Below are 56,738 nucleotides of genomic sequence, written 5' to 3' on the forward strand. Positions count from 1 at the left end.
CGACCGGTTTGCCGCCACGATGCTGCCACCCATGTCGATCGAGAGCACGGGAAACTCCAGCGCCCCAAGCAGCGCGTTGAGTTCCATGTGCCGGCGCTCGCTGGGCATCAGCCCCACGCGCTTGACGCCGAACACGCCCGTGATGGCCTCGAACTTGGGGCGCAGGGCCTGGAACTGGAGGTTGATGAGGTTCGGGCAGTGCAGGTAGATGGCGTTGCCATGGTCACCCCCCACTTCGCCCCGCAAGACGTTGATGCCGTAGTCGACCAACAGGTTGAGGATGTCGCGCAGAATCCCGATACGGTTCTGGCAGTGCACTTTGATACGCATAAGGAATACGCCTAGCAAAAACTTCCCGCTTGAGGGGAAAACTTGTAAAGAAATTCTTACGAAATGACCGCTGATGATCATTGCAGGAGCTTGATGTTGGGACAATTCAGGGGTTTTGTAAAATTATCCTTACAAAATAGCGTGCCCGCCTGGGCCCCCTCCCCTCCATGAGTAGATGTGCACTGTGCAATAACGGGTTATTTCTGATGCCTACCTGTACATAACGACAAGAGCTGATCAGGAGACCTTCATGAAGCACACCCACTATGTGGCACGCGAGCCTGATGCGCAGGGGTTCATCGATTACCCGCAGCAGGAGCATGGCGTGTGGAACACGTTGATCACCCGCCAACTAAAGGTGATCGAAGGGCGTGCCTGTCAGGAATACCTCGACGGTATCGAGCAGTTGAAGCTGCCTCATGACCGCATTCCGCAGCTAGGTGAGATCAACAAGGTGCTGGGGGCAACCACCGGCTGGCAGGTCGCACGGGTTCCGGCATTGATTCCGTTCCAGACCTTCTTCGAGCTGCTTGCCAGCAAGCGCTTCCCGGTGGCAACGTTCATTCGCACGCCCGAAGAACTGGACTACCTCCAGGAACCGGACATCTTTCACGAAATCTTCGGCCACTGCCCGCTGCTGACCAACCCCTGGTTTGCCGAATTCACCCATACCTACGGCAAGCTGGGCCTGGCCGCCACCAAGGAACAGCGCGTCTATCTGGCGCGCCTGTACTGGATGACCATCGAATTCGGCCTGATGGACACACCCAACGGCCGCAAGATCTACGGCGGTGGCATCCTGTCCTCGCCCAAGGAGACGGTCTACAGCCTGTCTGGCGAACCCGAGCATCAGGCCTTCGACCCCATCGAGGCCATGCGCACCCCTTATCGGATCGACATCCTGCAGCCGGTGTACTTCGTGCTGCCAGAGCTCAAGCGCCTGTTCGACCTTGCTCACGAAGACATCATGGGCATGGTCGCGCAAGCCCAGCAGCTAGGCTTGCACGCGCCGAAGTTTCCACCCAAGGTTGCCGCTTGAACGCTGCTTGCCACTCACAACGCCACATGGATAAGAACGTATGAATGCCTTGAACCAAGCCCACTGCGAAGCCTGCCGCGCCGATGCACCAAAAGTCAGCGAGCAGGAGCTGGCCGAGCTGATTCGCGAAATTCCGGATTGGAACATCGAAGTGCGTGACGGCCACATGGAGCTTGAGCGCGTATTTTTGTTCAAGAATTTCAAGCATGCCCTGGCGTTTACCAACGCCGTTGGGGAAATTGCCGAGGCCGAAGGCCATCACCCGGGACTGCTGACCGAGTGGGGCAAGGTGACCGTCACCTGGTGGAGCCACTCGATCAAAGGCCTGCACCGTAACGACTTCATCATGTGCGCACGTACCGACAAAGTGGCCGAGACGGCCGAAGGGCGCAAGTAAACTGCCCACGGCGGTCGGCCCGAGGCTAACGCGGACGTGGCCGTCGGCAATGGTGGTGTTCACTTAGGATCGCCGGGGCCGCTCTGCGGCCCCAGTGATCATCAGCCTAAGTCATGCTTTTTATCACGCAGCAAGATCAGCCTTGCACGGCGAGCATGACCGGCCTTGATCAACCGGCGTGCGTAGGAAAAAAGCCAAACTGTCATGCAGACTTGTGTATCCTGCCCCAGCTTCTTGAAGCTTCACACGCGCCTGGCGCAGCCTTTTCACTCACACTTGCGAGGAACGACGAGATGCATGAGATCCCGAATATTCCCTTCCCAAGCCTGAACCCAGAAGAGCCCACCGTTACCGCCCACGCTGACTCGGCACCTGCCCGCGAGCAGGAAGGTGACGATCAGACCAGCGCCGACCAGGACTAGACCGCGCACACTGGCTGTGTGAAAACGGCTGATATGGCGCCTTGCGTTTCAGCACGTTTTCACACCGCTCGGTCGAGCAAGTTTCCCTTCAGCCCCTGGCGAACTGCAACACCACTTCCAACGGATGACGCATCGGCCGCCCAGCCATGCGCTTGACCTGGCTGCGGCAGGAATAACCGGTCGCCAATGGCTCCCCCTCCTTATCCAGTTTCAGCGCCCAGGACTGTTCGAAGATGTTCTTTGAGGTCTGCTGATTGCGCGCCTCGTGCCCATAGGTACCTGACATGCCGCAGCAACCGGTGGCCTCGGTGATCAGCTTGAGCCCCATGCGTTCGAACACCTGCTCCCACTGCCGGGTACTGGCAGGGGCGTTGGTCTTCTCGGTGCAATGGGCCATCAGCCGGAAGGTGGACGTGCACCCTGCCGCTTGCTCGGGCAGTGCGCCCAGCAACCATTCCTGAGGCAACAGCACAGGGGGGCACCCCTCGAGCCCAGGCACTTTCAGGTATTCCTGGCGATAGACGAGGGTCATGGCCGGATCCAGTCCTACCAACGGTACGCCGCAGTCAGCCAACGCCTTGAGCTGGGCGGCATTGCGCACGGCGGCCTTGGCGAAGGCACCCAGAAAGCCCTGAACATGCAGTGGCTTGCCATTGGCACTGTACGGTGCCAAGTAGACCCTGTGGCCCAGGCGATGCGCCAGATCGATGAATGCCGACAGCAACGGCGTCTCGAAGTAACGGGTGAAGGCATCTTGCACCAGCACGATGCTGCGCTCGCGTTGGGCAGGCGTCAGTTCGCGCAGCGCCGGCACCGTGGCCATGCCCACGCCACAGCGTGTCAGGGTCGCCTGGAAGTTGAAACGGCTGATCAACGGGCTATCGACCATGCCTACCTGCTCGGCCAGCAGGCGGCTGACCCATTTCGAGCCCATCACCGCGTTGTACAGACCAGGCGCATGGGCCAGGTACGGGATGGTGAATTCCAGCGAGCCGATCAGGTAGTCACGCAGAGGGCGCTGGTAACGGGTGTGGTACAGCTCGAGAAACCGCGAGCGAAAATCAGGTACGTTGACCTTGATCGGGCACTGCCCTGCGCAGGACTTGCAGGCCAGGCAGCCAGCCATTGCGTCATAAACTTCATGGGAAAAGTCAGCCTGCCCCTGGCGCCGCGCCCGCTCGTTGCGCAACCGCGCAGGCAGCCCTTTGATCCATGAAACCGGCTTGCGCGCCACTTCCAATACATCCACGCCCGCATCACCCTGCAGGCGCAGCCACTCGCGCATGAGCGAAGCCCGCCCTTTGGGCGAGTGCCGACGTTCACGAGTCGCCTTCCACGACGGGCACATGGCGTCGTTCGGGTCGTAGTTGTAGCAGGCACCGTTGCCGTTGCAATGCACGGCGCTGCCATAGGCCTGCCAGACCCGCTCATCGATGGTGCGGTCCAACTCGCCGCGCAAGGTCACGCCATCGACCTTGGTCAGGCCCTCGCTGGCACCGGGCGGTGTGCAGATCTTGCCGGGGTTGAGCTGGTTGTGCGGGTCGAACGCGCCTTTGAGGCGCTGCAGTGCCGGGTACAGCTCGCCAAAGTACTCGGGCACGTACTCAGAACGCAGGCCCTTGCCATGCTCGCCCCACAACAAACCGCCGTAGCGACGGGTCAACGCAGCCACCGCATCGGAGACAGGCTTGACCAAGGCCGCCTGGGCCGGGTCCTTCATGTCCAGCGCGGGGCGCACATGCAGCACGCCGGCATCGACGTGGCCGAACATGCCGTACGCCAACCCGTAGCCGTCGAGCAAGGCACGGAACTCGGCGATGTAGTCGGCGAGTTTTTCCGGTGGCACCGCCGTATCCTCGACGAAGGGCTGCGGCCGCACTTCGCCTTCGACATTGCCCAGCAGGCCGACCGAGCGCTTGCGCATGGCGTAGACGCGGGTCACCGCCTCAGCGCCCTCGGCCAGCGTATGGCCGAGACGCTCGACGCTGGTGTCGGCGCGCAAGTGATCGATGAAGGCCTGGACCTTGGCGTTGACCTCGATGGGGTCATCACCGCAGAACTCGACCAGGTTGATGCCCAGCGTGGAGCGCTCGGGGTCGGCCGGGAAATACTCGGCGACGCTGTGCCAGACGATGTCCTTCATCGCCAGCCCGAGCACTTTGGAATCGACGGTCTCGATGGACAGCGGCCGCTGCGCCATCAAGGCATTGGCATCGCGCAGCGCGTCCATGAAGCTTGCGTACCGTACGTTCACCAGGACGGCATACTTGGGAATCGGCAGTACGTTGAGCTTGGCCTCGACCACATACCCCAGCGACCCCTCGGCGCCGCACAGCACACTGTTGAGGTTGAAGCGGCCCTGCTCGTCGCGCAGGTGCGCCAGGTCGTAGCCGGTCAGGCAGCGATTGAGCGGGGGAAAGGTGGTGCGGATGAGCTCAGCCTGGGTATCGCAGATATCCAGGGCCGTGCGGTACACCTGACCCACACGACCGGGCGCCGTACACGCAGCCTGCAGCGCCTCTTCGTCGAGCGGCAGGCTGTGCAGGCGTTCCCCCCCGAGCAGGACGCTGTGCAGCTCAAGCACATGGTCGCGCGTTTTGCCATAGGTGCAACTGCCCTGCCCGCTGGCGTCGGTGTTGATCATGCCACCCACGGTCGCCCGGTTCGACGTAGACAATTCAGGCGCGAAGAACAAGCCATGGGGTTTGAGGGCGGCGTTGAGCTGGTCCTTGACCACACCCGCCTGCACCCGCACCCAACGCTGCTCGGCATTGATTTCAAGAATGCCGTTCATGTGCCGCGACAGGTCCACGACCACGCCATCGGTCAACGACTGGCCATTGGTGCCCGTGCCGCCGCCGCGCGGGGTCAGTTTGATCGCCTGGAAACGCGACTCGCCCATCAGCGTGGCGACCCGCGCCACGTCATCGGCGTCCAGGGGGAACACCGCGGCCTGCGGCAGACGCTGGTAGATGGAGTTGTCGGTGGCCAGGACGGTTCGGGTACCGTAGTCGGCGCTGATCTGGCCACGGAAACCACTGTCACGCAGGGCTTGGAGAAATGCCGGGTAGTCGGCGTCAGGTGCAACGGTAGGCAGCTGGGCGATCATCGATGGACGGCCTCGGAATAGGGCTGATTCACGGAAAAGATGTCGTGGCGGCATGGGTGGCGCCGGCAACAGTGACGTATGTGGCAATGTTCCTGTAGTTTTGCGCCAGGGGCAAACGGATAATCCTGCCGCTATCGATGACTTTCATGAATGAATTACCGCCACCTGACCCCGTCCATGTCCCTGCTGCTGGCCTTCGAGGCGGCCGCCAGGCACCAGAGCTACACCCGTGCCGCCACTGAACTGTCGCTGACCCAGAGCGCGGTCAGCCGGCAGGTTCAGGCGCTGGAACAGCAACTGGGCCTTACCCTGTTTCGCCGCGAGGGTCGCCAGGTACGGTTGACGGACGTCGGCCGGCTGTACCAGCGCGAGCTCAGCGAAGCACTGGGCCGCATTCGGGGCGCGACCCTCCAGGCGCTGGCCTACCAGTCCGGGGTCGGCACACTGCGCCTGGCCACCCTGCCCACCTTTGGCTCCAAATGGCTGTTGCCGCGCCTGAACGACTTCTACAAGGCGCACCCTGGCATGCTCGTGCACTTGCATTCGCGGATTGAAGCCATCGACTTCGACACCAGCGAGATCGACGCCGCCATTGGCGTGGCCAGCCGTGACCTGCCGGGGCTAATCAGCCATCGCCTGCATGCCGAGGAGCTGCTGGTGATTCTCCCGGCGCAGGCCGCCAACGAACAACCGCACTGGAGCCCCACTCGCATCAGCGAGCAGTTGCTGTTGAACGTGGCCAACAACCCCCATGCCTGGGGTGAATGGTTCTCGCACCACGGCCTGCCCCACCGAAGCATGCGCCTGGGCCCCAGCTTCGAGTTGACCTCGCACCTGATTCAGGCCGTGCAGGCGGGGATTGGGGTGGGCCTGGTGCCCCGCGTGCTCGTGGAAGACGAGCTGGCCAAAGGAGCGCTGTACAGCCCAGGCCTGGCATTCGCCAGTCAGCGCAGTTATTACCTGATCTATCCACCGCGTAACGAGGCGCTACCGTCGCTGCGGGCGTTCAGGGCGTGGCTGCTGGAACAGATCTGACACGCAGAAAAGAAAAACCCGAAGCGGTCAACGCTTCGGGTTTTGCATGCGGCTGTACGATGCTTATTTGGCGGTGCTGCCAATGGCCGCAGGGGCAACACCCTTGCGCCGTGACTTGATGACATAAGCGACGAACATGCAGAGCAACCAGACCGGAATGGCGTAGACGGAAACCTGGATACCCGGAATCTGCAGCATGATGCCCAGGATCAGGACCACGAACGCCAGCACCACATAGTTGCCATAGGGATACCACAGCGCCTTGAACAGGGGTTTCTGGCCCGTGCGGTTGAGGTGCTGGCGGAACTTGAGGTGCGAGTAGCTGATCATGGCCCAGTTGATCACCAGGGTGGCCACGACCAGCGACATCAGCAGCTCCAGCGCGCTGGAAGGCATCAAGTAGTTGAGCAGCACGGCGATCAGGGTCACGGCCGCCGACACCAGAATCGAACGCACCGGTACGCCACGCTTGTCGACCTTGGCCAGGGCAGCCGGCGCATCGCCCTGCTCGGCCATGCCCAGCAGCATGCGGGCATTGCAGTAGGTGCCGCTGTTGTACACCGACAAGGCCGCGGTCAGGACCACGAAGTTCAGCAGGTTGGCGGCCACATCGCTGCCCAGCAACGAGAACACCTGCACGAACGGGCTGCTGCCGTAGCTGCCGCCGGAGGCATCGATGCTGGCGACCAAGGTGTCCCATGGCGTGAGCGACAACAGGATCACCAAGGCGCCGACGTAGAAGATCAGGATACGGTAGATGACCTGGTTGATGGCCTTGGGGATCACGGTCTTGGGCTTGTCAGCTTCTGCGGCCGTAAAGCCGAGCATCTCCAGCCCCCCGAACGAGAACATGATGAACGCCAGGGCCATCACCAGGCCACTGACTCCATGGGGGAAGAAGCCACCGTGCGACCACAGGTTGGCCACGGTCGCGTCAGGCCCGCCGCTGCCGCTGGTCAGCAGGTAGGCACCCAGGCCGATCATGCTGACAATGGCCACCACCTTGATGATGGCAAACCAGAACTCGGCTTCGCCGAAGAACTTCACGTTCATCAGGTTGATGGCGTTGATCAGCACGAAGAAGGCAGCGGCTGTCACCCAGGTAGGGATTTCCGGCCACCAGTAGTGCACGTACTTGCCCACGGCGGACAGTTCGGACATGCCCACCAGGATGTACAGCACCCAGCAGTTCCAGCCCGACAGGAAGCCGGCAAAGCCCCCCCAGTAGGTATGGGCGAAATGGCTGAACGATCCGGCCACGGGCTCCTCGACGATCATTTCGCCCAACTGGCGCATGATCATGAAAGCGATGAAGCCACAGATCGCGTAGCCCAGGATCATCGAGGGCCCGGCGGATTTCATCACGCCTGCCGAACCCAGGAACAGGCCGGTACCGATGGCGCCCCCCAGGGCGATCAACTGAATATGGCGGTTCTTCAGGCCCCGCTTGAGCTCGCCTGAATGCTTGTCGTGTCCACTCATGAACGAAGTCACCTGCATTGTTTTTATCTGTGACGGAATCGGACCCACCGCGCTCGTGGCGCAGCGGAATGGGCAAGGTGGTCACCTTGCTTCCTGAGGGTGCAACTGCGCGGTCGAGTCAACCGGGCGGGGTCAGGAGTGCGCGGTACGCAAGGGGGTCACAGGTAAAACGCGGCGCACTGTATAACCCTGCGAGCGCGCAGGCGTCAACGCGTTGCGTGGTTTCCGGCGGAAAAAACGCAGCGTTCCGGGGGTAATGGCCTTTGTGGGCGAGGTGATCGGCGTACATGGCGCCTCCAATTGTTGTTTTATCAACCGGCTCTGCGGCGGGCTGTTGCACGGGGCAATGAGGGCTATAACACCCTGGGGCGGGGGTTTAGGCAAGACAGGGATATGACCGACGGCACAACCGAGCACCCATGCTCCGGCAAGCTTTCTTTACGCACGAGGAAGTTTTCTGGTTTGCTGCGGGAATTGGCCGATGCTTGTAAAAAAATCCTTACAAGCTGGCAATCTAAGTTGCCAAACGAACGAAATGGCTTTTCGCCCAATGGGTTACGCTCAGTCCATGAATTGCATGAGAGCAGCCGAATTGCACCGTCTGGTGGGTTGCATCTGGACAGGAGCGCAGTTCAGGTAGCTGGTTGCACATTGGGGCCGCTTGGCGCCCCATCGTCAGCCAACTGACTCCTGCTCAGCGCGAGTTACTCGCCTAGTGCAGAAGCCGGCTTGCCGGCAATGAGCTGCGCAGCAGCCCCAATGTGTTCAGCGTCGGTACACAGGCAAAGGCCGACAAATGGCCCCGAATGCCTCAGCCGCGCGGCTTGCCGCGACCACGGCCAGCTGGCTTGTCACCCTCGGGCTTGGCCGGGCGCTTGCGCATTTCGCTCGGGCGCTCGGCCACTGCGCTGCCACGGTTGCCTTTGCGCGGCGACTCTTCGCGCACCGGGCGTGCTGGGCGCTCGCCGGCCGCTGCGCCGTCCTGGGCTGGGCGCAGGCTACGCACGCGCTCACCACGGCCCAGGGGGCGGGACGATTTGCGCTGCAGGCGCTCCATCTTGTCCTTGGCCTTGAGCTTCATGGCCGGCAACGCCACGGGCTGCAAGCCCACCTCGGCCGCCAGGATGTCAATTTCACCCTGGGTCATTTCACGCCAGCGGCCCATGGGCAAGTCCGAGTTGAGGAACACCGGGCCAAAGCGCACACGCTTCAGGCGGCTGACCACCATGCCCTGCGACTCCCACAGGCGACGCACCTCACGGTTACGGCCTTCCATCACCACGCAGTGGTACCAGTGGTTGAAGCCTTCGCCGCCTGGTGCCTTCTGGATGTCGGTGAACTTGGCCGGGCCGTCCTCGAGCATGACACCCGCCTTCAGGCGCTCGAGCATCTCGTCATCCACTTCCCCACGTACGCGCACGGCGTATTCGCGGTCCATTTCGTACGACGGGTGCATCAGGCGGTTGGCCAGCTCACCGTCGGTGGTGAACAGCAGCAGACCGGTGGTGTTGATGTCCAGACGGCCGATGTTGATCCAACGACCTTCCTTGGGGCGTGGCAGGCGATCGAACACGGTCGGGCGACCTTCCGGGTCGTCGCGGGTGCAGATCTCGCCATCGGGCTTGTTGTACATGATCACCCGGCGCGTCGCCTCGGCCGCCTCTTCACGCTTGATCAGCTTGCCGTCCACAGCAATGGCGTCATGCAGGTCGACGCGCTGGCCAAGGGTGGCTGCAACGCCGTTGACCTTGATGCGGCCCTGGCTGATCCAGGCCTCAACGTCACGGCGCGAGCCCACGCCAATGCGCGCGAGAACTTTCTGCAGCTTCTCGCCAACAGGTGGGGTGATCTGGGTATCTTGCAGGTCTTGCTCACTCATCTGGGCACCTCCCGGTGTAGGAATGAAAACAGGTTTCTGGCAACGAACGCGCCAAAAGGCCGCGCATCATACGTGGTTCGCCGCATGAATGCATGGGAGGGTAGAAGCTTTTACACCCCTTGCCAGGACTTTCTGCCAGGCGGGCCTTGGTCGACGGCTAGGCCCCTGGCCACAGCAGATGGCGTTGCGGCGTTCAGGCCTGCTCGTTCTGCTCCCCCTCCAGCGATGCTTCGGCACCAGGGTCGTGCTGGAGCACGTCGTCGAAATCGGTCTTGAGGCCCTGCTCCATGGCGTCGAGCTCCACGAGCAGGCTGCGAAAGCTGGTCTCGTCCTTGACTGGCTCAGCCTCTTCGTCCTCGCCCAGGCTGGCGTCGGCCAGGGCCTGCAAGTGCGCCGGTACCGGGGCGTCGTCCGGGTCGAGCAAGGGCTCGGGCTGCATCTCGCGCAATTCGGCCAGTGCTGGCAGCTCATCCAGGCTGCGCAGGTTGAAATGATCCAGAAACGCCTTGGTCGTGGCGAACAGGGCCGGCCGCCCGGGCACTTCCCGGTGGCCCACCACGCGTATCCACTCGCGCTCGACCAACGTCTTGACGATGTTGCTGTTGACCGCCACGCCACGCACGTCCTCGATTTCACCACGGGTGATGGGCTGGCGATAGGCGATCAGCGCCAGGGTCTCGAGCAGCGCCCGGGAGTAGCGCTGCGGGCGCTCCTCCCACAGCCGGCCGACCCAAGGCGCGTAATCCTCGCGAATCTGCAGCCGATAACCATTGGCCACTTCCTTGAGCTCGAACGCACGACCGGCGCACGACTTGCCCAGCACCTCGAGTGCGCGCTTGAATGTCTTCGGCTCGGGCCGCTCGGGCTCCTCGAACAGCTCGTACAGGCGTTCGAGCGATTGTGGTTTGCCAGAGGCCAGCAGGAATGCTTCGATCAGCGGAGCCAGGTCGCGGGGGTCATTCAGGTTCATGGGCGTCTTCAGCAGGAGCAGGGCGTAACCGCACATGGATGGCGGCAAAGGCTTCATTTTGCACCAGTTCGACGAGGCTTTCCTTCACCAGCTCCAACACAGCCATGAACGTGACGACCACCCCCAACTTGCCTTCATCGGGGACGAACAGATCGATGAAGGCCACGAAACCCCCGTCTTTCAAGCGTTCCAGCACCTGCCCCATGCGCTCTCTGGTCGAAAGGGTCTCTCGGCTGATCTGGTGGCTTTCGAACAGGTCGTTGCGGCGCATCACTTCGGCCATGGATGCCAGCAGCTCCGGCAGGCTGACCTGCGGCAACAGTTTACGTACTTTTGCCTGGGGCGCCTCCAGGCACGGCACGACAAGATCACGACCGACCCTGGGCAACCCGTCCAGGCCCTCGGCGGCTGCCTTGAAGCGTTCATACTCCTGGAGGCGTCGGATCAGCTCGGCGCGCGGGTCGCCCTCCTCCTCCTCGACCGTGACGCTGCGCGGCAGCAGCATGCGCGACTTGATTTCAGCCAGCATGGCGGCCATCACCAGGTATTCGGCGGCCAGCTCAAGGCGCACGGTTTTCATCAACTCGACGTAGCCCATGTACTGGCGAGTGATTTCTGCCACCGGGATATCGAGGATGTCGATGTTCTGCTTGCGAATCAGGTACAGCAGCAGGTCCAGAGGCCCTTCAAACGCTTCGAGAATGACCTCCAGGGCATCAGGGGGTATGTACAAGTCCAGCGGCAGCTCGGTCACGGCCTCGCCGTAGACCAGTGCCAACTGCAACTGGCCAGGCAGATCGGCAGGCGCAGCCGTAGCCTGGGTTAATGGCTCGGCGGTCACGCGTTGACCATGAACGGGGTAGGGTCGCCGCAGCCTTCGCGAATCAGCTCGGGCTCATCGCCTGACAAGTCGATGATGGTCGAGGCCTTGAGGTCACCGTAGCCGCCATCGATCACCAGGTCGACATGGTGTTCCAGGCGCTGGCGGATTTCGTAGGGATCGGTCATGGGTTCGGCGTCGCCAGGCAGGATCAGGCTCACGCTCATCAAGGGCTCACCCAGCTCGGCAAGCAGTGCAAGGGTGATGGCATGGTCCGGCACGCGCAAGCCGATGGTGCGGCGTTTTTCATGCAACAGCAGGCGCGGCACTTCGCGGGTGCCGTTGAGAATGAAGGTGTACGGCCCCGGCACATGGGCCTTGAGCAGCCGGAAGGTGCCGGTATCGACCTTGGCATACAAGCCCAGCTGCGACATGTCGCAGCACATCAGGGTGAAGTTGTGGGTCTTGTCCAGCCCACGCAAACGGCGCACCCGTTCGATGGCTGACTTGTCACCGATCTGGCAACCCAGTGCATACGCCGAGTCGGTCGGGTAGACCACGACCCCACCCTTGCGAATGATCTCGACCGCCTGGCGTATCAGCCGCGGCTGTGGGTTTTCCGGGTGAATCTGGAAAAATTGGCTCACGTCGTCGTCCTGTTCAAACCGGCAATGGCTGTTCATGGCTGAAACGGTGCCACACAGGTGGCAGGTCCTCGGGCAAAGGCCGATAGGCACCGATTTCGCCCCAGGTGCCGGGGCCATGGAAGTCACTGCCAGCACTTGCCAGCAGCCCGAACTCACGGGTGAGGATGGACAAAGTGCCCACCTGCTCGGCCGGCATCATCCCATTGACCACTTCAAGCGCCTGCCCGCCTGCCTGAATATAGTCGGCAATCAGCCGCCTGCGCTTGCTGCGCGTCAGCTCGTAATGCATGGGATGCGCCAGGCTCACCCATGCGTTGGACTGGCGCAGGGTGGCAACGGTTTCCTCCAGTGATGGCCAATGTTGCTTGACGTCACCGAGCTTGCCGGCGCCGAGCCACTTGCGGAAGGCCTCGCCACGGTCTTTGACGTGGCCGGCACGCACCAGATAATCGGCAAAGTGTGGCCGGGCCGGGGCATTGCCACTGTCACCGAGCGCCTGCTGGATTTGCCGGGCACCTGCCAGTGTCCCAGGCATGCCCTTGGCCGCCAGGCGCCTGTCGATCTCCTCGGCACGCAACCAGCGGCCACGGTGCAGGGCCTCGATCGCTGCCAGCAAGGGCGCAGCGTCCACGGGAAAGTTGTAACCGAGTATGTGAATGGTTGCGCCGCCCCAGGTACAGGACAGCTCGACGCCGCTGACCCATTGCATGCCGTGCTCGCGGCACGCCTGCCGGGCCTCGGCCAGGCCCTCGAGGGTATCGTGGTCGGTGAGCGCCAGCGTACGCACCCCGTGCTCGAAGGCCCGGGCGACCAGGGCCGAAGGCGACAAGGCGCCGTCGGAGGCCGTGCTGTGACAGTGCAGATCAACATTCATGGAGTAGCGCTTTCGCTGGATTCGATGTTTGTTATTATGCCGTCACATCCCGGTTCTGGCTGCCATTGTGAAACAATTCATCGATTTCATCCCGCTGCTGCTGTTCTTCATCGTCTACAAACTGGATCCACGGCCTGTCGAGCTGGCCGGGCACAGCTTCGAATTCGGTGGTATCTACAGTGCCACTGCCATGCTGATCATCAGCTCGCTGGTGGTATACGGCGCATTGTTCCTGCGCCAGCGCAAGCTTGAGAAAGGCCAGTGGCTGACGCTGGTCGCTTGCCTGGTGTTTGGCGGCCTGACCCTGGCCTTTCACAGCGAAACCTTCCTCAAGTGGAAGGCGCCCGTGGTTAACTGGCTGTTCGCCCTGGCCTTCGCCGGTAGCCACTTCATAGGCGACCGGGTACTGATCAAGCGCATCATGGGCCACGCGCTGACCTTGCCCGATGCCATCTGGGCCCGCCTGAACCTCGCCTGGATCGCGTTCTTCCTGTTCTGCGGCGCCGCCAACCTGTTCGTCGCTTTCACCTTCCCGGCGTTCTGGGTCGACTTCAAGGTGTTCGGCAGCCTGGGCATGACCGTGCTGTTCCTGGTGGCCCAAGGGCTGTACCTGTCGCGCCATCTGCAAGATACCTCCTCTGCCTCCAAACCCAAGGACTGACATGCTCTACGCCATCATTGCCAGCGACGTCGCCAACTCCCTGGAAAAACGCCTGGCTGCACGCCCGGCCCACATCGAGCGCCTCCAGCAGCTCAAGGCCCAAGGCCGCGTGGTACTGGCCGGGCCGCACCCAGCCATCGACAGCAATGACCCAGGCGAGGCCGGCTTCAGCGGCAGCCTGATCGTGGCCGAGTTCGATTCCCTGAGCGCCGCCCAGGCCTGGGCCGATGCTGATCCGTACATCGCTGCAGGCGTCTACGATCAGGTCGTGGTCAAGCCCTTCAAGCAAGTGCTGCCTTGAAACACCTCGCCTAGAAGGCGTGCCCGGTATCGCCAGTTGGCAGCAGACCTCAAGACTGGGGTATCTTTGCGGCTGGCGGACCAACGCATCGCCGTCAATGGTTGAATTGAGTGAGTCATGAGCGAGCTGTTACTGATTGATGACGACCAGGAGCTGTGCGAGCTGCTCAGCAGCTGGCTGACCCAGGAAGGGTTCACCGTGCGGGCTTGCCACGATGGCCAGGCTGCACGCCAGGCCTTGGCCGACCGTGCGCCAGCGGCCGTGGTACTGGATGTGATGCTGCCCGACGGTAGCGGGCTTGAACTGCTCAAGCGCCTGCGCAGTGAGCATGCCGACCTGCCCGTGGTGATGCTGTCGGCCCGCGGCGAGCCGCTGGACCGAATCCTGGGCCTTGAACTGGGCGCCGACGACTACCTGGCCAAGCCGTGCGACCCGCGCGAGCTGACCGCGCGCCTGCGCGCCGTGTTGCGCCGCAGCCATCCAGCCCCTGCCACCAGCCAACTGGAACTGGGCGACCTGGTCTACAGCCCTGCCCGCGGGGTGGCCAGCATCGACGGCCGCGAATTGACCCTGACCCTGTCCGAAAGCCGCATTCTCGAAGCATTGCTGCGCCAACCGGGCGAGCCTCTGGACAAACAGGAGCTGGCGCAGATCGGCCTTGGTCGGCGGCTGACGCTCTACGACCGCAGCCTGGACATGCACGTGAGCAACCTGCGCAAGAAGATCGGCCCGCACGCCGACGGTCGACCTCGCATCATCGCCCTGCGCAGCCGCGGCTATTACTACTGCCTGTAGTCGCTTGCGCCAGGCTGACGCCAGGAAAGGGAGCTTGCCTTTACGTTCCCTTTACCGTGCGCTGACCGCGCTTGACGATCATCTCCCTAGACTGTGCTCATCCGGTGATCACCGGCCCATGACAGGAGAGACACCATGCGCAAGACCCTTACCGCCCTGCTGTTCGCCGCCGCACTGCCCACCGTTGCCATGGCCATGCCCGACGGCGGCCCGCGCCATGACGGCCCGCACCATCGCGGCGGCCCGGCCTTCCACGAGCTGGACCTGAGCCGCGAACAGCGTGACCAGATCGGCAAGCTGATGGGTGATCAGATGAAACAGCGCCGCGACATCACCGAGCGCTACCTTGACAAGCTGCCAGCGGCCGACCAGAAAGCCATGAAGCAAGAGATGCAAGCTAGCCGCGACAAGACCGACGCTGCGGTCCGCAACCTGCTCAAGCCAGACCAGCAGAAGAAGTTCGACGAACTGCAAAAAGAACGCGCCGCCAAGAAGGCGGAGTGGCAGGAGTTCCAGGCCTGGAAAGCTGAAAAAGCCGGCAAGTCCCAGTAAGCTCCAGTGTCAGCGCCCGCCGTGCCCCAGGTTAGCCTGGCGCGCGGCGGGCTTTCATCGTTTGGGGAGGTCTACGTGCGTTCACTGTTCTGGCGCATCCTGGCCAGCTTCTGGCTGGCCATCGCCCTGGTAGCAGGGCTGTCGATACTGCTGGCGCACACGCTCAACCAGGACGCCTGGATTCTAAGCCGTCATCCGGGGCTGAACACGCTAGCCAGCCAATGGGCCAGGCACTACGAGCAGGAAGGCCCCGGCGCAGCGCAGCATTTTCTCGAAAGGCGCAAGGCGCGCTACAAGATCGACGTGCAAGTGCTGGACGACAGTGGCGACGCTGTGGTGCCAGGCACCTTTCCCCGGCGCGCGGCTGCACTCGAAGCCAGGCAGCACAACGATGACCGGCGCCTGCCGTGGCGCCGCCTGACCGAGGAATACACCAGCCCCCAGAGCAATGCGTCCTACCTGCTGATCTACCGCATCCCCCACCCCGCCCTCGATGCCTGGCACCGCGAGAGCCTGCTCTGGCCGCTGAGCGCATTGGGCATCGCCTTGGTGGTGCTGACCCTGTTCAGCCTGTTCGTGACATTGTCCATCACCCGCCCCTTGAGCCGCTTGCGTGGCGCGGTGCACGACCTTGGGCAGAGTACCTACCAGCAGAACAGCCTGGCGCAACTGGCCGGCAGGCGCGATGAATTCGGCGTCCTGGCCAAGGATTTCAACAAGATGGGCGCTCGCCTGCAAAGCACCATCGCCAGCCAGCGCCAATTGCTGCGCGATGTGTCCCACGAGCTGCGTTCTCCGCTGGCCCGGCTGCGCATCGCCCTGGCCCTGGCCGAACGGGCCGAGCCGGAGCAGCGTCAGGCCTTGTGGCCGCGCCTGACCCGCGAATGCGACCGCCTGGAAGACCTGATCAGTGAGATTTTGACCTTGGCGCGTGTGGACGCCGACCAGGCCCATGCCGAAACGGTCGATCTCAACGCGCTGCTGGGCAGCGTGCGCAAGGACGCGCAACTGACGGCCCCTGAGCATGATGTACGCCTTGAGGCGCAACCCGGGTTGACCCTGCAGGGTTGGCCAACCCTGATTGAGCGTGCGGTGGACAACCTGCTGCGCAATGCCCTGCGCTTTACCCCGGCGGGTCAACCTGTGGAGCTGAGCGCGTGGCGCGAGGGCGACGTGCTCCGGGTGTGCGTACGTGACCGGGGCCCCGGCGTGGCAGCTGAGCACCTGGCTCAACTGGGCGAGCCGTTTTTCCGGGCGCCGGGACAACAAGCTCCGGGACACGGCCTTGGGCTGGCGATTGCACGCAAGGCGGCAGAGCGCCATGGAGGCCGACTGATACTGGCCAACCATCCACAAGGCGGTTTCGTCGCGACGCTGGAGCTGCCGGTGGCGGAAGCGCCTGGCAGCTAACGCCACTGCGCAGGTCTGCGCAATGGCCAACGGCTTGGGTCAAACGCGGCGGGGGTCAGTCGCCCCAGGCGCTGACGAAGTCGGCAGTGGCGAGCACAGGCGCCGTGCGAGGCTCGGTCAAGGGCGTACCCACATACAGGAAGCCAAGCAGCTCCTCGTTGTCTGCCAAGCCCAGGCCTTCATGGACATGGGCATCGAAGGCCAGGTCCCCGGTGCGCCATACGGCACCCACGCCCTGGGCGTGCGCGGCAATCAGTATGCCGTGGGCCGCGCACCCTGCCGCCAGTTGCTGCTCAAGCACCGGGACCTTGGGGTGCTGCTTGTGCAACCGGGCAATGACCACGATCAGCAAGGGCGCGCGTAGCGGCATGGCGCGGGCCTTGCTCAACGCAGCCTCACTGGCATCGCCGCGCTTTTGGACTGCGCTGGCGAACAGCTCACCCAACCGCTCGCGTGCCGATCCTTCGATAGTCAGAAAGCGCCAAGGGCGTAGTTGACCGTGGTCCGGGGCGCGCAGCGCAGCCTGGAACAAGGCCTCACGCTGGGCATCGTTGGGCGCAGGGTCGGTCAGGCGCGGGACCGAAACCCGGTTGAGCAATGCGTCGAGAGCCTCCATCGGCTACCCTCCTGGAACATGAATGTGCGGCCATTCTCAAGGGGCCGACGCCACGCTGCAAGCACGACCTCATCCAGGGCCTGCAGCATGAAGATGCAGCTTGGCCTTGAGCCTTTGCGCCCCACAGGTAGAATGGCGCCCTTCCGTTTCGAGCCCGAGCAGAACACATGGCGTTGCCGACCCTAAGGATCATTGGTTTCATCATCGGCATCTTCCTCATCACGCTCGCCGTGGGCATGGCTGTCCCCATGGCCACCCTGGTGATCTTCGAACACACCCGCGACCTGCCGTCCTTTCTCTGGTCGAGCCTGATCACCTTCGTGGCGGGCCTGCTGCTGGTGGTGCCCGGCAGGCCCGAACACGTGCACCTGCGTCCACGCGACATGTACCTGCTGACGGTGTGCTCCTGGGTGGTGGTGTGCGTGTTCGCTGCCCTGCCCTTTCTGCTTACGCAGCACATCAGCTACACCGATGCGTTTTTCGAAAGCATGTCGGGCATCACCGCCACCGGCGCTACCGTACTCAGCGGCCTGGACAGCATGTCGCCCGGCATCCTGATGTGGCGCTCGATGCTGCACTGGCTGGGCGGTATTGGCTTCATCGCCATGGCGGTAGCCATTCTTCCCCTGCTGCGCATCGGTGGCATGAGGCTGTTCCAGACCGAATCCTCGGACCGCTCCGAGAAAGTGATGCCGCGCTCGCACATGGTCGCCAAGTCCATCGTCGGGGTCTATGTCGGCTTTTCCATCTTCGGTGCCCTGGCGTTCTGGTGGGCCGGCATGAGCCCGTTCGATGCGATCAACCATGCCATGTCGGCAATTTCCACCGGCGGTTTTTCAACCTCCGACCAGTCTCTGGCCAAGTGGGACATGCCCGCCGTGCACTGGGTGGCCGTGGTGGTGATGATCCTCGGCAGCCTGCCGTTCACCCTGTACGTGGCCACGTTGCGCGGCAACCGCGGGGCCCTGATCCGCGATCAACAGGTGCAGGGCTTGCTGGGCATGCTGGTGGCGACCTGGGTGATCCTGGGCACCTGGTACTGGTACACCACCAACCTGCACTGGCTGGATGCCTTGCGGCACGTCGCGCTGAACGTGACCTCGGTCGTGACCACCACAGGCTTTGCGTTGGGTGACTACAGCCTGTGGGGCAACTTCTCGTTGATGCTGTTTTTCTACTTGGGGTTCGTGGGCGGGTGTTCCGGTTCGACGGCCGGCGGCATCAAGATATTTCGCTTTCAGGTGGCCTATATCCTGCTCAAGGCCAACCTCAACCAGTTGATTCACCCCCGGGCGGTAATCAAGCAGAAGTACAACGGGCACCGCCTCGACGAAGAAATCGTACGCTCGATCCTCACGTTTTCCTTCTTTTTCGCCATCACCATCTGCGTGATGGCGTTGCTGCTGTCATTGCTGGGGGTCGACTGGATGACCGCCCTGACCGGCGCGGCCGGGACGGTGTCCGGCGTGGGCCCGGGCCTTGGCGAAGTGATCGGTCCGTCCGGCAACTACGCCAAGCTGCCCGACGCCGCCAAGTGGATCCTGGCCGGCGGCATGCTGCTGGGCCGGCTGGAAATCATCACCGTGCTGGTGTTGTGCATGCCGGCTTTCTGGCGTCACTGACTCCGTCGATATCGGTGCCCAGGCGAGCCCGGTACTCGCTGGGCGTGACGCCAAACCAACGGCGAAAGGCCCGGTAGAAGTTGCTAGGGTCGGCAAAGCCAAGCAGGTAGGCGGTCTCCAGCAGGGTCATGTTGGGCTGGGCCAAGTACTGTTCAGCCAGTTCTCGCCGGGTATCGTCAAGCAACGCCTGGAAGCTGGTGCCCTCATCCTGCAACCGGCGCTGCAAGGTGCGCTGGGACAGGTGCAGCGCCTGTGCCAGGGTTTCACGCTTGGGCTCGCCCTGGGGCAGGATGCGGCACAGCACCTGGCGCACCCGGTGGGTCACGCGGGTCTCCGAGAAGCGTGCCAGGTATTCACCGGCGAACCGGTCGTGCAATACGGCCATGGCTTCGTTGGCTGTTGGCAGTGGTGCCTCCATGTCAGCCCGCTCGAAGACCAGGGCATCATGGGGCGCATTGAAGATCAGCGGGGAATGAAAGGCCACTTTGTAGGGTTCCAGGTGCTTGGGCGGTGGCCCCTGTATCAGCACCCGTCGCGGCTGGACCGGCCGGCCGCTGAGCCATTTGCACAGCGACAGGGCGCAGGCCAGCGACGCCTCGGCACTATGCCGGGTGGGCGGCAGGTGGTCGCCATGCACGGTCAGGATCAGCGAATAGCCTTCAGGGGTGAGGATAAAGCTCAAGTCAGAGCTCTCGGCGATGATGCGCTGGTAACGCACCAGCCGTGCGAAGCCTTCGGCCAGCGTGCGGCTGGACATCAGCGCGTAGCCCACCACATGAAAGGATGCCGGCCTGACCACGCGCGCCATGTTCAGGCCGATTGCTTCATTGCCTGATAGCTCAACTGCCAGTTGCCACAGTCGGGTCATGGCGTCCTGCGGGAAGCGCGCATCTGGATCGTCCAGAGCAGCGAAATCCAGCCCCAGCTGCTTGAACATGGCCTGGCAATCGAGCCCTTCGAGCTCCAGCGCCTTGACGATCCCAGATGCCCAGCTGGCGGAGGTGGTTCTTTCGCTCATGGCACGCTTCTTATGCTGACCGCTCCTGCGGTGAACCCCAAGGATACTCAATTGGCGCCTATTGTCACTGGTACGCCTCGTCAGTGACTCTAGACTCGAATCAGGCTCCACGCCGTGTCTATCATTCCCAGTCAATCTTCCGGAGCAGTGTCATGGACCGCACAGCGCAATTCCGAACCTTCGCGGAGTTCTACCCGTACTACCTTGGTGAGCACAGCAACCCCACGTGCCGCCGCCTGCACTTTGTGGGCACCAGCCTGGTCATTGCCCTGCTGGCCTATGCCATCGGCAGCGGCAAGTGGATGCTGCTGCTGGCGGTGCCCGTGGTCGGCTACGGCCTGGCCTGGGTAGGGCATTACTTTTTCGAGAAGAATCGGCCTGCGACCTTCACTTATCCCTTCTATAGCCTGCTGGGCGACTTCGCGATGTTCAGGGACGTGCTGCTAGGCAAGGTGCGCCTCTGACGCCAAGAGGCCGGCCTGCAGTATCGACACGGCCGGGGCGGTTAGCGGTCGTTGTGACCCAGGTCGCGCTGTGGATCGATCTGATCGCGTACGCGTTGCTTGAGCACTTTTGCTTCAGGGAAGCCGCCATCGGCGTTGCGCTCCCACACCTGCACGCCATCGCAGGTGATGCGAAAGACGCCACCGGTGCCCGGCTGCAAGGCCACCTGCCCCAGGTCCTGGCCAAACGTACTGAGTAGCTCCTGGGCCAGCCAGCCGGCACGCAGCAGCCACTGGCACTGGGTGCAATAGGTGATGACGATTTCAGACTTTGGCTCGGTCATGGTGATGCGCCTCGCAAACGGTGGATCAGGGCTTTTCCAGGTTGCTCAGAATCTTGGCATGGACCCGCATGCAGACCTCAAGGTCCGCTTCATCGACGCCTGTGAAAAGCTCGATGCGCAGCTGATTGGCGATGGTCTCGATCTGCTCGATCAGGGGCTTGGCTGGGGGGCACAGCAGGATCTTCTTGGCCCGCCGGTCTTCGACAACGGCCTGGCGACGCACCAGCCCCTGCCCTTCGAGACTATCGAGCAACCGCGCCAGGGTCGGGCCCTCCACGCCGACGCTCTGCGCCAGTTCGCGTTGGGTAGGCGCTTCCTCGAACCGTGCCAGGTGCAGCAGCACCAGCCACCGCGCCTGTGACAGATTGAGGCCGGCCAGGCGGCGATCAAGCTCGGCGCGCCAACCACGGGACATCTGGGCAAGCTGCATGCCGAAGCGGTGTTGATTGTCAGTCAGGGGCATAAAGCGACTCGTCGAACAGTTCTAATTGTTAGGCAGCTAATCATGCGCAGCCCGACGAGGCAAGCCGTCGGGATGCGCTGCTGCAGGGTAAATGTGCGCTGGCGTGACACGGATCAGCAAACCGCTCGGGCCGAGCCGGTAGCGCGCACTGTCACAGCTCGAACTCAGCCGCCAAGGCGGCACGCACGCAGTGCAGGACGCCGTCTGGCACACGCGATCCGAACAACGGCGCAATGGTGGAAACGGGTGGCAATTCGCCTTCGCCGTCGAGGAAGGCATCCTGGATCTCCGACAGAAGATCTTCCGGCAGGTCCAGCGCTTGTTCGAGGTTGAGCTCCTGACGCCCCAAGGCCTCAGCCAGCAGGCTGTAGACATTCTTTTCAGTGCAGTCGAGCTGACCGGCGATCTGCGCCGGCGTCATGCCGGCGCGGGCCAGGCTGACCAGTTCATGACGCAAGTCCAGTACCACCTTCGGGGCCTCGGCAGTACCGCCGCTGCCATTGAGCACTTCCAGGAAAGCCTGCCCGTAGCGTTCCAGTTTGCGGGCGCCGACACCGCTGACCTGCGCCATGTCGCTCAGGGTCACCGGCTGGCTGCGCAACATCTCGAGCAGGGTGGAGTCCGGGAAGATGACGTAAGGCGGGACGCGATGCTCTTCGGCAAGCTTGCGGCGCAAGGTGCGCAGCGCTTCCCACAATTCGCGTTCTTCTGCACGCACCAACTGGCTCGCCGGGCTGCCGCCGCCAGAAGACGAGGCCTTGGCCACGGTCTGCGGCTTCAGGTCACGGCGCAGTTGCAACGTGACTTCGCCGCGCAGCAGCGGGCGGCAGCTGTCCGACAGGCGCAGGCCGCCGTAGCCTTCCAGGTCGATGTCGACCAGGCCACGGGCTACCAGTTGGCGGAACAGCGAGCGCCAGTCGGCCTCGGCCAGCGCCTTGCCGACGCCGAACACCGACAGCTTGTCATGACCGAAATTGGTCACTTTCTCGGTGCTTTTGCCCAGCAGCACGTCCACCAGATGCCCCACGCCATAACGCTGGCCGGTGCGAAATACTGCTGACAATGCCTGGCGGGCGGGCTCGGTGGCATCCCACGTCTGCACGTTGTCGACACAGTTGTCGCAGTGCCCGCAGGGTTGTTCCAGCGTCTCATCGAAGTACGCCAGCAAGGTCTGGCGTCGGCAGCGTGTCTCCTCGCACAAGGCAAGCATTGCGTCGAGCTTGTGCTGCTCGATGCGCTTGTGCCGCTCGTCACCCTCGGAGTTCTGCAGCATCTGCTTGAGCATGACCATGTCCTGCAAGCCGTACGCCATCCAGGCGTCCGAAGGCAGGCCGTCACGACCGGCACGACCGGTTTCCTGATAGTAGGCTTCCAGCGACTTTGGCAGGTCCAGGTGCGCGACGAAACGCACGTTGGGCTTGTCGATGCCCATGCCAAAGGCGATGGTCGCGACCATGATCAGCCCTTCTTCGTTGAGGAACCGATGCTGGTTGGCCGAGCGCGTCTCAGCCGGCAGGCCGGCGTGGTAAGGCAGCGCGGGGAAGCCCTGGTCGCAGAGAAACGCAGCGGTTTCGTCGACTTTCTTGCGCGACAGGCAATAGACGATGCCTGCGTTCCCACGCCGTTCGCCCAGAAACGCCATGAGCTGCTTGCGGGGCGCTTCCTTGGGGACGATGCGGTAGAAGATGTTCGGCCGATCGAAGCTTGAGAGGAAGCGCTCGGCCCCCTGCAGGTGCAGGCGCTGGACGATTTCTTCCCGGGTACGCATGTCTGCGGTCGCGGTGAGCGCAATGCGTGGCACATGCGGGAACAGCTCGGCCAGTTGGCCCAGTTGCAAGTATTCGGGGCGAAAATCGTGGCCCCACTGGGACACGCAGTGGGCTTCGTCGATGGCGAACAGCGAAATGTCCAGGTCGCGCAGAAAATCGAGCATGCGCGGTTGCACCAGGCGCTCTGGCGCCAGGTAGAGCATCTTCACCTCGCCGCGGCGCAGGCGCCCAGCCAGTTCCCGTTGCTGCTCGGCATTGAGCGTGGAGTTCAGCGCAGCGGCCGATACCCCAAGTTCATCGAGCGTGGCTACCTGGTCGTCCATCAGTGCGATCAACGGCGACACCACCACGGTCAGGCCTGGGCGCAGCAACCCCGGTACCTGGAAACACAGCGACTTGCCGCCACCTGTGGGCATCAGCACCAGGGCATCGCCACCATTGGCTACGCATTCGATGATCGCTGCCTGGCGCCCTCGGAAGCTGTCGTAGCCGAAGATGTCCTTGAGAACGCGCTGAGCCTGTTCGAGCATGTGCAACTCCAAAAACGCCGTACCACCCCGCTACAGGCTGGACGAAAAACCCGCGCCGCACACGCCGAATGCGTAAGCGGTTTTTGCCAAGGGCCCGACAACGGTGGGCCCTTGGCTGGAAACCGCCAAGTATACCGCACCCGCTCCCTGCGCTGGCACCGTTGCGATGGGCGTGTCTTTGCCCCGCTGACGCTGCAAGGTGCTAGAATTCGGTATCGTTTATTCCCAAGGTAGCCCCGTAATGTCCTTCGCCGAGCAACTGACCCGCCTGCAAGCCTTCCTCGACGCCGACGAGCTGCACGAAGAAGCGCTGGACTATGTCGCCGCCCACGGCTACCTCACTGCCTTGTCGATCAACGCCGAAGAGGTGCCCGAGCGCGAATGGATCGACGCCTTGTTCGCCGAAGAACCGCACTACGCCAGCGAGGCCCAGCGCGTCGAGATCGAGGCCACGCTGGTTGCCCTCAAAGGCCATATCGCGCGCCAGTTGGCCAGTGATGACGAGTTCGAGCTGCCCTGCGACCTGGATCTGGGCGATGACCCTGACGACTCCGACCTGCGCGGCTGGTGCATCGGCTTCATGGAAGGGGTCTTCCTGCGCGAGGAAGCCTGGTTCGAGAATGCCGAAGAGGAAGTGAGCGAAATGCTGCTGCCGATCATGGTCGGTTCGGGCCTGTTCGACGAGCAGCCTGAATTTGCCGACATCGCCAGCAATGCCAGCCTTCAGGACGACATGATCGTGCAGATTCCCGAGGCCCTGACCGCGCTGTTCCTGTTGTTGCATGCCCCGGAAGAGAAACCGGCCCTGCTCAAGCCCCGTCACCACTAAGCCGGGCATGCGCTACCTGCTGCTGGCCATCGGCTGGCTGAGCGTGGCGCTGGGCGTGGTTGGCATCTTCCTGCCGGTGCTGCCGACCACTCCGTTTCTCCTGCTGGCAGCGGCGTGTTTTGCCCGCAGCTCGCCACGCTTTCACGACTGGTTGGTCAGCCACCCTCGCCTGGGGCCCTGGATCCGGGGCTACCTAGGCGGCGAGGGTATGCCCCTCAAAGCCAAGGCCTATGCCATAGGCCTGATGTGGTTGAGCATCGCCGTTTCCTGCTATCTGGTTCCTTTCCCCTGGGCACGGCTGTTCATGTTGGCCAGTGCGGTAGGTGTCACGTTCTACATTCTTCGGCAGAAAACCTACAGACCGCCTCAGTGACAATAATTTGTCGCCAAATATCAACTTGGCCTACCCCACCAGGTTTTTATTTAGATACGTACCGGAACCGGCTGCAGCCGCCACTTGGCGCCACCTGGACAGCGCGGGATGGCACCGGATCAAGTAGCTCCCCTTTCCAGCGTTAGACAATTAATGTCGAACATGGCACGTTGATATGAATAAATCTTCTTACTCATGCCAGTGAATGTACTTAGCTGTGGGCTTAAAAACCTGCAACACTATACGGCATCGGAATATAGTCATTTTTTTGGCGATTTGTAGGAAAACCCAGGATCAGGGAGAGGTACCCATGCGTTTTTTGAACCCCATCACCAGTGCGTTGCTGTTGGCTCTGGCAAGCGCCCACGTGCAGGCGATGTCGATCACCGAAGCTGTCCAAAGCGCTGTGGACTACCACCCCCAGGTCAGCTCGAACCGCAACAGCAAGTTGTCTGCCGATGAAGATGTGAAGTTCGCCCGCGGCGGCTACTACCCATCCGTCGACCTGGTAGCGGGCTACGGTCGCCAGCGCTCGGACAACGCCAACACGCGTGGTACTGACGGACGACGTGGCAAGGAAACCCTCAACTATTCCCAGGCCGACCTGCGCCTGCGGCAGATGATCTTCGATGGCTTCAACACCTCCAGTGAAGTGGGCCGCACCCAAGCGGTCTCCACCTCCCGTGCGTACTACACCCAGGCAGTGGCTCAGGACGTCGCCTTGCGCGCCATCGAGGTGTACCTGGAAGTGCTCAAGCGCCGCGAACTGGTAAGCCTTGCCAAGAACAACCTGCAAGCCCATCTGCGGGTGAACGACCAGATCGGCCTGCGCAACGAACGGGGTGTCGGCAGCACAGCTGACCTGGACCAGTCCCGTGCTCGTCGCGCCCTGGCGGAGAACAACCTCGATACCGCCGAGGTGGACCTGGCCGATGCCGAAGCCAACTTCTTCAGCGTCGTGGGCCGTGTGCCGGATGAGCTGGAAGATCCGCAAGCGGTCGCCGTGCAAATGCCAGCAACGCTGGAAGAAGCACGCGAAGGCATGCGCCAGAACAACCCTTACATCAAGTCGGCCCAGGCGGACGTGAACGCCGCCGAAGAGCAGTACAAGGTTGCCAAGTCCACCTTCTACCCGCGCTTTGATGCCATTCTGGCCACCGGTGCCAACAACAATACCGGCGGTGAAAAAGGCCACAGCAACAACGACTGGCAGGCAGGCGTGGAGATGAACTACAACCTGTTCCGCGGTGGCAGCGACAAGGCCCGCCTGAACTCCGACGCGCACAAGATCAACCAGGCCATGGACATTCGCAACAATGCACTGCGCGAGCTGACCGAAAACCTGAGCCTGGCCTGGAACGCCCTGAACAACGCCAGCAAGCAGCTGCCTACCGCGCGCGAGTACGCCGACACCACCAAACGGGTGCGCGCCGCCTACCAGGACCAGTTCGGCCTGGGCCAGCGTACCCTGCTGGACGTGCTCGACAGTGAAAACGAGCTGTACAACGCGGACCGTCGCTACACCGAGGTGCGCTACACCGAAGCCTATTCCCGCTACCGAGTACTGGCCACAATGGGCGAGCTGTTGAGCAAGCAGCGCATCTCGCTACCGCCTGACGCCTACGCGGCCACCGAAGTGCGCACCGAAGCCCATCTGCCCGAGATGCGCTGACCAGACCGGGGCGTCGCTCAGGGCGCCCCCGTATCCTTGCGATGATTGCGCTGGTAGGTGCCTGCGCCCATGGCTTGGATCTGCCCTTCGATCAGGGCCTCGAACGGCGCCAGCACGGCGTCGAAGCTGGCAGGGTACTCCAGCACGTTCAAGGCCTGCACCACCGCCTCGATGGTCGAAAGCGCGCCTGCCTCGGGCGCCTTGCGCAGACGATAGCGTGACGGCGTCACATTCCCCAAGGTGACCTTCGGCAGAGCCGCCAGCAGCGGATTGAGGTACATCAGCTTGCGCGCCTTGCGCCAGGTACCGTCCGGCACGACCAGCAACAACGGTGTGTCGTCGGTCTGCGTGTAAGGCCCGAGCGCTTGCGCCCCCTCGCCCGGAAACAACACCACTGGCCGGTAACCCGGCATTGCCAGCCATTGGTCCAGGTCGTTGAATACTTCACCCACGTGCAGCTGGGCATTGATCAAGCCTAGCGCTGCCAGGCGAGCCGTGTTCAGCGCATGGGACGCTTCGCTTGGGTGCTGCAACAGCAACACGCGGGTCCTGCTGCCGATCGCAGGTATCAAGGCGCAGAGGCAATGGTCGAGGGGGCGCAGGCAGCGCTCGCAGCGGGGTCTGGACATGAGGTCTCCTTGGCCGCGCAGTGTGCCACAGAACCGCAGATCAACCGGCACGCCTTCAGCCCAAAGCGTGCCCCGCGCAGGTGTGGGCGATCAGCGATTGAAGCGCTCGGCCAGGCCGTAGAGATAGTCGGCCATGCGTTCGAGGTCCTGGCTGATCTGCGCGCCTTGCCGTGCCTGCCCAGCGCTTTGATCGCACAACTGGGCGATGCGCGTGATCTGCTGGTTGATGTCTTCAGCCACATGGCTTTGCTGCTCGGAAGCAGCAGCCATCTGTTGGCTCATCCTTGTGATACTGCTGACCGCCTGGGCGATGCCGACCAGCGCATTCTGCACGGCCTCAACGCTTTGCCTGCTGTCGCGCGCGATGCGCTCACCGTGGCCGGCGGAGCTCACTGCCCGCTCGGTGCCCGCGCGCAGGGTGGCGATGATCTGATGAATTTCCTCGGTCGAAGTGCGGGTGCGCTGGGCCAGCGAACGGACCTCGTCGGCCACCACGGCAAACCCCCGCCCCTGCTCCCCCGCTCGGGCCGCTTCGATGGCAGCGTTAAGTGCCAGCAGGTTGGTCTGCTCGGCAATGGCTGTGATCACATCGACCACGCTGCCGATGGACTGGGTCTGCTGGGCGAGTGCGCTGACGGCCTGGCCAATATCACTGACCGCATCGCTCATGCTGTCCATCGCATGCAGGCTCTGCTGGGCCAGCTCACTGCCGCGCTGAGCCAATTGATCGGCGTCGCCGGCGGCATGGGCCGTGCTCTGGACGTTCTGCGTGACCTGCTGGATGGTTGCCGCCATCTCGGCGATGGCAGTGGCGGACTGATCCGTTTCACTGCGTTGACGGTCAAGCATCGAGGCCTGTGTGTCTGACAGTTTGGAGGATTGTGAAGCCCGGTCCTTTACCCCCACGCCTGCATCCTCAAGCCGGGTCAAGGCGGTTTGCAAGCGCGCTTCTTCACTCAGAATGGCCAGATCCATTTGCCCATGCAGCCCGGGGCTGGCGCTATAGGTCAGCGCCACCAGCGGGCTGGTGAAGGCCTTGGGGTGTGCAGCCAACGTGCGCTGTATGGCTTGGCTGTGCTGGCGCTCGATGACGTACCAGGCCAGCAGCAGGCTGGTCATCAATACCGCCAGTGCAGCGTAGGCCGGCAGGCTGGCGTAGGCGAGCGCCGATAGCGCTCCGGCGGCGGCAAGCGGCCATCCAGTCCCCAGGCGTTGGCCCACACGTGCTACCCACGGCAACGGCGCACGGTCACTGCGCAGGCGGGCATACAGGCGCTCGGCACGGGCGATCTGCGCGCGGCTGGGCACTGAACGCACTGACTCGTAACCACTGACGCGGCCTTGTTCGTAGATGGGCGTGACGTAGGCACTGACCCAGTAATAGTCACCGTTCTTTGCTCGGTTTTTGACGATACCCATCCAGGGCTTGCCCTGCTTGATGGTGTCCCACATATGGCCGAACACCGCGGCGGGCATGTCCGGATGACGTACCAAATTGTGGGGCTGACCCACCAGTTCGTCATAAGTGAAGCCACTAATGGCCACGAACGCTTCGTTGCAGTAGGTGATTCGGCTATCCAGATCGGTGGTCGAGATCAGGCGCTGGTCACCGGGGAAGGTTCTTTCATGCTCGGTGACGGGCAAGTTCGTGCGCATCTTCGGCGATCCTTGCAGGATGAAAATGGGAGAAAAGTAGGCGCAAGGTTGATATGTAGCAGAGCGCTTTCAAATAGGAGGCCGTAGCCGCAGGAAATTATTGCATCCTGACGAAATACATCAACGCAATGTTTACGCCAGTGTCGCAGCTGGCTGAAACAGGTCGCAAAGCGCGGGGATGAGTGGGTGGAAGGGGGATATTACAGAGGGAGAAGCAGGGCTCGATCAGTGCTGCCGAAAGCCGTTACGAACAGCCGGAGCTCTAGAGCGGGTGCGCCAAGCAAAAAAACGCCTAATTAGAACAAAGAAGCCGCTCTGCCCCGAAAGGTAGAGCGGCCTTCGCTCGCTCAGCGGCGGCGTGGCTGACGGGGGCGCTGCTTTTCATCAGTCGGGATGGGCACCGGCTGCAAGGGCGGCGGAATCAAACCCAAGGCAACCCCAAGGTCGTGGAGCCAGTTGTACAGTGCTTTATTCATAATGCCCCCTTTACGGGTAAGCCTAACGGCGAATCAGTTTGGCGCTGCCTTATACAGATCATAGCCGCATGTATGGGCTGACGCCTACGTCTGATCTTACAGATGGGGGTGATTGTGACGCCGATCAAGCCGCTTGGGGGATTTCCTGGCACCGCCAATCGTTTCCCTATGTTACTGCTAGGTTCTGGCCTTACCCGACCCATTTGCGCAGTTGCTGCCGTACCCAGGGTTCGGCACTTACCAGAACCACGCCCACGAGCACCAGTACAGCGCCAAGCACGAAGTTCACGGTCAGCGGTTCGCCCAGGATCAACACCCCGAAGGTGACGCCGAACAGGGGCGTGATGAATGAAAACACAGCCAGGTTCGATGCCAGGTACTTGCGCAGCAGCCAGAACCAGGTCAGGTAACTGATGAACGAGACGATTACGCCCTGGAACAATACGCTCCCAATCGCCAGCGGCGTCATGACCACATCGCCGGCCTGCCCCGTGATCAGCCCAATGAGCAGTAAGCCGACAAAACCTACGGCTAGCTGATAGAACAGGGTAAGGGTTGCCGGTGCCTCGGAAAGCCGCGACCCCCTGACCACGACCGTGGTCGCGCCCCACGCCAAGCCGGCGAGTACCCCGAAGGCATCCCCCAGCAAGGTGCGCCCGTCCATGTCGGCCCATGAGGTCCCACCCACGAAGGCCAGTGCGATGCCCGCGAACGCCAGCAGTATGCCCAGCCACTGCAACAGCCTCAGCCGTTCGCTGGGCAGCATGAAATGCAGGCCAAGGGCGGTGAAGATGGGCGCTGTGTACAGGAACACCGACATGTGAGCGGCCGTGGTCAGCTTGAGTCCTTCGGCGATGAACAGAAACTCGAGCCCGAACAGCCCGCCCGCCAGCACGCCCGCGCGCCAGGTCACCCCCATCTGTTTCCAGTCGCCGCGCCAAAGCACCATCAGCCCAACCAGCACCGCAGCGATGCAGTTGCGCAGGGTTGCCTGCATCACCGGGGCAATGTCCACGGCGGCCGTTTTGATCAGCACCTGCTGGCTGCCCCAGATCAGGCAGAGCACCACCATGACCTGGAACGCGAAGGCATCGGGGTTCTTACGGGCCACGCTCATCGGCGGACCTCGAGACGGTGCAAAGGCATGCGCAGTGATTTACCTGAAAAAAGGGACAGGGGATTATCAATTCACGCATGCCTCACTGGCCAGCCTTAAATGGCACCGCCGGCAATCTGCGCCTTGGACGAGACGTGTTCAAAGGTGCTTTCATCCAGCGCATCGTCCTGATCATCCAGCACTTGCCGCGGGTGTTCGAAGCCTGGAATGCTGCTGTCAATCAGGCTCATCAGGCGCGACCCTCGCTCGGTCAGCACGAAGTTCTCGCCGTTACCACCCTCCTCTTCCGGGCGGCTTTGAATATAGCCTCGCTCCAGAAGCAGCTTCTCGTATTCGCAGGCCTGGCTTTTGAGGCGATCCAGGTCACTGACGGGTTCACCCTTGGCCGCCAGGTCAGCGGCGTGCGCTTCGGCATAAGGGCGGGGCGTGAAGTTCTGCCCACTGCCGTTCTGCACTTCATGCAACAAGCGTTCGATCAGGTCCCAGTTGTAGATGGTACGCATGCGATTACCTCCTGGTGTGCGTCGAGGATGTACACAATTTTGGGACCTTTCAAATCTGGGCACGTTCCGCGCAAAGGGCCTGGAGGTCACGTGCTTTAGCTGCAATAAGCCACACCGACCTCTGGCCACTTATCCCTGATCGTGAACCAATCGGCTCGCCGCGCCTCAACCGTCCATCAACCACGCCGGAGGAACAAAGGATGAAACCACTGCTGCGTATCACTTGCCTGGTCACACTGTGCAGCGCGTTGCCCGCCTGGGCATGCACGCCGGAAGAAGCGACGCAAAAACGCGAGGAACTGGCTGGGCTGGTGGCCCAATTGACCGAACAGAACCCGGCGAAGGCCAAGGAAATCAACGAGGAACTGCAAGGCATGCAGTTGGGCACCGCCAGCAAGGACTTGCCGGACAAGTGTCAGTTGATCGACACGCGTATCAAGGAATTGAAAGCGGCCGAAAAAAAGGCGGGATGACGCGAGGACGGTAGCTGCCAGGGCGGCGCTGAGCGCTGCCCTGGCACAGGCACCCGGCCTTACTCGGCCGACGGCTTGCGCTTCTTCAACGGTGCGAGCCCATCGGAGCTGGTCAACGGTGCGTTGGCCCTTGGCTTGGCCGTAGGCTTGCGCTTGGCACTGGCCTTCTTGTCGCCACCCTTCTTGTCCGTCTTCTTCTTTTTGGTGCTGGCAGCTTTGCCAGACGCCTTGACTTTCTTGGGCCCGCCATAGGTGCCTTTGACTTCCTTGATGACCCGGCGCTCGAACTGCTGCTTGAGGTAGCGCTCGATGCTGGACATCAGGTTCCAGTCGTTATGGGTGATCAGCGAGATCGCCAGGCCTTCGCCCCCGGCGCGCCCGGTACGACCCACACGGTGCACGTATTCATCGCCGCTGCGTGGCATGTCGAAGTTGATGACCAAGTCCAGGCCGTCGATGTCCAGGCCCCGCGCGGCCACGTCGGTGGCGACCAGCACCTTGGAGCTGCCCTGCTTGAAGCGCTCGATGGCCAGCTTGCGGTCTTTCTGGTCCTTCTCGCCATGCAGCACGAATGCCTTGACGTCCTTGGCGACCAGGTGGCCATAGATACGGTCAGCCATGGCGCGGGTATTGGAGAAGATGATCGCCTTGTCGAAGGTTTCGTTGGCCAGCAGCCATTGCACGATCTGCTCTTTGTGCTGGTCATGGTCGGCCGTGATGATCTGCTGGCGGGTGCCCTCGGCCAGCTGCGATACGCTGTTGAGCATCAGGTGCTCAGGGTCTTTCAGGACCTTGCCGATCATGTCGCGCAACGCCGCGCCGCCGGTAGTGGCCGAGAACAACAGGGTCTGCTCGCGGTTTTCGCATTCCTTGCACAGGCGTTCCATGTCCTCGGCAAAGCCCATGTCGAGCATGCGGTCGGCTTCGTCCAGAATCAGCACCTGGACGTGGGACAGGTCGAGGTTGCCGGCGTTGAGCTGCTCGAGCAAACGGCCCGGCGTGCCGATCAGCACGTCCGGCACCTTGCGCAGCATGGCGGCCTGTTCCTTGAAGTCTTCGCCGCCGGTCACAAGGCCCGACTTGATGTAAGTGAACTGCGAGAACAGCTGCACCTGCTTGAGGGTCTGCTGTGCCAGCTCACGGGTGGGCAGCAGGATCAGCGCGCGAATCTCCACACGGCGCTCGCGCAGATCGACCAGACGATTGAGCAGCGGCAGAACGAACGCCGCCGTCTTGCCACTGCCGGTCTGCGCGGTGACACGCAGGTCCCGCCCTTGCAGCGCCAGGGGAATGGCGGCGGCCTGCACCGGGGTAGGCTCGACGAAGTTAAGCTCGGCCACGGCTTTGAGCAGGCGTTCGTGCAAGGCGAATTGGGAGAACACGGAGGTAACCTCAGGCAAGTACGGAAATCAGCTGCATAGGGTAACGTTTTCTAGCGATTTAGCCGAATTTCTTTTGGCATGGGGCTGCCCATCCGCGTTCTAATAACGCCTCGTTTGGCAACAAGACTGTAAGCAAGCCCATGGACATCCAACGCTTCTGGCGCGACTCCCTCGACCTGTGGGGCACCCTCGACCAACACCCCATGCTGCACGCCGCCATCGGCCTGGCCGTACTGCTGGTGATATCGCTGATTCTAGGGCGCCTGGCGCGCTTTCTGGTGCTGCACGGCGCTCGCCTGCTGGCACGCCAGCCTGCCCTGAAATGGCTCGACGACCTGCGGCACAACAAGGTTTTCCACCGCCTGGCGCAGACCACACCGTCGCTGGTCCTGCAGTTCGGGCTCAAGCTGGTGCCAGAGCTGTCCGACACCGCCCAGCACTTTCTGGGCAACCTGGCGTTGGCTTTCACGCTGCTGTTCATGACCATGGCCCTGTCGTGCCTGCTAGATGCCCTGCTCGACATCTATGCCCGCACCGAGCACGCCCGCACACGCTCCATCAAGGGCTATGTGCAACTGGCCAAGATGATGCTGTGGATCTTCGCGGCCATCGTCATCGTCGCCACCCTTATCGACCGTTCACCGTTGCTACTGCTGTCAGGCCTGGGCGCGATGTCAGCCGTGCTGCTGTTGGTGTACAAGGACACGCTCTTGTCATTCGTGGCCAGCGTGCAGCTGACCAGCAACGACATGCTGCACGTCGGCGACTGGATCGAAATGCCCCAGGTCGGCGCCGATGGCGATGTGGTGGACATTACCCTGCACACGGTCAAGGTGCAGAACTTCGACAAGACCATCGTCTCCATCCCCACCTGGCGCCTGATGAGCGAATCGTTCCGCAACTACCGGGGCATGCAGCAATCAGGCGGCCGGCGCATCAAGCGCAGCCTGTTCATCGACGCGGCCGGGGTCCGTTTCCTGACCCGTGAAGAGGAGCAGCGCCTGAGTCAGGTACGTCTGCTGGGTGACTACCTGGCCGGCAAACGTCAGGAGTTGCAAAGCTGGAACGAAGCCTTGGGGCCGGTGGCGGAACTCTCGGCCAACCGGCGCAAGCTGACCAACATTGGCACCTTCCGCGCCTTCGCATTGGCCTACCTGAGAAACCACCCGGACGTGCACGCGAACATGACCTGCATGGTCCGCCAGATGCAGACCACGGCAGAAGGCGTGCCGCTGGAGATCTACTGCTTCACCACCACCACGGTGTGGGCCGAGTACGAGCGCATTCAGGGGGATATCTTCGATTACCTGCTGGCGGTGCTGCCGGAGTTTGGGTTGAGCTTGTATCAGCAGCCCAGTGGCAACGATATGCGCGTTGGCCTGGCCGGGCATGTTGCGCCCGTACAGGCGCCGATGTCGCGGCGGGTTGAGGAAATGAGCGAGGTTTGAGCCAGGGAGGTGTGCTCAAGGCTCGCAAGCCCCTCGAACCCCCCCCCCGTGCTCTTCGGTCTGATGACCCTGATACCCCTCGTCATCAACACGCACTTACACGGATGTACCCTATGACCGAGCAAATCATCTACCCGGCCCACGACAACAGCCCTGCCCTTCAAACCGCCATCGCCAATGCGCAGGCCACGTTCAAGTTCTTCTGGCGCGAGCTCTCCTGGGAGGCGCGCCGGATTATCAAGGGCCTGGACATGGCCGCCGTGAAGATGGCCTTTCCGGTCCACGGTGATGACCCAGAACTGCCAACCGTGGAGAACATGTGGCTCAGCGAGGTGGCGTTCGACGGTGTCTCGATCAGCGGCGTGCTGCTCAACGAACCGGAATGGGCCACGGGCTTCGATGCATCGCAGCGGGTAACGCTGCCGTTTTCGGCGCTCACTGACTGGATGTACGTGTCTGCCGGCGAGGTCTATGGAGGCTTCACCATCGATGCAATGCGCAGCGAGATGCCCGCAGCCGAACGTGCTGAACACGATGCGGCCTGGGGCCTGGAATTTGCTGAGCCCGGCTTCGTGGCGCTCGTACCGGCGCCCAAAGGGCAATCCCAGGTGTTGCTCTCGCGGGCTCTGGATACGCCGGCTGACGCACAAGCGCTCAAGCAGCTTGAAGAGGCCGACCATCCCATGGCCGTGAACATGGTGGCGCAGGTGCACGATGCACTGGTGCAACACCCTGCCATGGTCACCGATCCCGATGAGGGCGGTTGGTTGCTGCTGCACCGCGAGACGTTGGCGGGCAACTACCCGGTGGTGAGTGCTCTGCTTGAGCACGGGGCCGACACCTCGGCGCTCAACCCGTTGGGGCAAACGCCGTTGCAATTGGCCGAGCAGGCAGGATGGCCGCGACTGGTGCGACTGTTGCGCGGGGAAGAGGCACCGCTGGCAGCGCCGCAAGCCCCTGCCCAGCAGGCGCGATTCGCTGAACCTGACGAGGCGCAGACGCACACCCGGCCACACGCCCAGGCGCAGCCACGGGAAAACAGCCAGCCCCGCTGGATGATCGTGGCTGGCGTGGTAATCGTGGTGGCCGTCATCTGGCTGCTGGCGCGCTAGCGGCCTGCCCGACGGTCCAGTAGCGATGTCGGTGAGGCGTTCTGGGCCAGCGCTTCACCTCGCGTTCTGGGCCCGGCCAGCGTCTCGCTGAACGCGACCCGAATCTGTAAACGTTTGAACCGCTCATTCACTGCGCATACCCCAATGCGTACAGCAGCGCCGTCAAGGTGAGCAGCGAGACTACCGTTGACCAGAGAATGGTCCTGGAGATCAATCCCGCATCCCGGTTGTAGTACTCCGCCAGCATGAACGGCCCAGTACCGGTGGGCAGCGCGGCCAGCAGCACGGCCGAGGCGGCCCACATCTCGGGCAGGTGAAACACCTTGTAGGCGAGCACCCAAGTCAGCGCCGGCTGGCCGACCAATTTCAACACTACCAGCGGCCAGGGGCTGGCCTGTGCGCGCGGCTGTTTCTCTGCCAGAAATGCGCCGAGCGACACCAATGCACAGGGCGTGGTGGCCAATGCGAGCATGTCGAGCAAGTGCATCACCGGTTCGGCCAGCCCCAGCCCGGTCATGGCCCACGCTGCACCTGCCAGCGGCGCGACGACCAGCGGGTTCTTGGCCAGCGCCTTGAGCACCAGGCCCACGCCGCGGCCCACCTCGGGCTCATCCTGCAAGCCGATCTCGATCAGCATCAGCGACAGGGCAAATACCAGGCAGACCACGATCAACGACGAAATCAGCGCTGGCTGCAAGCCAGGCTGACCGAACAGCAGCAGGCACAAGGGAATGCCGATGTAGCCGGTATTGGCGTAGCCGGCACTCAGCCCATCGATGCTCGACGCCACTAATCCATGGCCGCCACGCAGCCGCCACAGCAGGGTAATCGCAAACATCGCCAGCGCCCCGGCGCCAAATGCGGCGATGAACCCAGGGTGCCAGATTTCGGCCCATGTGGCCGTAGCGGTGACCTTGAACAGCAAGGCCGGCAGGCACAACCAGACCACCATCTTGTTGATTTCGGCCGCCGCCTTGTCGCCCAATTTGTTGGTGCGGCGGCACAGGTAGCCGACGATGATCAACGCGAAAATCGGTGCAACAATCACGAAAACGGTATGCATGTCAGGCTTTGCCGGGCATCGGGGCCTGTGCCCGTCCACTGAAACGGCTTAGCCATACAGATCCCAGAATAATGGCACCGCCTGCCAGAAGCCGTCCAAGCGGTTCATGCTGGTTCCAGATCAGCAGGTTGAGCAGCAGCCCCACGGGTACGTGCAAATTGTTCATGACGGCAAGCGTGCCACCCGATACCAGGCAAGCCCCCTTGTTCCACCAGTACAGGCCCAGCGCCGTGGGGCACAGCCCCAGAAACACCAAGACGCCCCATTGCACCGGGGTGCTGGGCAGGTGTGCGCTGTTGCCGAACAACACAAACGCAGGTAGGACCACCAACAACGCCCCCAGGTAGAAATAGCCGAACCGCGCATAGTGCGGCAGGTCGCTGGGGAACCGGGCAACCAGATGCCGATACAACACCTGGCCCGCGGCATACGTGAAGTTGGCCAACTGCAGCAACAGGAAGCCCATGAAAAATTCGCCACTGATGCTGTCGAAGCGAATCACCGCCGCTCCGGCCACAGCTACCAGCGCTGCCACCAGCGCCCATGGGTTGAACCGCCGATTCATGGCGTCTTCGATCAGAGTCACGTGCAGCGGTGTAAGAATGGTGAACAGCAAAACCTCGGGTACGCTGAGCACGCGAAAGCTCAAATAAAGGCACACGTAGGTGATGCCGTACTGCAAGGCGCCTATCAGCAGCATCGAGCGCACAAAGCGCGGTTCTACTTGCCGCCACCGGGTCAACGGCAGAAAGACCAAGCCCGCCAGCACCACGCGGGCAAGCACGGCAAAATAACTGTCGACGTGACCGGCCAGATACTCGCCTATCAAGCTGAAAGAGAACGCCTGGATAAGCGCGACGATGATCAGATAGCCCATGGTTGTCTCTCGAAAATCAAGGTCGGGACCTTAGCGGGTTGAGGCAAGCGAGTTCAACCACGAAAAACGTAGGGTCACACCCCAAGCAGGCGTAGATAACGCCCATAAAAAAGGGCGACCCGAGGGTCGCCCTTTTTACCGATCAAACAGAACTCAGTTCTGCTTGGCCATTGCTTCGCGCAGCAGCGCAGCCATGGTGGTATCGGCAGCCGCTTCCGGAGCGTTTTTCAGGCTCTGGATGGCTTCACGCTCTTCAGCGTCGTCCTTGGACTTGATCGACAGGCTGATGACACGCGATTTGCGGTCAACGCTGATGATCTTGGCTTCGATCTCTTCGCCTTCCTTCAGAACGTTACGCGCGTCTTCAACGCGGTCACGGCTGATTTCGGAAGCTTTCAGAGTGGCTTCGATGTCGTCGGCCAGGGTGACGATGGCACCTTTGGCGTCAACTTCTTTCACGATGCCCTTGACGATAGCGCCCTTGTCATTGACAGCAACGAAGTTGGAGAACGGATCGTCTTCCAGCTGCTTGATGCCCAGGGAGATGCGCTCGCGCTCTGGATCGACCGACAGGATGACGGTTTCCAGCTCGTCGCCCTTCTTGAAACGACGTACGGCTTCTTCGCCGGTTTCGTTCCAGGAGATGTCGGACAGGTGAACCAGACCGTCGATGCCGCCGTCCAGACCGATGAAGATACCGAAGTCGGTGATCGACTTGATGGTACCGGTGATCTTGTCACCCTTGTTGAACTGGCCGGAGAAGTCTTCCCATGGGTTGGACTTGCACTGCTTGATGCCCAGGGAGATACGACGACGCTCTTCGTCGATGTCCAGAACCATGACTTCCACTTCGTCGCCAACCTGAACGACTTTCGACGGGTGGATGTTCTTGTTGGTCCAGTCCATTTCGGAAACGTGTACCAGACCTTCAACGCCTTCTTCCAGCTCAGCGAAGCAGCCGTAGTCGGTCAGGTTGGTTACGCGAGCCTGTACGCGAGTACCTTCTGGGTAACGGGCAGTGATAGCAACCCACGGATCTTCGCCCATCTGCTTCAGACCCAGCGAAACGCGATTGCGCTCGCGGTCGAACTTCAGAACGCGTACGTCGACTTCGTCGCCAACGTTAACGATTTCCGATGGGTGCTTGATACGCTTCCAAGCCATGTCGGTGATGTGCAGCAGGCCGTCGATACCGCCCAGGTCCACGAATGCGCCGTAGTCGGTGAGGTTCTTGACGATACCTTTGACTTGCTGGCCTTCCTGCAGGGTTTCCAGCAGGGCTTCGCGCTCGGCGGAGTTCTCGGCTTCCAGCACGCTGCGACGGGAAACGACAACGTTGTTGCGCTTCTGGTCGAGCTTGATGACCTTGAATTCCAGCTCTTTGCCTTCCAGGTGGGTGGTGTCGCGCACTGGGCGGACATCAACCAGGGAGCCCGGCAGGAACGCACGGATGCCGTTAACGTCGACAGTGAAGCCGCCCTTAACCTTACCGTTGATAACGCCCTTGACCACTTCTTCGGCGGCGAAAGCTGCTTCCAGAACAATCCAGCACTCGGCGCGCTTGGCTTTTTCACGGGACAGCTTGGTTTCGCCAAAGCCGTCTTCGACCGCGTCCAGCGCAACGTGCACTTCGTCACCGACCTTGATGGTCAGCTCGCCAGCTTCGTTGTAGAACTGCTCGAGCGGGATGACGCCCTCGGACTTCAGGCCAGCGTGTACGGTAACCCAGTCGCCATCGATGTCGACAACGATACCGGTGATGATCGCACCCGGCTGAAGATTGAGGGTTTTCAGGCTTTCTTCAAAGAGTTCTGCAAAGCTTTCGCTCATTTTAATTCCTGTAGATTCGGGCGAAACAGACGCCCATCGCCACATTCCAGACAATGTGGGTTTCGTTTAGATAAAGGAAAGCGGGCAGGACGTTGACTGGTGCCCCTGCCTGCCTTCCTGGTTATCAGAGGAGATCGCGCAAGGCGAGCTCGCTCCTGATACGTTGCAACACCTGCTCGATGGACAACTCGGTTGAGTCCAACTGAATGGCGTCGGCCGCAGGTTTTAGCGGGGCCACTGCACGTTGGGTGTCGCGCTCGTCACGCGCACGAATCTCATCCAGCAGACTCGACAGACTAACATCTTCACCCTTGCCCTTCAACTGAAGGTAACGGCGGCGGGCACGTTCCTCGGCGCTGGCGGTCAGAAACACCTTCAGCGGCGCGTCCGGAAACACCACCGTGCCCATGTCACGACCGTCGGCGATCAGGCCTGGCGCCTCGCGAAAGGCGCGCTGGCGCACCAGCAGTGCATCACGCACCGCAGGCAGCGAAGCGACCATCGAAGCGCCGGCACCGACGGTTTCGGTGCGGATCACGTTGCTGACATCCTCACCCTCGAGAATGATCTGCTGCAGTTTACCGGGCTCGGCGGCAATGAATTGCACATCCAGATGGGCGGCAAGTTGGGTCAGCAGTTCCTCATTGGTCAGGTCCACGCCGTGGTTGCTGGCATTGAAGGCCAGCAGACGGTACAGCGCGCCCGAATCCAGCAGCCGCCAACCCAGCTCGCGTGCCATCAGACCGGCCACGGTCCCCTTGCCGGAACCACTGGGTCCATCAATGGTGATGACCGGCGTCAAGGCGCTCACGACTTGCCCTCTTCGGCCACGCGGATGCCAACCTCAGTGCACAGCGACAGGAAGTTGGGGAACGAGGTGGCGACGTTGGCGCAGTCATGGATACGAATCGGCGCGCTGGCGCGCAGCGATGCGACGCTGAAGGCCATGGCGATGCGGTGGTCACCGTGCCCATGCACCTCACCACCACCCAGTTGCCCGCCGTCGATGATGATGCCATCGGGGGTGGGCTCACACTGGATGCCCAGGGTCATCAAGCCGTCGGCCATCACCTGGATGCGATCGGACTCTTTCACCCGCAGTTCTTCGGCACCGCGCAGCACGGTACGCCCTTCAGCGCAGGCAGCGGCAACGAACAGCACGGGGAACTCGTCGATGGCCAGCGGCACCAGCTCTTCAGGGATGTCGATGCCCTTGAGCTTGGCACCGCGCACGCGCAGGTCGGCCACCGGCTCACCACCGACTTCACGCTGGTTTTCCAGGGTGATATCGCCGCCCATCAGGCGCAGGATGTCGATGACGCCGGTACGGGTCGGGTTGATGCCGACATGTTCGAGCACCAGCTCCGAACCCTCGGCAATGGACGCCGCCACCAGGAAGAACGCTGCCGACGAAATGTCCGCTGGCACTTCGATGCGAGTCGCGGTCAGCTTGCCGCCAGCTTGCAGCGAAGCGACCGGGCCGTTGGTTTCGACCGAATAGCCGAAGCCGCGCAGCATGCGCTCGGTGTGGTCACGGGTCGGCGCAGGCTCGGTGACGGTGGTCTTGCCTTCGGCATACAGGCCAGCCAGCAGCAGGCAGGATTTGACCTGGGCACTGGCCATCGGCAGGGTGTAGGTCAGCGCCTTGAGTTTGCTGCCGCCACGAATGGTCAGCGGCGGACGGCCGTCCGGACCGGTCTCGACCACAGCCCCCATTTCGCGCAGCGGGTTGGCCACCCGGTTCATCGGGCGCTTGGAAAGCGAGGCGTCGCCGGTCATGGTGACGTCGAACGACTGGCCGGCCAGCAGGCCCGACAGCAGGCGCATCGAGGTACCGGAGTTGCCCACGTACAGCGGGCCAGGCGGCGGCTTAAGGCCGTGCAGGCCGACGCCATGGATGGTCACGCGGCCCTGATGAGGGCCTTCGATGACCACGCCCATGTCGCGAAAAGCCTGCAAGGTCGCCAGGGCATCTTCACCTTCGAGAAAACCCTCGACCTCGGTGGTGCCTTCGGCCAGCGAGCCGAGCATGATCGAGCGATGGGAAATCGACTTGTCGCCCGGTACGCGGATTCGCCCATTCAGGCGGCCACCGGGTTGGGCCAGGAAAATCAGATCGTTGGCGTTCATAGCGTCCACATAGGCCCGGCGGGCCAGGATTTTACTGAAATGCTCGCGGGCAAACCGAGCGCGGGTGAAAACACCCAGCAGCTGGTGCCCGTCCCCTTCAGCGATCGCGTCGCGCAAGGCGTCGAGATCACTGCGATATGTATCGAGTGTGCGCAGGACAGCGTCGCGGTTGGCGAGAAAAATGTCATGCCACATGGTCGGGTCGCTACCGGCGATTCTCGTGAAATCGCGAAAGCCTCCCGCAGCGTACCGGAAGATGTCCAGGTTTTCATTGCGCTTGGCCAGGGAATCGACCAGCCCGAAGGCCAGCAGGTGTGGCAAGTGGCTGGTCGCGGCCAGCACTTCGTCATGGCGCTCGACAGGCATGTGCTCAACGTCAGCCTCCAGCGTACGCCACAGGCGATCGACCAGGGCCAGCGCAGCAGGGTCGGTTTCGGCCAGCGGAGTGAGGATGACCTTGTGCCGACGGAACAGGCTGGCGTTGGACGCCTCCACCCCGCTCTGCTCGGAGCCAGCGATGGGGTGGCCAGGCACGAAGCGCGACAAGCGCTCGCCAAGCACCGAACGCGCTTCGCGCACGACGTTACCCTTGGCACTGCCAACGTCCGTGATCACGGCCTCACCCAGATCGAGCCGGGCCAGGCGCGCCAGAACTTTCTCCATGGCCAGGATCGGCACGGCCAGTTGGATCACATCGGCGCCAAGGCAGGCCGTGGCCAGGTCCTCTTCGCAGCGGTCGACCACGCCCAGGGCAACGGCGTGCTTGCGCGACGGCGCATCGAGGTCGACGCCGACCACTTCACGGCACAGGCCGCTTTCACGCAGGCCTTTGGCGAACGAGCCACCGATCAGACCGAGGCCGACCACCACCAGGCGGTCGATGATCGGGGCGGGTTTGGTGTTTGCTGCTTTTACCACTGGTATGAACCCTGTACGAAAATCGAGGCAGTCCATGAGGACTTACGGGCCGTGCACCGACCCGGAAGGTTGCGCGTCAAAGCACCGCCTTCGGATAAGACCCCAGCACTTTCAGCGCCACCGCCTCCTGGCTGATCTGCTCTAGCACCGCCTTGATCAGCGGATCGCGATGATGGCCGACGAAGTCGATGAAGAACACATAGGTCCACTTGCCACTGCGCGAAGGCCGGGTCTCGATGCGGGTCAGGTCGATACCGTTCTGGTGGAACGGCACCAACAGCTCGTGCAGCGCACCGGGCTTGTTGCTCATCGAGACGATGATCGACGTCTTGTCGTCCCCGGTGGGCGGCACTTCCTGGTTGCCGATCATCAGGAACCGCGTGGCGTTGTCCGGACGATCCTCGATTTTCTCGGCAAGACGGGTCAGGCCGTACAGGTTGGCCGCCATATCCCCGGCGATGGCCGCCGAGTTCCACTCACCCTTGACGCGTTTGGCAGCCTCGGCGTTGCTCGACACCGCCACACGCTCGACGTTGGGGTAATGGGCATCCAGCCACTTGCGGCACTGGGCCAATGACTGTGCATGGGAGTAGATGCGACTGATACTGTCGGTCTTGGTGTTCTCGCCTACCAGCAGGTGGTGGTGAATACGTAGCTCCACTTCGCCACAGATCACCATGTCGTGCTCGAGGAAGCTGTCGAGGGTGTGGCTGACCGCGCCTTCGGTGGAGTTTTCCACCGGCACCACGCCGAAGTTCACGGCCCCGGCGGCCACTTCGCGGAACACCTCGTCGATGGCCGCCATCGGGCGACTGACCACGGCATGGCCGAAATGCTTCATGGCGGCGGCCTGGGTGAAGGTACCTTCAGGGCCCAGGTAAGCGATCTTGAGCGGCTCTTCCAGTGCCAGGCACGAGGACATGATTTCGCGGAACAGCCGCGCCATTTCCTCGTTGTCCAGTGGCCCCTTGTTGCGCTCCATCACGCGCTTGAGCACGGCAGCTTCGCGCTCGGGACGATAGAACACCGGCGCCTCGCCCTCGGCCAGCGACGCGGTCTTGACCTTGGCCACTTCCTGGGCGCAGCGAGCACGCTCGCTGATCAGCTCAAGAATCCTTTCGTCGAGGCTGTCGATGCGCACACGCAGCGCCTGCAGTTCATGCTCGGACATCAACCGTGCTCCTTCTCGAATTCAGCCATGTAGGCCACCAGGGCTTCGACCGCATCCAGGCCCAGGGCGTTGTAGATGGATGCACGCATGCCTCCAACCGACCGGTGGCCCTTGAGGTTGAGCAAACCACGGGCGTCCGCACCGGCCAGGAAGGGCTTGTCCAGGCGTTCGTCGGCCAGGCGGAACGGGACGTTCATCCACGACCGGGCATTGACGCTGATCGGGTTGCTGTAAAACGCGCTGGCATCGATGAACCCGTACAGCAAGTCTTTCTTGGCACGGTTGCGCTGCTCCATGGCGTCCACGCCGCCCTGTTCCTTCAACCACTCGAAGACCAGGCCCGAGAGGTACCAGGCGTAAGTCGCAGGCGTGTTGTACATCGAGCCATTGTCTGCCGAGACCTTGTAATCGAGCATGGTCGGGCAACTGCTGCGGGCATGGCCCAGCAGGTCTTCCCGCACGATCACCACCACCAGCCCGCTGGGGCCGATGTTCTTCTGGGCACCTGCGTAGATCAGGCCGAACTGCGACACGTCGATGGGGCGCGAGAGAATGTCGGAGGACATGTCCACCACCAGCGGCACATCGCCGGTCTGTGGCACCCAGTCGAACTGCAGGCCACCGATGGTCTCGTTGGACGCATAGTGCACGTAGGCCGCGTTGGCGGTCAGGTTCCACTCGTTCTGGCCAGGAATGGCCAGGTAGTCGTAGGGCTTGGCGCTGGCAGCTACGTTGACGTTGCCGAAGCGGCGCGCTTCCTCGATGGCCTTTTTCGACCAGATACCGGTCTCGATGTAGTCGGCGGTGCCGTCTTCTGGCAACAGGTTGAGCGGGATTTCGGCAAATTGCTGGCTGGCGCCGCCCTGCAGGAACAGCACCTTGTAGTTGGAGGGGATGGACAGCAGGTCACGCAGGTCCTGCTCGGCCTTCTCGGCGATGGCCACGTAGTCGTCGCTGCGGTGGCTCATTTCCATGACCGACAGGCCCTTGCCGTGCCAGTCCAGCATCTCGGCCTGGGCGCGCTGCAGCACGGCATCAGGAAGCGCGGCAGGGCCTGCGCAGAAGTTAAAGGCTCGTTTGCTCACATCCACTCTCGCTCTGCCAAATAGAACAACATCGTAATTCGGTGGCCCAGGCCTGCTTGGGGCCCTTGCAGGCCAAATGCCTGGCTTGATCAGTCAAACGGGGCGACCTTGGTCGCCCCGTTCGGGTTCAGCGCACTTACTCTTGCGGGGCCTCTTCGGCGCCCGCCGCATCTTGCTCGTCAGGGGCCTGGGCCTCCACGCCCTCCTCGTCCAGCTCGATGAGCGCATCGAGCTCTTCCTCGGACGGCTCCTGAATACGCTCAAGGCCCACCAGCGTCTCGTCGGAGGCCAGCTTGATCAGCGTCACGCCCTGGGTGTTACGGCTCAGGCTGGACACCTCGCCGACCCGGGTACGCACCAATGTGCCTTGATCGGAAATCAGCATGATTTCCTCACCTTCCTGCACCTGGATGGCGCCGATCAGCAAACCGTTGCGCCCCTTGGTGCCCATGGCGATCACGCCCTGGCCGCCACGGCCGCGACGGGGGAACTTGGACAGCGGGGTACGCTTGCCATAGCCACGCTCGGACGCGGTGAGGATCTGCGCGCCGGACTCCGGGATCAGCATCGAAATGATCTGCTGGCCCTTGCCCAGCTTCATGCCGCGCACGCCACGGGCGGTACGGCCCATTTCGCGCACCACGCTCTCGGCAAAGCGGATGACCTTGCCGGCGTCGGAGAACATCATGACTTCCTTGGCGCCATCGGTGATGGCCGCCGCGATCAGGGTGTCGCCTTCCTTGAGCTTCAGGGCGATCAGGCCGTTGGAGCGAGGACGGGCGAACTGGACCAGCGGCGTCTTCTTGACGGTGCCCGAGGCGGTGGCCATGAAGATGTAGGCGCCGGTAGGCTCTGCCGCCCACTCGGGGGTGTCGCCTTCTTCCTCGTCCACTTCCTCCACTTCGACCAGCTCGCCTTCGAGCACGGTGTCATCGGCGTCTTCGAGTTCTTCTTCGAGGTCGGCGTTCTGCTGCAAGGCTTCAAGATCGACCTGCAACATGGCGGTGATGCGCTCACCCTCTTCCAGCGGCAGCAGGTTGACCAGCGGGCGACCACGGGCAGCGCGGGACGCCTCGGGGATTTCGTAGGTCTTCTTCCAGTACACCTTGCCCTTGCTGGAGAACAGCAGCAGGGTAGCGTGGCTGTTGGCCACCAACAGATGCTCGATGTAGTCCTCGTCCTTCACGCCGGTGGCCGACTTGCCCTTGCCGCCACGGCGCTGGGCCTGGTAGGCGGACAATGGCTGGGTCTTGGCATACCCGCCATGGGAAATGGTCACCACACGCTCTTCTTCCGGGATCATGTCGCCGTAGTTGAGGTCGTGGCTGGCATTGAGGATTTCGGTGCGACGGGCATCGCCGTACTCGGCGCGAATCGCTTCGAGCTCTTCGCGGATGACTTCCATCAGGCGCTCGGCGCTGTTGAGAATGCGGATCAGTTCACCGATCTGTTCCAGGATTTCCTGGTACTCGGCCAGCAGCTTCTCGTGCTCCAGGCCAGTCAGGCGGTGCAGACGCAGGTCAAGGATGGCCTGGGCCTGTTCCGGCGACAGGTAGTACTTGCCGTCGCGCAGGCCATACTGTTCAGGCAGGTCGGCCGGGCGGCACGACTCGGCGCCGGCACGTTCGACCATGACCTGCACGGCACTCGATTCCCAGGCGGTGGACACCAGGGCTTCCTTGGCCTCGGACGGCGTGGGCGAGGCCTTGATCATCGCGATGACCGGGTCGATGTTGGACAGCGCAACCGCCTGGCCTTCAAGGATGTGGCCGCGCTCACGCGCCTTGCGCAGTTCGAACACGGTGCGCCGGGTAACCACTTCGCGGCGGTGGCGCACGAAGGCTTCGAGCAGGTCCTTGAGGTTGAGCAGGCGCGGACGGCCATCGACCAGGGCGACGACGTTGATGCCGAACACGCTCTGCAGCTGGGTCTGCGAGTACAGGTTGTTGAGCACCACCTCCGGCACCTCGCCGCGACGCAGCTCGATGACGATGCGCATGCCGTCCTTGTCGGACTCGTCGCGCAGCTCGGTGATGCCCTCGATCTTCTTCTCTTTGACCAGTTCGGCGATCTTCTCGATCAGGCGCGCCTTGTTCAACTGGTACGGCAGCTCGGTCACGACGATCTGCTGGCGACCGCCCACCTTGTCGATGTCTTCGATCTGGGAGCGGGCACGCATGTAGATGCGGCCACGGCCGGTGCGGTAGGCCTCGATAATGCCCTGGCGGCCGTTGATCAGGCCGGCGGTAGGGAAGTCAGGACCGGGGATGTGCTGCATCAGCTCATCGATGGTGACGTCCGGGTTATCGATCAGCGCCAGGCAGCCATCGATGACTTCGCCCAGGTTGTGCGGCGGAATGTTGGTGGCCATGCCCACCGCGATGCCGCTGGAACCGTTGACCAGCAGGTTGGGAATACGCGTCGGCATGACCGCCGGGATCTGCTCGGTGCCGTCGTAGTTGGGCACCCAGTCGACGGTTTCCTTGTGCAGGTCGGCCAGCAGCTCATGCGCCAGCTTGGCCATGCGCACTTCGGTGTATCGCATGGCCGCGGCGTTGTCGCCGTCCACCGAACCGAAGTTGCCCTGGCCGTCGACCAGCAGGTAGCGCAGCGAGAAGGGCTGGGCCATACGCACGATGGTGTCGTAGACCGCAGTGTCGCCGTGCGGGTGGTACTTACCGATCACGTCACCGACCACACGGGCGGATTTCTTGTACGGCTTGTTCCAGTCGTTGCCCAGTTCGCTCATCGCAAAGAGAACGCGGCGATGCACGGGCTTCAAGCCGTCACGCGCATCGGGCAGCGCTCGCCCGACAATCACGCTCATCGCGTAGTCGAGGTAAGACTGTCTCAGTTCGTCTTCGATATTGACCGGGAGGATTTCTTTGGCCAGTTCGCCCATGAGAAGCCTGATTCCTTTTTCTGGTGAAACTTCGCAGCGCCATCAAGGGCCGAACGAAGCTCGCCGCCGCAGTGCACTCGCCCGCGACGACTTACGACAAATCAATGAGTTGTGCCATGGATCTGCGCAATGAAGACCGCCGCACAGCGGGGTCTTGGAAACTGCCGGATATTACCACAACGGCAGGGGTAGTGGGAGATGCGGCAAGTGGCCAGCCGGGCCGCGAATTCATGCCCTGGCCGAGGGGCCCGTGCCGTGGCGCAAGGTAGCCGCGTGCACCACCAGGCCCGCGCTGGAGAGCGTGCCCGGCAGGGAAAAACGCCTGCCGAGGGTCACGCCCGGCAGTCGAGCGCAACGCAACTGCTGTGTCGCCTTTCAGTGCAAACGCTTGCGGCACATCATCTGAGCAAGCTTGGCCGTATCCGGGCGTTCGATGATGCCGCGCTCGGTCACGATCACATCGATCAGGTCCGCCGGGGTCACGTCGAAGACAGGGTTGAACACCTCCACCTGCGGCGCCACCCGGGTGCCGGCATAGTCGAGCAGTTCATCCGGTTCGCGCTCTTCAAGCGGGATGTCGTCGCCCGTTTCCAGGTTCAGGTCGATACTGCTGCTCGGGGCCACGACCATGAAGCGCACCCCATGGTGCATGGCGCTGACCGCCAGTTGGTAGGTACCGATCTTGCTGGCCACATCTCCATTGGCAGCGATGCAATCAGCGCCGACGACGACCCAGGTGATGCCCTTGGTCTTCATCAGGTGCGCCAGGGCCGAATCGGCGCACAGGGTGACCGGCAGGCCTTCATTGGTCAGCTCCCAGGCCGTGAGCCGCGAACCCTGGAGCCACGGGCGAGTTTCCCCGGCGTAGACCCGCTCCACCATGCCTTCCAGAAACCCTGCGCGAATCACACCCAGCGCCGTTCCGAAACCGCCGCTGGCCAAGGCCCCGGCATTGCCATAGGTCAGCAGCGTCTGGGCATTGCCCTGGTGCCGACGGATCAGCTCGGTGCCGTGCTGGGCCATGGTCAGGTTGGCCTCGCGATCGCTTTCGTGAATGGCCAGCGCCTCGGCTTCCAGCGCACCCAGCACATCTTCGCTGGGGCGCAGGCGTTGCAGGCGCTCGCGCATGCGGTTCAGGGCCCAGAACAGGTTGGCTGCGGTAGGGCGCGCCTCGGCCAGGAGCATGAAATCTTCTTCGAGGTCCATCTCCCAATCGCCCCCTTCGGCCAGGCGCTCCTCGGCGGCCAGGACCAGCCCATACGCCGCCACGATACCGATGGCCGAAGCGCCACGCACGGCCATGTCGCGAATGGCGGTGGCCACCTGCGCGACCGTGTCGCAGGCCAGCCAGTGCTCCTGGGATGGCAGCAGGCGCTGGTCGAGCAGATGCAGAACGCCGCCCTGCCAGCGGATTCCGGTCACCTTCTCGGCCGCCAAAAGTTGCTCGCGCATCACCTCTCCCCGTCGTTCGCGTATCAAAAGCCGGCGATTATAGCGACCCGGCGCCCTGAGCGCTCGGGTATACTTCGGCCTTTTCGAGCGCAAGCTGCGCGCCGCAGACACCCGGCAGCACAAGCAAGGTTGGGCACAGAGCCGCTGGCCGAAGCACCACCAACGCCCGCTCTCTGGCGTGGGCCTGCTAGGCCACGCACAGAAAGCTGCCGCACGCCCTGCGGGCAAAAGGCTCATGGCGCCTTACGAGCCAAGCCTGACGCCGTGCGAACGCTTTGGCCAACGCCACCGTCTGTATGTCATGTACCTTGCAGCTTGCCACGTGAAGCTGATTCCCACGTTTCTGAGGACTGTTCAATGAGCAACGTCGACCGCGCTGAAATCGCCAAATTCGAAGCGCTGGCCCACCGCTGGTGGGACCGCGAGAGCGAGTTCAAGCCGCTGCACGATATCAACCCGCTGCGCGTCAACTGGATCGACGAGCGCGCCCACCTTGCTGGCAAGAACGTGCTGGACGTGGGTTGCGGCGGCGGCATCCTCAGCGAAGCCATGGCCCTGCGCGGCGCTTCGGTGACCGGCATCGACATGGGCGAGGCGCCCCTGGCCGTCGCCCGCCTGCATCAGCTGGAATCGGGTGTGCAGGTCGAATACCGTCAGGTCACGGCCGAAGCCCTGGCCGAAGAAATGCCCGGTGCCTTCGACGTGGTCACCTGCCTTGAGATGCTCGAGCACGTGCCTGACCCCTCATCGGTGATCCGCGCCTGCTACCGCATGGTCAAGCCAGGCGGCCAGGTGTTCTTCTCCACCATCAACCGCAACCCCAAGGCCTACCTGCTGGCCATCGTCGGCGCCGAGTACATCCTCAAGATGCTCCCGCGCGGCACCCACGACTTCAAGAAATTCATCCGCCCTTCCGAGCTGGGTGCCTGGAGCCGCGTCGCCGGCCTTGAGGTCAAGGACATCATCGGCCTGACCTACAACCCGCTGACCAAGCACTACAAGCTCAGCAGCGATGTGGACGTCAACTACATGATCCAGACCCTGCGCGAGGAATAAGCATGCGCCTGCGAGCGGTACTCTTCGACATGGACGGCACCTTGCTGGACACGGCGCCCGACTTCATCGCCATCTGCCAGGCCATGCTCACCGATCGAGGCCTGCCGGCCGTCGACGACGCGCTGATTCGGGGCGTGATCTCCGGGGGTGCGCGCGCCATGGTGGCCGCCACCTTCGCCATGGACCCGCAGGCCGAAGGTTTCGAAGCCTTGCGCCTGGAGTTCCTGGAGCGCTACCAGCGCGACTGCGCCGTGCATACCCGCCTGTTCGACGGCATGGCCGAGCTGCTGGAGGACATCGAGCGAGGCAAGCTGTTGTGGGGCGTGGTCACCAACAAGCCTGTGCGCTTCGCCGAGCCGATCATGCAGCGCCTGGGGCTGGCTGAACGCTCGGCCTTGCTGATCTGCCCGGATCATGTAAAGAACAGCAAGCCCGACCCCGAGCCGCTCATCCTGGCCTGCAAAACCTTGGCGCTGGACCCTGCCAGCGTGCTGTTCGTCGGTGACGATCTGCGCGATATCGAATCCGGCCGCGATGCCGGCACCCGCACCGCAGCGGTAAGCTTCGGCTACATCCATCCCGAGGACAACCCCAACAACTGGGGTGCCGATGTGGTGGTGGACAGCCCGCAGGACCTGCGTAAAGTCATCGACAGCGCCCTCTGTGGTTGCTGATCACCGCTAACGCCAAAGGATCTGACATGTTCGAATACACTGCCCGCCCCGACCTGCTCAAAGGCCGGGTCATCCTGGTCACCGGTGCCGGGCGCGGCATCGGCGCCGCCGCGGCCAAGGCCTACGCTGCCCTGGGCGCCACGGTGCTGTTGCTCGGCAAGACCGAAGCGAACCTGAATGCGCTTTATGACGAGATCGAAGCGGCCGGGCATCCCCAGCCTGTGGTGATCCCGTTCAACCTGGAAACTGCCCTCGCCCATCAGTACGACGGGCTGGCGGTCATGATCGAGGAACAGTTCGGGCGCCTGGACGGGTTGCTCAACAACGCCTCGATCATCGGCCCACGCACGCCCATGGAGCAGTTGTCGGGCGACAACTTCATGCGCGTCATGCACATCAACGTCAATGCCACCTTCATGCTCACCAGCACCCTGCTGCCGCTGCTCAAGCAGTCCGAAGATGCTTCGGTGGTGTTTACCAGCAGCAGTGTCGGGCGCAAGGGCCGCGCTTATTGGGGCGCCTACGGCATCTCCAAGTTCGCCACCGAAGGCATGATGCAGACCCTGGCAGACGAGCTCGAAGGGGTGGCGCCGGTGCGGTCCAACAGCATCAACCCGGGCGCGACGCGTACGGCCATGCGCGCGCAGGCCTACCCGAGCGAGAACCCTCAGGACAACCCGCTGCCCGAGCAAATCATGCCGGTCTACCTCTACTTGATGGGGCCTGACAGCAAGGATGTGAACGGGCAGGCATTCAACGCCCAGTGATGGGCTCGCCTACCTGACACAGCGTTGTGCAGGCGCACTCGTCTCCCCGCCCATCGCCGACGTGCCAGCGATGGGCGGGGCCTGCATCACGACAGCCGCGCAATCACCCCGCCGCCAACGCCGGGCTCGCCCGCTCGTGCTGGGTGGCTTCAAGCTGCATGCACCGCTCCAGGAACAGGTACATGCAGTCATAGCTCTTGCAGATGGCTCGGCGCAACTCGGTGCGCAAGGCCATGCTCGGGTTCTCGCCTACCAGCGTACAGATGATCTCCAGCGCCTCCCACGGGTGGGTGTCGTCATACTGCGCGTGCATCTTCAGCCACTTCATGGCCCGCTTGCGCTGCTCTTCCGGAAAGCCCATCGCATAGGTGTCGGTGGAACACACCACCGCCGACCACTCCCCGGTGGCCCCTTCGATGGCGTAGTTGGTGGCGGCCATGGCAATGGCCAGGTTTTCCGTGGCACACACACGCCAGCACCAATCGTTGAGGCCATTGAGCTCGGGCGGCACATCCTGGGCCTGCAGGTCGTGCAGGTGAATGCCGTGGGCGTGGGCCCAGTTCACCCAGTAGTCGGCATGGTTGAGCTCCACGCGGATATTGCGCATCAACCAGCGCCGCGCCATGTCCTCGCCTGGGTGCCGGCCATACCGGGTTTTGGTGAGGTTATGGGCCATGTACAACGAGAACTGCTCCACCACCGGCCAGCCACCGATCAGGTACTGGCGAATGGTCGCTTGCTTCAACTTGCCGTCACGCAGACGTCGATACACCTCATGGTCAACCACCCGCTGCTTGCTCTCATGGCAATCGGCAAGCAGTTGCTGGGCCCACTTGGGGTAACTGGCCGGGTCCATCAATGGCCCGATACGAACGAATGCATCAATCACTGTCTACTCCTTGTTCCTTGTGATTTCCAGCTAACTAACGAAACGTGCCAGGTGCCCGCTGCAACAGAGGCCGGGCGGCAATCCGTTGGCGATGCAGACTGTCACAGGTAAATACCTGGGGCCGCTCGATCAGATAGCCCTGGGCGTAATCGACACCAATTTCCTGTAGCGCTTGCTCGATCATGGGTGTTTCCACGAATTCTGCAATCGTGCGCTTGCCCATGACATGGCCGATATGGTTGATGACTTCGACCATGGCCCGATTGACCGGGTCGTCCAGCATGTCCTTGACGAAGCTGCCGTCGATCTTGAGAAAGTCGACGGGCAGATGCTTGAGGTAGGCGAACGATGACATGCCAGCACAGAAATCATCCAGTGAAAAACGACAACCCAGGCCTTTTAGCTCATTGATGAAGCGGATGGCGCTGCCCAGGTTGGCAATGGCGCTGGTTTCGGTGATCTCGAAGCAGATCATGCGCGGAGGAATAGCATATTCGGCGAACAGGCGCTGCAGGTACTCGAGGAACTTGTCATCGCCGATGCTGGCACCGGACAAGTTGATAGCGCAGGTCGATAGCGGCCCCTGGTGGCCTGCATCCAGGCATTGGCGGATGATGATGAAGACGTTGCGCACCACCCAGCGATCGAGCGCGGTAATCAACCCATAGCGTTCGGCAGCCGGGATGAAGCTGTTGGGCAGTATGGTGCGCCCGCTTTCATCGTGCAGGCGCAACAGGATTTCGATGTGGCCAGGCCCCTCGAAGGCCTTCAACGGCGCGATCTCCTGGGCGTACAGACAGAACCGGTTCTCTTCCAGTGCCACGTGCAAGCGCTGAATCCAGGCCATCTCGCCAAAACGAATGGACAGCTCGCTGTCATCGGCGTGGTACACCTGCACCCGGTTGCGCCCCTTTTCCTTGGCCATGTAGCAGGCCATGTCAGCTGCCCGCAGCGACGCCTCGAGGGTGCCGGGGGCCTGGGCGATATGCACCAGGCCGATGCTGACGGTGGTCACGAACGGCCGCCCTTTCCACACGAAATGCAGGCTTTGGACCGTCTGGCGTAGCTGCTCGGCAATCCGCTCGGCCTGCTCGGACGGGCAGTTCTCAAGCAGCACGCCAAACTCATCGCCCCCTAGCCGCGCCAGGGTGTCGCCTTCACGCAGGCCCGATTGCAGCACAGCGCAGATGTGCCGAAGCAGCTCGTCCCCGGCGGCATGCCCACAGGTATCGTTGACCAGCTTGAACTGGTCCAGGTCCAGGAACATCAGCGAATGCCGCCCAGGCTGGCGCGCCAGCGCATTGAGCGCCTGCTCCAGTCGGTATTCGAACTCGCGACGGTTGGCCAGGCCGGTCAGTGCATCGTGCGTGGCCTGCCAGGAGAGGTTGGCGATGTACTGGCGCTCTTGGGTCATGTCGTGCAGCACCAGCACGATGCCATTGACCTGCCCGTCGTTGACGATGGACGAGCCCACCAGATTGATCGACACCGTACTGCCGTCCAGGCGCTGAATCAGCCGCGCATGTTCGGCGCCGCCTTTCAAACTGCCACTGAGCACCTGTTCCACCAGGCTGCGGCCCTCGTCCACATCGTGCTCGTCCACCAGGGTGAACAGTGCAGACAACGGCAGGCCCAGCGCCTGGGCGGCCTGCCAGTGGGTCAGTTGCTCGGCCGCCGGGTTCATGTAGCCGATCAAGCCCTCCACATCCGTGGTGATCACCGCATCACCAATAGCCTGCAGGGTGATCTGTGCCCGCTCTTTTTCCTCCTGCAACGCGTTGGCAAACGCCTGCCGCTGGGCCAGCAGTTTGCTGGAGCGCCGCCAGGCGATGGTGATCAGGATCATCGCGGTCAGCAGGTTGGTGATCAGCAGTACCCGCAGCAAGACACGCGACCCCTCGCCCAGGGCATCGCTGAAGGCCTTGGCAGCCGGCGTCACCCCCTCGTTGATGGTGGCAATGCGGCTTTTCCAGGCACGGATCACCTGCTCATCGACAGGCCCGCTGGCGAAGCGCTGATGCATCTCCCCGGCCAGCACGTTCAGCTTGGCCAGGTAATCGTCGCCGATGTCCCAGTAATTGATGGCTGTCTGCAGGTAGCTGACGGTGCGAAAGTGACGGTAGAACCAGATGATGCGTTCCACGTCGTCGGGGTGGTTGCCACCTTGCAGGACGGCCTGACGGGCCGCCTCCAGGTCCAGACTCGACTGATCCATGAGCTTGCGCGCGCGGTGATCGCCCTGGGGCACCACGATGGCCTGCTGGTAGCGGCCATAGGTGGCTTCGTCGCGGGTAGTGGCGTACAGGTTGAGGTAGTAGATGGCGTCTTTTTGCGCTTTGGACCACAAGCTTTCGCCCGCCACGTAGGCACGCACGGCAGAAAGCGTGTAGAGGCTGAGACTACCAAGGGCGACTTGGAAAACCACCACGGCGATGAATGGCCAGGTGAGCCCGAGTAGCTTGGGCGCTTCTTGAGTGCGATGTCCCTTCATGGAGTCCCTGTCACAGAGCAGATAAGGCGCGAATCAACCCAGACAAAGCACAGCGTAGGCCATCTGCCATTAACGCGATGGAAATTTAGGGGCCCGATTTCAGTCAATGATAGCGGCCACGCCTGCTGTCTGCAGGGCGCGGTGTCTGGCTCGCCGGTTTGAGCGCGGCGCGGTGCTGGACACATTGTCGCAGACACCGCATGGACCACGTCAATCAAGTCATGGCAGCCTAGCTTTTGATCAACTCAAGGTGCGCAACGCGGGGCCGAGCTTGATCACCGCGCGCGCCGCAGGCCAAGCACTTGTCAGAGTTCGAGGTCCAGCAGTGCCGCCCCCAGCGCCTTGCCATGGGCATCCAACGCCAGCGATCGGGTCACGCCGCCGCGCAGGATGCCGGGCAGCACAAAGTTCAACGCCCCGAGCTGCGCCAACTCGTACCGGCGAACGGGGGGCCCTGCCGGGTCCAGAAGTTCGGCAAAGTGGGCCGTGACGCGCTCTACCGTGAGCCACTGGACCAGGCGCGGGTAGTCAGCCGAATCGAAGACGATGACCGAGATGTTCGACGTGTCGCCCTTGTCGCCGGTACGGCTGTGGGCTATGTCCCGCAGTTTTGTCGGGGTACTCATGCCATCTCCTCCAGATGCACCTGCAAGGTGACCGCGTCCCTGGGCAGCAACAGCGAAGCCACCGCCACCACCTGACGCACCGACTTGCTCGCCCCACCGCCGCCATAGGGACCGTTGGTATAAAGGGTTTCCACCTCGTTGCCGATGCGCACCGCATCGCTTTTGGAGGCGCAGCGCGCCGCCACACGCAGCCGCACCTCCCAGGGTTCGCCCTGGGCGCGCTGGCCCAGGTCATCACCGTGCAGGGCACTGACGCCAATCAGCTCGCTGCGGATGTCGTCGCAGGCCACACCGGTCAGTTGCAGTCGCTTGCGTACGATGGCTTCGGCCAGGCGCCCGCGGGCTACTGCACCAGGGCCGCCATAGGACATCTGCCCTTCGCCGATCCAACCGTCGAGAAAACCCACCGACACCTTCAACGCCTCCGGGCGCGCGCGCCCATCGGCGCCCTGCACCCGGACCTCATCCTGGGCCAGGGCCTGAAACGCCACCTGGCTGAAATCAGCGGTCACATCAGGCGTAAGGTAAGCGGCCGGGTCATGCACTTCGTACAGCAGTTGCTCGGTGCAGGTAGCGGTATCGATGCGCCCGCCGGAACCGGCCACCTTGCTGATCACCGCATGGCCCGTTGCATCGATTTCGGCCAGTGGAAAGCCAAGGCGGTCGAGGTCGGGCACCTCCTTCACACCGGGATCGGCGAAGTAGCCGCCACTGATCTGCCCTGCGCATTCGAGCAGGTGCCCAACCAGGGTGCCGCGCCCGAGCAACGTCCAGTCGTCCTCGCGCCAGCCGAACTCGAACAGCTGCGGCGCGAGAAACAGCGACGGATCGGCCACCCGGCCAGTGACCACAACGTCGGCATCGGCCTGCAAGGCCTGCACAATGCCTGCTGCGCCCACATAAGCGTTGGCTGAAATCAACCGATCGCCCAGCTCAGCCAGGGTGGCGCCGTTGTCGAGGGTCTGTTCGGGCCGTTGCTGCAAGGTGGCGAGCACATCGTCGCCGGTCAGCGCCGCTACCTTGATACCAGGCATACCGAGTTCAGCCGCAATGCGGCGGATTTCACTGGCCGCGCCCAGTGGGTTGGCCGCCCCCATGTTGGTGATGATGCGCAGGCGCCGCCGCGTGCCGTCGGCCCCTGTGCCTACATAGGGCAGCACGCGGCGCATACGCTCGCCCAGCAGGGGGTCGAAACCACCGTGCGGGTCGAGCAGCCGCGCTTGCTGCGCCAGGGCGATGGTGCGCTCAGCCAGGCACTCGAACACCAGGTAATCCAGTTCGCCCTGTTGCGCCAACTCGATGGCCGGCTCGATGCGGTCGCCCGAATAGCCGGCGCCAGCGCCGATGCGTATGGTTTTCATCTAGAAAACTCCAATGACCAAGGCGGTCAAGGTCATCAGGACCGAGGCCGCGAACAGGAAAGGGATGGTAAAGCGCTGGTGATCGGCCAGTTCGATCTTGCACAGGCCGACCAGCAGGAAGGTCGCGGGGGTCAGCGGGCTGACCGGAAAGCCCGTGGTGTGCACACCCAGAAGCGAAGCCTGGGCCACTTGCATCGGGTCCACGCCCAAGGCCCTGCCCACCTCGGCGACCACCGGCATGATGCCGA

General features: G+C 62.7%; 52 protein-coding genes and 2 pseudogenes (2 of these 54 only partly in view). 20 read left to right on the forward strand and 34 right to left on the reverse strand.

Going from position 1 to position 56,738, the window contains the following annotated elements:
* Positions 1-330 carry the 5' end (the start) of a sigma-54-dependent transcriptional regulator gene (locus FS767_RS06915; RefSeq protein ID WP_144964661.1) on the reverse strand. The gene continues 1,233 nt to the left of window position 1, outside the view, so 330 of the gene's 1,563 nt are visible here — the first part of the coding sequence; its start codon is at positions 328-330; its stop codon lies off the left edge, out of view.
* A 250-nt stretch (positions 331-580) separates the two neighbouring features.
* Here FS767_RS06915 and phhA point away from each other — a divergent pair, with 250 nt between their 5' ends.
* From phhA to FS767_RS23185, 3 genes are all read left to right on the forward strand, one after another.
* The gene (gene phhA / locus FS767_RS06920; protein WP_058605580.1) at positions 581-1,369 is read left to right on the forward strand and encodes a phenylalanine 4-monooxygenase; all 789 of its coding nucleotides are present in this window, start codon (positions 581-583) and stop codon (positions 1,367-1,369) included.
* Positions 1,370-1,409: 40 nt separating this feature from the next.
* Positions 1,410-1,766 carry a 4a-hydroxytetrahydrobiopterin dehydratase gene (locus FS767_RS06925; RefSeq protein WP_023533765.1) on the forward strand — a complete coding sequence of 119 codons (357 nt, stop codon included), beginning with the start codon at positions 1,410-1,412 and terminating at the stop codon, positions 1,764-1,766.
* A 293-nt stretch (positions 1,767-2,059) separates the two neighbouring features.
* On the forward strand, positions 2,060-2,188 hold the full coding sequence (locus FS767_RS23185; protein ID WP_256674240.1) for a hypothetical protein: 129 nt from the start codon (positions 2,060-2,062) through the stop codon (positions 2,186-2,188).
* Positions 2,189-2,276: 88 nt separating this feature from the next.
* Here the strand turns inward: FS767_RS23185 and FS767_RS06930 are convergent, their stop codons facing one another.
* Positions 2,277-5,297 (reverse strand): FAD-binding and (Fe-S)-binding domain-containing protein, encoded by a 3,021-nt coding sequence (locus FS767_RS06930; protein WP_144964662.1) that lies wholly within the window; start codon positions 5,295-5,297, stop codon positions 2,277-2,279.
* A 150-nt stretch (positions 5,298-5,447) separates the two neighbouring features.
* Between FS767_RS06930 and FS767_RS06935 the strand changes: the two genes are divergently transcribed.
* Positions 5,448-6,332 carry a LysR substrate-binding domain-containing protein gene (locus FS767_RS06935; protein WP_058605582.1) on the forward strand — a complete coding sequence of 295 codons (885 nt, stop codon included), beginning with the start codon at positions 5,448-5,450 and terminating at the stop codon, positions 6,330-6,332.
* 63 nt (positions 6,333-6,395) lie between these two features.
* Here the strand turns inward: FS767_RS06935 and FS767_RS06940 are convergent, their stop codons facing one another.
* From FS767_RS06940 to FS767_RS06965, 6 genes are all read right to left on the reverse strand, one after another.
* Complete coding sequence (locus FS767_RS06940) at positions 6,396-7,814, reverse strand: amino acid permease (protein ID WP_144964663.1); 1,419 nt, start codon at positions 7,812-7,814, stop codon at positions 6,396-6,398.
* Between the two features lie 811 nt (positions 7,815-8,625).
* Positions 8,626-9,693: a 23S rRNA pseudouridine(2605) synthase RluB gene (rluB, locus tag FS767_RS06945; protein ID WP_144964664.1), complete on the reverse strand. Its 1,068-nt coding sequence runs from the start codon at positions 9,691-9,693 to the stop codon at positions 8,626-8,628.
* Positions 9,694-9,886: 193 nt separating this feature from the next.
* Positions 9,887-10,663: an SMC-Scp complex subunit ScpB gene (gene scpB / locus FS767_RS06950; protein ID WP_144964665.1), complete on the reverse strand. Its 777-nt coding sequence runs from the start codon at positions 10,661-10,663 to the stop codon at positions 9,887-9,889.
* A complete protein-coding gene (locus FS767_RS06955; protein ID WP_178102719.1) occupies positions 10,650-11,375 on the reverse strand; it encodes a ScpA family protein in 726 nt (241 codons plus the stop codon). The genes scpB and FS767_RS06955 overlap by 14 nt, the downstream gene beginning before the upstream one ends.
* A gap of 125 nt (positions 11,376-11,500) precedes the next feature.
* Positions 11,501-12,130: an L-threonylcarbamoyladenylate synthase gene (locus FS767_RS06960; RefSeq protein WP_023533818.1), complete on the reverse strand. Its 630-nt coding sequence runs from the start codon at positions 12,128-12,130 to the stop codon at positions 11,501-11,503.
* A 13-nt stretch (positions 12,131-12,143) separates the two neighbouring features.
* A complete protein-coding gene (locus FS767_RS06965) occupies positions 12,144-13,004 on the reverse strand; it encodes a PHP domain-containing protein (protein WP_144964667.1) in 861 nt (286 codons plus the stop codon).
* Between the two features lie 67 nt (positions 13,005-13,071).
* Here FS767_RS06965 and FS767_RS06970 point away from each other — a divergent pair, with 67 nt between their 5' ends.
* The 5 genes from FS767_RS06970 to FS767_RS06990 all read left to right on the forward strand — a co-directional run bounded on the left by FS767_RS06970 (position 13,072) and on the right by FS767_RS06990 (position 16,723).
* Positions 13,072-13,665, forward strand: coding sequence for a septation protein A (locus FS767_RS06970; protein ID WP_027915901.1), 594 nt, complete (start codon positions 13,072-13,074; stop codon positions 13,663-13,665).
* A gap of 1 nt (position 13,666) precedes the next feature.
* Entirely contained in the window at positions 13,667-13,966 is a 300-nt protein-coding gene (locus FS767_RS06975) for a YciI family protein (protein ID WP_144964668.1), read from the forward strand.
* 117 nt (positions 13,967-14,083) lie between these two features.
* Positions 14,084-14,761 carry a response regulator transcription factor gene (locus FS767_RS06980; RefSeq protein ID WP_144964669.1) on the forward strand — a complete coding sequence of 226 codons (678 nt, stop codon included), beginning with the start codon at positions 14,084-14,086 and terminating at the stop codon, positions 14,759-14,761.
* A gap of 135 nt (positions 14,762-14,896) precedes the next feature.
* The gene (locus FS767_RS06985; RefSeq protein WP_058637602.1) at positions 14,897-15,313 is read left to right on the forward strand and encodes a Spy/CpxP family protein refolding chaperone; all 417 of its coding nucleotides are present in this window, start codon (positions 14,897-14,899) and stop codon (positions 15,311-15,313) included.
* A gap of 75 nt (positions 15,314-15,388) precedes the next feature.
* Positions 15,389-16,723: a HAMP domain-containing sensor histidine kinase gene (locus FS767_RS06990; RefSeq protein WP_144964670.1), complete on the forward strand. Its 1,335-nt coding sequence runs from the start codon at positions 15,389-15,391 to the stop codon at positions 16,721-16,723.
* Between the two features lie 55 nt (positions 16,724-16,778).
* On the opposite strand, the gene FS767_RS06995 is transcribed toward FS767_RS06990, so the two are convergent.
* Positions 16,779-17,339, reverse strand: a complete 561-nt coding sequence (locus FS767_RS06995) for a nitroreductase family protein (protein ID WP_144964671.1) — start codon at positions 17,337-17,339, stop codon at positions 16,779-16,781.
* 167 nt (positions 17,340-17,506) lie between these two features.
* Between FS767_RS06995 and FS767_RS07000 the strand changes: the two genes are divergently transcribed.
* Positions 17,507-18,961 (forward strand): TrkH family potassium uptake protein, encoded by a 1,455-nt coding sequence (locus tag FS767_RS07000; RefSeq protein WP_058605590.1) that lies wholly within the window; start codon positions 17,507-17,509, stop codon positions 18,959-18,961.
* Here FS767_RS07000 and FS767_RS07005 read toward each other — a convergent pair.
* On the reverse strand, positions 18,918-19,979 hold the full coding sequence (locus FS767_RS07005; RefSeq protein WP_058605591.1) for an AraC family transcriptional regulator: 1,062 nt from the start codon (positions 19,977-19,979) through the stop codon (positions 18,918-18,920). The two genes, FS767_RS07000 and FS767_RS07005, sit on opposite strands and share 44 nt — an antisense overlap.
* 152 nt (positions 19,980-20,131) lie before the next feature.
* Here FS767_RS07005 and FS767_RS07010 point away from each other — a divergent pair, with 152 nt between their 5' ends.
* Positions 20,132-20,443, forward strand: coding sequence for a DUF962 domain-containing protein (locus FS767_RS07010; protein WP_058605592.1), 312 nt, complete (start codon positions 20,132-20,134; stop codon positions 20,441-20,443).
* 41 nt (positions 20,444-20,484) lie between these two features.
* Here the strand turns inward: FS767_RS07010 and FS767_RS07015 are convergent, their stop codons facing one another.
* The 3 genes from FS767_RS07015 to recQ form a co-directional block, all read right to left on the reverse strand.
* Positions 20,485-20,766, reverse strand: coding sequence for a SelT/SelW/SelH family protein (locus FS767_RS07015; protein ID WP_144964672.1), 282 nt, complete (start codon positions 20,764-20,766; stop codon positions 20,485-20,487).
* A gap of 25 nt (positions 20,767-20,791) precedes the next feature.
* Positions 20,792-21,229, reverse strand: coding sequence for a MarR family transcriptional regulator (locus FS767_RS07020; protein WP_058605594.1), 438 nt, complete (start codon positions 21,227-21,229; stop codon positions 20,792-20,794).
* Positions 21,230-21,380: 151 nt separating this feature from the next.
* Positions 21,381-23,528 carry a DNA helicase RecQ gene (recQ, locus tag FS767_RS07025; protein WP_144964673.1) on the reverse strand — a complete coding sequence of 716 codons (2,148 nt, stop codon included), beginning with the start codon at positions 23,526-23,528 and terminating at the stop codon, positions 21,381-21,383.
* A 241-nt stretch (positions 23,529-23,769) separates the two neighbouring features.
* Here recQ and FS767_RS07035 point away from each other — a divergent pair, with 241 nt between their 5' ends.
* The 3 genes from FS767_RS07035 to FS767_RS07045 all read left to right on the forward strand — a co-directional run bounded on the left by FS767_RS07035 (position 23,770) and on the right by FS767_RS07045 (position 26,402).
* On the forward strand, positions 23,770-24,357 hold the full coding sequence (locus tag FS767_RS07035; RefSeq protein ID WP_027915890.1) for a UPF0149 family protein: 588 nt from the start codon (positions 23,770-23,772) through the stop codon (positions 24,355-24,357).
* Positions 24,358-24,364: 7 nt separating this feature from the next.
* Entirely contained in the window at positions 24,365-24,730 is a 366-nt protein-coding gene (locus FS767_RS07040; protein ID WP_144964674.1) for a YbaN family protein, read from the forward strand.
* 310 nt (positions 24,731-25,040) lie between these two features.
* Positions 25,041-26,402 carry a TolC family outer membrane protein gene (locus FS767_RS07045; RefSeq protein WP_144964675.1) on the forward strand — a complete coding sequence of 454 codons (1,362 nt, stop codon included), beginning with the start codon at positions 25,041-25,043 and terminating at the stop codon, positions 26,400-26,402.
* A 17-nt stretch (positions 26,403-26,419) separates the two neighbouring features.
* Here the strand turns inward: FS767_RS07045 and FS767_RS07050 are convergent, their stop codons facing one another.
* From FS767_RS07050 to FS767_RS07065, 6 genes and pseudogenes are all read right to left on the reverse strand, one after another.
* Positions 26,420-27,031 carry a tRNA-uridine aminocarboxypropyltransferase gene (locus FS767_RS07050; protein WP_144964676.1) on the reverse strand — a complete coding sequence of 204 codons (612 nt, stop codon included), beginning with the start codon at positions 27,029-27,031 and terminating at the stop codon, positions 26,420-26,422.
* Between the two features lie 90 nt (positions 27,032-27,121).
* Positions 27,122-28,096, reverse strand: a pseudogene (locus tag FS767_RS23425) (methyl-accepting chemotaxis protein); the annotation flags it as partial.
* A gap of 309 nt (positions 28,097-28,405) precedes the next feature.
* A pseudogene (locus tag FS767_RS23430) lies at positions 28,406-28,687 on the reverse strand (PAS domain-containing protein); the annotation flags it as partial.
* 347 nt (positions 28,688-29,034) lie between these two features.
* Positions 29,035-29,163, reverse strand: coding sequence for a PA1414 family protein (locus FS767_RS23190; RefSeq protein WP_023533827.1), 129 nt, complete (start codon positions 29,161-29,163; stop codon positions 29,035-29,037).
* A gap of 190 nt (positions 29,164-29,353) precedes the next feature.
* Entirely contained in the window at positions 29,354-30,280 is a 927-nt protein-coding gene (locus FS767_RS07060) for a DMT family transporter (protein ID WP_144964678.1), read from the reverse strand.
* 95 nt (positions 30,281-30,375) lie between these two features.
* Entirely contained in the window at positions 30,376-30,783 is a 408-nt protein-coding gene (locus FS767_RS07065; protein ID WP_144964679.1) for a transcriptional regulator, read from the reverse strand.
* A 200-nt stretch (positions 30,784-30,983) separates the two neighbouring features.
* Between FS767_RS07065 and FS767_RS07070 the strand changes: the two genes are divergently transcribed.
* A complete protein-coding gene (locus FS767_RS07070; RefSeq protein WP_027915883.1) occupies positions 30,984-31,256 on the forward strand; it encodes a hypothetical protein in 273 nt (90 codons plus the stop codon).
* Between the two features lie 59 nt (positions 31,257-31,315).
* Here FS767_RS07070 and FS767_RS07075 read toward each other — a convergent pair whose 3' ends face one another.
* A complete protein-coding gene (locus tag FS767_RS07075) occupies positions 31,316-32,638 on the reverse strand; it encodes a DEAD/DEAH box helicase (RefSeq protein WP_144964680.1) in 1,323 nt (440 codons plus the stop codon).
* 140 nt (positions 32,639-32,778) lie between these two features.
* Here FS767_RS07075 and FS767_RS07080 point away from each other — a divergent pair, with 140 nt between their 5' ends.
* The gene (locus tag FS767_RS07080) at positions 32,779-34,086 is read left to right on the forward strand and encodes a mechanosensitive ion channel family protein (protein ID WP_144964681.1); all 1,308 of its coding nucleotides are present in this window, start codon (positions 32,779-32,781) and stop codon (positions 34,084-34,086) included.
* 113 nt (positions 34,087-34,199) lie between these two features.
* Entirely contained in the window at positions 34,200-35,198 is a 999-nt protein-coding gene (locus FS767_RS07085; protein ID WP_144964682.1) for a DUF2314 domain-containing protein, read from the forward strand.
* Between the two features lie 127 nt (positions 35,199-35,325).
* On the opposite strand, the gene FS767_RS07090 is transcribed toward FS767_RS07085, so the two are convergent.
* The 9 genes from FS767_RS07090 to mtnA form a co-directional block, all read right to left on the reverse strand.
* The gene (locus tag FS767_RS07090; protein ID WP_144964683.1) at positions 35,326-36,261 is read right to left on the reverse strand and encodes an AEC family transporter; all 936 of its coding nucleotides are present in this window, start codon (positions 36,259-36,261) and stop codon (positions 35,326-35,328) included.
* 1 nt (position 36,262) lies between these two features.
* Positions 36,263-37,138 (reverse strand): carboxylate/amino acid/amine transporter, encoded by an 876-nt coding sequence (locus tag FS767_RS07095; RefSeq protein WP_058637583.1) that lies wholly within the window; start codon positions 37,136-37,138, stop codon positions 36,263-36,265.
* Between the two features lie 153 nt (positions 37,139-37,291).
* A complete protein-coding gene (gene rpsA, locus FS767_RS07100) occupies positions 37,292-38,968 on the reverse strand; it encodes a 30S ribosomal protein S1 (protein WP_003252673.1) in 1,677 nt (558 codons plus the stop codon).
* 124 nt (positions 38,969-39,092) lie between these two features.
* A complete protein-coding gene (gene cmk / locus FS767_RS07105; RefSeq protein ID WP_023533778.1) occupies positions 39,093-39,779 on the reverse strand; it encodes a (d)CMP kinase in 687 nt (228 codons plus the stop codon).
* Positions 39,776-42,016: a bifunctional prephenate dehydrogenase/3-phosphoshikimate 1-carboxyvinyltransferase gene (locus tag FS767_RS07110; RefSeq protein ID WP_144964684.1), complete on the reverse strand. Its 2,241-nt coding sequence runs from the start codon at positions 42,014-42,016 to the stop codon at positions 39,776-39,778. Before FS767_RS07110 ends, cmk begins: the two co-directional genes overlap by 4 nt.
* A gap of 76 nt (positions 42,017-42,092) precedes the next feature.
* Positions 42,093-43,187, reverse strand: coding sequence for a prephenate dehydratase (gene pheA, locus FS767_RS07115; protein WP_058605607.1), 1,095 nt, complete (start codon positions 43,185-43,187; stop codon positions 42,093-42,095).
* The gene (gene serC / locus FS767_RS07120; RefSeq protein ID WP_144964685.1) at positions 43,187-44,272 is read right to left on the reverse strand and encodes a 3-phosphoserine/phosphohydroxythreonine transaminase; all 1,086 of its coding nucleotides are present in this window, start codon (positions 44,270-44,272) and stop codon (positions 43,187-43,189) included. Before serC ends, pheA begins: the two co-directional genes overlap by 1 nt.
* Positions 44,273-44,408: 136 nt before the next feature.
* Positions 44,409-47,174, reverse strand: a complete 2,766-nt coding sequence (gene gyrA / locus FS767_RS07125; RefSeq protein WP_023533831.1) for a DNA gyrase subunit A — start codon at positions 47,172-47,174, stop codon at positions 44,409-44,411.
* A gap of 375 nt (positions 47,175-47,549) precedes the next feature.
* Positions 47,550-48,626 (reverse strand): S-methyl-5-thioribose-1-phosphate isomerase, encoded by a 1,077-nt coding sequence (mtnA, locus tag FS767_RS07130; RefSeq protein WP_144964686.1) that lies wholly within the window; start codon positions 48,624-48,626, stop codon positions 47,550-47,552.
* Positions 48,627-48,983: 357 nt separating this feature from the next.
* Here mtnA and ubiG point away from each other — a divergent pair, with 357 nt between their 5' ends.
* The 3 genes from ubiG to FS767_RS07145 are packed head-to-tail and all read left to right on the forward strand — an operon-like array spanning position 48,984 to position 51,123.
* A complete protein-coding gene (gene ubiG / locus FS767_RS07135; RefSeq protein WP_144964687.1) occupies positions 48,984-49,682 on the forward strand; it encodes a bifunctional 2-polyprenyl-6-hydroxyphenol methylase/3-demethylubiquinol 3-O-methyltransferase UbiG in 699 nt (232 codons plus the stop codon).
* Between the two features lie 2 nt (positions 49,683-49,684).
* Complete coding sequence (mupP, locus tag FS767_RS07140; protein WP_144964688.1) at positions 49,685-50,356, forward strand: N-acetylmuramic acid 6-phosphate phosphatase MupP; 672 nt, start codon at positions 49,685-49,687, stop codon at positions 50,354-50,356.
* 26 nt (positions 50,357-50,382) lie between these two features.
* Entirely contained in the window at positions 50,383-51,123 is a 741-nt protein-coding gene (locus tag FS767_RS07145; RefSeq protein ID WP_144964689.1) for a YciK family oxidoreductase, read from the forward strand.
* 103 nt (positions 51,124-51,226) lie between these two features.
* Here the strand turns inward: FS767_RS07145 and FS767_RS07150 are convergent, their stop codons facing one another.
* From FS767_RS07150 to FS767_RS07170, 5 genes are all read right to left on the reverse strand, one after another.
* Complete coding sequence (locus FS767_RS07150; RefSeq protein WP_058605612.1) at positions 51,227-52,012, reverse strand: TenA family transcriptional regulator; 786 nt, start codon at positions 52,010-52,012, stop codon at positions 51,227-51,229.
* Positions 52,013-52,046: 34 nt separating this feature from the next.
* Positions 52,047-54,503 (reverse strand): EAL domain-containing protein, encoded by a 2,457-nt coding sequence (locus FS767_RS07155; RefSeq protein ID WP_144964690.1) that lies wholly within the window; start codon positions 54,501-54,503, stop codon positions 52,047-52,049.
* Positions 54,504-54,808: 305 nt separating this feature from the next.
* The gene (locus tag FS767_RS07160; RefSeq protein WP_144964691.1) at positions 54,809-55,129 is read right to left on the reverse strand and encodes a hypothetical protein; all 321 of its coding nucleotides are present in this window, start codon (positions 55,127-55,129) and stop codon (positions 54,809-54,811) included.
* Complete coding sequence (locus FS767_RS07165; protein WP_144964692.1) at positions 55,126-56,490, reverse strand: acyclic terpene utilization AtuA family protein; 1,365 nt, start codon at positions 56,488-56,490, stop codon at positions 55,126-55,128. The genes FS767_RS07160 and FS767_RS07165 overlap by 4 nt, the downstream gene beginning before the upstream one ends.
* On the reverse strand, positions 56,491-56,738 hold the final stretch of the coding sequence (locus FS767_RS07170; RefSeq protein ID WP_144964693.1) for a CitMHS family transporter. Its footprint extends 1,051 nt past the window's final position; only the last 248 of its 1,299 coding nucleotides appear in the window; its start codon lies off the right edge, out of view — the gene reads right to left on this strand; its stop codon occupies positions 56,491-56,493.

Source organism: Pseudomonas sp. DE0010, assembly GCF_007680745.1.
Classification (GTDB): domain Bacteria; phylum Pseudomonadota; class Gammaproteobacteria; order Pseudomonadales; family Pseudomonadaceae; genus Aquipseudomonas; species Aquipseudomonas parafulva_B.

What these genes read in the sequence shown, in the direction of transcription:
- FS767_RS06940 (WP_144964663.1), bottom strand. Translation starts at nt 7,814, where the DNA reads ATGAGTGGACACGACAAGCATTCAGGCGAGCTCAAGCGGGGCCTGAAG.
- FS767_RS07070 (WP_027915883.1), top strand. Translation starts at nt 30,984, where the DNA reads ATGAAACCACTGCTGCGTATCACTTGCCTGGTCACACTGTGCAGCGCG.
- FS767_RS06930 (WP_144964662.1), bottom strand. Translation starts at nt 5,297, where the DNA reads ATGATCGCCCAGCTGCCTACCGTTGCACCTGACGCCGACTACCCGGCA.
- ubiG (WP_144964687.1), top strand. Translation starts at nt 48,984, where the DNA reads ATGAGCAACGTCGACCGCGCTGAAATCGCCAAATTCGAAGCGCTGGCC.
- FS767_RS23185 (WP_256674240.1), top strand. Translation starts at nt 2,060, where the DNA reads ATGCATGAGATCCCGAATATTCCCTTCCCAAGCCTGAACCCAGAAGAG.
- FS767_RS06980 (WP_144964669.1), top strand. Translation starts at nt 14,084, where the DNA reads ATGAGCGAGCTGTTACTGATTGATGACGACCAGGAGCTGTGCGAGCTG.
- FS767_RS07040 (WP_144964674.1), top strand. Translation starts at nt 24,365, where the DNA reads ATGCGCTACCTGCTGCTGGCCATCGGCTGGCTGAGCGTGGCGCTGGGC.
- FS767_RS07000 (WP_058605590.1), top strand. Translation starts at nt 17,507, where the DNA reads ATGGCGTTGCCGACCCTAAGGATCATTGGTTTCATCATCGGCATCTTC.
- FS767_RS07145 (WP_144964689.1), top strand. Translation starts at nt 50,383, where the DNA reads ATGTTCGAATACACTGCCCGCCCCGACCTGCTCAAAGGCCGGGTCATC.
- FS767_RS07095 (WP_058637583.1), bottom strand. Translation starts at nt 37,138, where the DNA reads ATGGGCTATCTGATCATCGTCGCGCTTATCCAGGCGTTCTCTTTCAGC.
- recQ (WP_144964673.1), bottom strand. Translation starts at nt 23,528, where the DNA reads ATGCTCGAACAGGCTCAGCGCGTTCTCAAGGACATCTTCGGCTACGAC.
- phhA (WP_058605580.1), top strand. Translation starts at nt 581, where the DNA reads ATGAAGCACACCCACTATGTGGCACGCGAGCCTGATGCGCAGGGGTTC.
- mtnA (WP_144964686.1), bottom strand. Translation starts at nt 48,626, where the DNA reads ATGCGCGAGCAACTTTTGGCGGCCGAGAAGGTGACCGGAATCCGCTGG.
- FS767_RS07005 (WP_058605591.1), bottom strand. Translation starts at nt 19,979, where the DNA reads ATGAGCGAAAGAACCACCTCCGCCAGCTGGGCATCTGGGATCGTCAAG.
- FS767_RS06985 (WP_058637602.1), top strand. Translation starts at nt 14,897, where the DNA reads ATGCGCAAGACCCTTACCGCCCTGCTGTTCGCCGCCGCACTGCCCACC.
- FS767_RS07035 (WP_027915890.1), top strand. Translation starts at nt 23,770, where the DNA reads ATGTCCTTCGCCGAGCAACTGACCCGCCTGCAAGCCTTCCTCGACGCC.
- FS767_RS07165 (WP_144964692.1), bottom strand. Translation starts at nt 56,490, where the DNA reads ATGAAAACCATACGCATCGGCGCTGGCGCCGGCTATTCGGGCGACCGC.
- FS767_RS07090 (WP_144964683.1), bottom strand. Translation starts at nt 36,261, where the DNA reads ATGCATACCGTTTTCGTGATTGTTGCACCGATTTTCGCGTTGATCATC.
- pheA (WP_058605607.1), bottom strand. Translation starts at nt 43,187, where the DNA reads ATGTCCGAGCATGAACTGCAGGCGCTGCGTGTGCGCATCGACAGCCTC.
- scpB (WP_144964665.1), bottom strand. Translation starts at nt 10,663, where the DNA reads ATGAACCTGAATGACCCCCGCGACCTGGCTCCGCTGATCGAAGCATTC.
- mupP (WP_144964688.1), top strand. Translation starts at nt 49,685, where the DNA reads ATGCGCCTGCGAGCGGTACTCTTCGACATGGACGGCACCTTGCTGGAC.
- FS767_RS06935 (WP_058605582.1), top strand. Translation starts at nt 5,448, where the DNA reads ATGAATTACCGCCACCTGACCCCGTCCATGTCCCTGCTGCTGGCCTTC.
- FS767_RS07155 (WP_144964690.1), bottom strand. Translation starts at nt 54,503, where the DNA reads ATGAAGGGACATCGCACTCAAGAAGCGCCCAAGCTACTCGGGCTCACC.
- FS767_RS07045 (WP_144964675.1), top strand. Translation starts at nt 25,041, where the DNA reads ATGCGTTTTTTGAACCCCATCACCAGTGCGTTGCTGTTGGCTCTGGCA.
- rluB (WP_144964664.1), bottom strand. Translation starts at nt 9,693, where the DNA reads ATGAGTGAGCAAGACCTGCAAGATACCCAGATCACCCCACCTGTTGGC.
- FS767_RS06965 (WP_144964667.1), bottom strand. Translation starts at nt 13,004, where the DNA reads ATGAATGTTGATCTGCACTGTCACAGCACGGCCTCCGACGGCGCCTTG.
- FS767_RS07015 (WP_144964672.1), bottom strand. Translation starts at nt 20,766, where the DNA reads ATGACCGAGCCAAAGTCTGAAATCGTCATCACCTATTGCACCCAGTGC.
- FS767_RS07160 (WP_144964691.1), bottom strand. Translation starts at nt 55,129, where the DNA reads ATGAGTACCCCGACAAAACTGCGGGACATAGCCCACAGCCGTACCGGC.
- rpsA (WP_003252673.1), bottom strand. Translation starts at nt 38,968, where the DNA reads ATGAGCGAAAGCTTTGCAGAACTCTTTGAAGAAAGCCTGAAAACCCTC.
- FS767_RS07085 (WP_144964682.1), top strand. Translation starts at nt 34,200, where the DNA reads ATGACCGAGCAAATCATCTACCCGGCCCACGACAACAGCCCTGCCCTT.
- FS767_RS06975 (WP_144964668.1), top strand. Translation starts at nt 13,667, where the DNA reads ATGCTCTACGCCATCATTGCCAGCGACGTCGCCAACTCCCTGGAAAAA.
- FS767_RS07010 (WP_058605592.1), top strand. Translation starts at nt 20,132, where the DNA reads ATGGACCGCACAGCGCAATTCCGAACCTTCGCGGAGTTCTACCCGTAC.
- FS767_RS07050 (WP_144964676.1), bottom strand. Translation starts at nt 27,031, where the DNA reads ATGTCCAGACCCCGCTGCGAGCGCTGCCTGCGCCCCCTCGACCATTGC.
- FS767_RS23190 (WP_023533827.1), bottom strand. Translation starts at nt 29,163, where the DNA reads ATGAATAAAGCACTGTACAACTGGCTCCACGACCTTGGGGTTGCCTTG.
- FS767_RS06995 (WP_144964671.1), bottom strand. Translation starts at nt 17,339, where the DNA reads ATGGAGGCTCTCGACGCATTGCTCAACCGGGTTTCGGTCCCGCGCCTG.
- FS767_RS07080 (WP_144964681.1), top strand. Translation starts at nt 32,779, where the DNA reads ATGGACATCCAACGCTTCTGGCGCGACTCCCTCGACCTGTGGGGCACC.
- gyrA (WP_023533831.1), bottom strand. Translation starts at nt 47,174, where the DNA reads ATGGGCGAACTGGCCAAAGAAATCCTCCCGGTCAATATCGAAGACGAA.
- FS767_RS07020 (WP_058605594.1), bottom strand. Translation starts at nt 21,229, where the DNA reads ATGCCCCTGACTGACAATCAACACCGCTTCGGCATGCAGCTTGCCCAG.
- FS767_RS07060 (WP_144964678.1), bottom strand. Translation starts at nt 30,280, where the DNA reads ATGAGCGTGGCCCGTAAGAACCCCGATGCCTTCGCGTTCCAGGTCATG.
- FS767_RS07065 (WP_144964679.1), bottom strand. Translation starts at nt 30,783, where the DNA reads ATGCGTACCATCTACAACTGGGACCTGATCGAACGCTTGTTGCATGAA.
- FS767_RS06925 (WP_023533765.1), top strand. Translation starts at nt 1,410, where the DNA reads ATGAATGCCTTGAACCAAGCCCACTGCGAAGCCTGCCGCGCCGATGCA.